Below are 56,176 nucleotides of genomic sequence, written 5' to 3'. Positions count from 1 at the left end.
TACAATCTCACTGCGCGTTATCGCACCAGCAATCATGAATGTACCCGCTTCGATCCGGTCCGGGATGACAGTATGCTCTGCTCCATGCAGTACTTCAACACCTTCAATAGTGATATGGCCTGTTCCAGCACCTTGGACTTTACCGCCCATCGCATTGATATAGTTGGCCAGATCTTCAATCTCAGGCTCTCTTGCAGCATTTTCCAGCTCTGTAACACCATCAGCCAGGCTGGCAGCCATGATGAGATTCTGCGTTGCACCGACACTCGGGAAATCAAGGTATATCTTCGCACCTTTCAGACTGCCGTCGACCGTACCTTCGAAGCTGCCGTCAACCGTACGGAAAGTAGCCCCCATCTTCTCCAGTCCTTTGATGTGTTGCTCCACCGGTCTTGATCCGATTGCGCAGCCACCTGGCATTGCAACGTTGCAATAGCCATATCTGCCTAGCAGTGGACCCATCACAAGCATGCTGGCACGCATCTTATTAACCAGATTGAAAGGCGCATTGCAGTTCAGTTCATCAGTTGCATCGACTGTGATCGTTTTACCTTCCGGCACAACAGAAGCACCGAGGTGACCGAGCAGTGCACTCAGCGTTTTGACATCGGATAGATCCGGTACATTATGTAGCTTCGATACTCCGATTTCTGCAAGCAAAGAAGCCGTCAGAATTGGCAATACAGCATTTTTTGAACCTTCTATTTCAACAGAACCTGATAGTTTATTTCCACCTTTAACAATTATAGAATCCATTTTTCTCACTCCATACTTTTACTTTCGTTACACTATTCACTATTTTAAAGATGTATAAACATGTTTGCAAAGCAATTATCAAAATAGCAGGGCTGCTTCCTGAACAAGCCTGAAAAAGTCCATGATGAAGTTGCTGAGTGCACTTCCCAGAAGTACAGCAGCCAGTATGATGAACATCCTGATACGGCCTGTTTCGCCTTTTCTGAACCACTCATCTACATTCAGGGCACCAAGCACCCAGAATGCAAAAATGACACATAGCATATGCAGGAAGATATGCATGAAAGCAAGTTGGGCATACAACATATTACTATTCACCTTTTAAAAAACCCGGGCAGTAGCCCGGGTCGATTTATTATTTATGTTTTGCTACATCCAATCGGTTGACCGCACGTTGCAATGCAAGATCAGCACGATATCTATCAACTTTTTCGTCACGCGCCTGCTGGAGCAGTGCTTCAGCACGTTCTCTTGCCGCTGTGGCACGATCGGTATCGATATCTTCAGCAAACTCGCCAGCCTGTACAAGTACCGTCACCTTTTCAGGACGTATTTCGACAAAACCATCTGTTACTGCAAAGTACTCGAACTGTCCATCGATCTTTGTACGCAGACTGCCGATCTTAAGCGCAGCAACCGTCGGGACGTGGCCGGCCATGACGCCGAGCTCACCCTGTTTGGTCTGGAGTATTATGATTTCACAGTCCTCTTCAGAAAAAACAGAACCGTTTGGTGTAACTACATCCAGTGCAATTGTACTCATTTGCTAACCCTCCCGATTTTAGACTTCTACGCCCATCTCACGTGCTTTATCAAGCACAGCAGAAATGCCGCCTACAAGACGGAATGCATCTTCAGGGATATGATCGTACTTGCCATCAAGTATTTCCTTGAAGTCGTTGACAGTCTGCTCGACAGGTACATAAGAACCTTTCTGACCAGTGAACTGTTCAGCAACGTGGAAATTCTGGGACAGGAAGAACTGGATTCTACGTGCACGGGAAACTGTTCTCTTGTCCTCTTCAGACAGTTCGTCCATACCAAGAATCGCGATGATATCCTGGAGCTCACGGTACTTCTGAAGTGTCGCCTGAACGCCACGTGCGACTTCGTAATGCTCTTCTCCAACTACTGCTGGTGTCAGCGCACGGGAAGTGGAAGCAAGCGGATCCACCGCAGGATAGATACCCATTTCGGAGAGTTTACGCTCAAGGTTCGTCGTTGCATCCAAGTGGGCGAATGTCTGCGCCGGCGCCGGGTCAGTATAGTCATCGGCTGGTACGAACACTGCCTGGATGGATGTTACTGATCCGACGTTCGTAGACGTGATACGCTCCTGGAGCTGACCCATTTCCGTAGCCAGTGTAGGCTGGTAGCCTACCGCTGATGGCATACGTCCGAGCAGGGCGGATACTTCAGAACCTGCCTGAGTGAAGCGGAAGATGTTGTCGATGAAGAGCAGAACATCCTGTCCTTCTTCATCACGGAAGTATTCCGCCATTGTCAGACCGGACAATGCAACACGCATACGTGCACCTGGCGGCTCGTTCATCTGACCGAATACCATGGCAGTTTTCGCGATAACGCCGGAATCACTCATTTCGTGGTAGAGGTCGTTCCCTTCACGTGTACGCTCTCCAACACCGGCAAATACCGAAATACCACCGTGTTCCTGAGCGATGTTGTTGATCAGTTCCTGGATCAGAACCGTCTTGCCTACTCCGGCACCGCCGAAGAGACCGATCTTACCACCTTTGATGTAAGGCGCGAGCAGATCTACTACTTTGATACCTGTTTCAAGAATTTCAACGTTTGTGGACAGATCTTCGAATTTAGGAGCCTGACGGTGAATCGGGTCTCTTCTTTCGGAAGCAGGAATTGCCTCTCCAAGATCGATATGTTCTCCAAGTACGTTGAATACCCGGCCAAGTGTAATCTGGCCAACAGGGACCGAAATCGGGCTTTCTGTATTAGTAACTTCAGTACCACGCTGCAATCCATCTGTAGAACTCATTGCAATTGTTCTTACGACGTTGTCTCCAAGATGAAGCGCGACTTCCAAAGCCAAAGTATCTTCTTCATTATCTTTATCAGTGTTGACGTAGAGTGCGTTGTTCAGTTCAGGCAGCTGGCCCTCTTCGAAACGCACGTCAACTACAGGTCCCATGACTTGAACTACTTGACCTAAAGCCATTCGTTTTCCTCCTAGTCATTCTTTATTCAAGTGCAGATGCACCACCAACGATTTCCGTAATCTCCTGGGTAATCGCCGCTTGTCTTGCACGGTTGTATTGTAATGTCAAATCGTCTACCAGTTCTTTTGCGTTATCAGTCGCAGCTTTCATCGCAGTCATACGCGCCGCATGTTCACTTGCTTTGGCATCCAGCAACGCCCCGTAGACCAGGCTTTCTGCATATTGAGGAAGAATCGTTTCAAGGATTGATTCCTTGTCGGGCTCAAACTCGTATGTGGAAAGATTTGATGCCTGTTCCTGGCTGACGGTGTCCTCTTCACTAAGAGGAAGAAGCTTTTTCGTCGCCACTTTCTGTTCCAGAACCGATATGAACTGGTTATAAACGATGTACAGCTCATCTATATCTTCATTCGAGAACTGTGCGACCGACTGCTGAGCAATTTCTTTAACACTGCTGAAGTCCGGCTGGTCAGCCAGTCCAATGCGATGGTTTGTGATACTGTATCCACGGTTCTCCATGAATTCGTATCCCATTCTTCCGATGATGAACAGATCATAGGAATCGGGATTGTCATTATGACGCTCCCTGATTACACTGGTAATCTCTTTAAGGATGTTGGCATTATACGGACCGGCCAGTCCACTGTCCGATGTAATGATCACGTATCCGGTACGCTTTACAGGACGTTCCCTGAGCATCGGGTGTGAACTTGTGTTATCTCCAGTTGCAATGGCCTGGACAGCCTCCTGGATCTTATCCATGTAAGGCTGGAATCTTTTTGCGTTCTCCTCTGCCCTCTTGAGCTTGGAGTTCGAAACCATATGCATGGCGCTAGTGATCTGGCTCATTTTTTTGGTTGATCCGATACGACCTTTGATTTCTCTTAGTGCAGCCATGAATTCACCACCTTATTCTATATTCATCACCCTTATTTGGATGGGTTGAATAGTTTCTTGAAGCTGTTTATTGCACTTACATAAGCTTCGTCGTCCGGAAGCTGTTTTGTTTCACGAATACCGCTAAGCAGCTCAGGCTGATTTGAATCAAGCCAGTTGAGGAATTCTGCTTCGAAACGTGTAATATCTTCAACGGCAACATCATCAAGGTGGCCATTTACAAGCGCATAGAGGATCGCAACCTGGCGTTCTACTGCAAGCGGCTTGTTTTCACCCTGTTTGAGCACTTCAACAGTACGTTTACCGCGCTCAAGCTTGGCAGCTGTCGCTTCATCAAGATCGGAACCGAACTGGGCAAATGCTTCCAGCTCACGGTATGCTGCAAGGTCCAGTCTCAGAGTACCGGCAACCTTCTTCATCGCCTTGATCTGTGCAGAACCACCAACACGGGAAACGGAGAGTCCGGCGTTGATCGCAGGTCTTACACCTGAGAAGAACAGGTCGGACTGCAGGAAGATCTGACCGTCAGTGATGGAGATGACGTTCGTTGGAACGAAAGCGGAGATATCACCAGCCTGTGTTTCGATGAAAGGCAGTGCAGTAATGGATCCGCCACCCAGCTCATCATTGAGCTTCGCTGCACGTTCAAGCAGACGGCTGTGAAGGTAGAATACGTCACCCGGGTAGGCTTCACGGCCTGGTGGGCGTTTGAGCAGGAGTGAAAGTTCACGGTATGCAGCAGCCTGTTTTGTCAGGTCATCGTATACGATGAGGACGTGCTTGCCATTGAACATGAACTCTTCTGCCATTGTTACACCGGCATATGGTGCGATGTAGAGCAGTGGTGCCGGCATTGAAGCACCTGCAGAAACGACGATTGTGTAGTCGAGTGCACCGTTTTTACGGAGTGTTTCAACTGTTGCACGAACTGTGGATTCCTTCTGGCCGATTGCCACGTATACACAGATCATGTCCTGATCCTTCTGGTTGAGGATTGTATCGATTGCAACAGTCGTCTTACCTGTCTGACGGTCACCGATGATCAGCTCGCGCTGTCCACGACCGATTGGAACAAGTGCATCGATCGCCTTGATACCAGTCTGTAGTGGTTCATCTACCGACTTACGGGCCATAACGCCTGTTGCCGGGCTTTCGATTGGTCTAGTTTTTGTTGCACCCATCGGTCCTTTGCCGTCGATCGGCTGTCCCAGAGGATTGACGACACGGCCGACCAGTTCTTCGCCTACAGGTACTTCCATGATGCGTCCTGTACGTTTGACTTCGTCGCCTTCTTTAATGTCGTCGAATGGACCGAGAATTACGATACCAACATTGTTTTCTTCGAGGTTCTGGGCAAGTCCCAGAACGCCGCTTGGAAATTCGAGCAGTTCTCCAGCCATAGCATCATTCAAACCATGAGCAAGTGCGATACCGTCACCAACCTGTATGACTGTTCCCACATCGGATACTTTCATATCAGCTTCATAGTTCTCGATCTGGCTTTTCAGGAGAGCGCTTATTTCATCAGCTTTAATTGCCATCAAATGTCACTCCTTAATTAGCTATTAGTTCTTTCTCTGAACCGGTTTTTCAAATCGGACAGCTGGGCATTCACCGAGCCGTCATATACTTTGGTTCCGATGAATACACGGATACCACCGATAAGCGATTCATTCACCCTGTTCTCTATGAGCAGTTTTGAAAGTCCGGTCTTTTTGATAAAGACTTTACCGATACTTTCTATTTCCTCATCAGAGAGTGGATATACCGATTCGATCACTACATTTTCCTGGTTATAATGCGCATTGTAATTTTGTATGAAATGAGAATGAACTGCTTCAATCTCATTGAACCTGTTGCGGTCTGATAGGATGAGCAGCATATTCCGGAGCGGTTCGCTGGCATTGCCGAAAGCTTTCGCTACTGCCTGCCGGCGATCTTCCCGTGAAATTCTGGGATTGTTCATGAAAGTAATGAAACCAGGCGTTTTACGCACTGATTTGACCACTTCATCGAAATCCGTCCTGACTTTTTCGAGCTGTCCATTTTCGCTGACGATACTGAACAGAGCCTGGGAATATTTCTGAGCCGAGTTAGCCATTATTTACCCCCTGCTTCCTGTAGGTATCTTGCAACGAGATCTTTCTGATCCTGCTTGTTGATTTCTTTTGAAATCATCTTCTCAGCAATCAGAACAGAAATGTCAGCCACCTGATCATTGATATCGCGGATCGCTTTCTGCTTTTCCCTTTCGATATCAGCTTTGGCGTCTTCCATCATCTGGTTTGCACGTGTGTTTGCATCATGGATGATTGCTTCTTGCTCTTTCTTCGCCTGCTCTTTTGCATTGTCCATCATCTCGGAAATTTCAGCCTGCGTATTTCTCAGCACAGCTTCATTTTCTTCCTTGAGACTGACAGCTTCCATCCTGCGCTGTTCTGCATCATCTATTTCTGAATGGATCAGCTGTTCGCGCTCATCCATCACTTTTTTCAATGGCTTCCATACGAAATATGAAAGAACCAAGAGAAGGACGATGAAAGCAGCCAGCTGGATCAGACTGTTACCAATTGCTGCCGGCACCGTGTCCGTAGCTCCTAATATAAGAAATTCCACCTATGTACACTCCTTTCGCGAGAGTTTCATTCTATTTTCATAGTCGACATAATAAGAGGGCGAAATCTTGATAGAAGACTTCGCCAGATGTAACGTTTCTTAGAACATGAACATAAGCATGAATGAAATAACAATCGCGATGATCGGAACGGCCTCAACAACACCGATACCGATGAACATGATTGTCATGAGTGGGCCACGAGCCTCAGGCTGACGGGATACACCCTCAACTGTTTTGGAAACGATAAGACCGATACCGATACTTGCGCCGAGTGCTGCAAGTCCAGCAGCGATACCTACTGCGAGTAGATTCATCATAAGATATAGTTCCTCCTAAAATATTTTAAATGGTTGGTTATAATTTTATATTAATGGTCATCGCTCACCTTATGGGATAGATAGACCATTGATAACATAACGAATATGAATGCCTGAATGACACCAATATAAATTGAGAATCCTTGCCAGATCATCAGTGGGATGAATCCACCAACGAAACCGAGTGCGCCGGATGCCATTACCATAATCAGCAGCGAGAGTAGGATCTCACCTGCGTAGATGTTACCGTAAAGACGCAGACCAAGCGTAAGATTGTATGTGAATTCTTCGATGAACTTGAACGGTGCCATGAACCACACCGGCTGTACGTACGATTTAAGATATGCTTTCGTCCCACGCATTTTGATACCATAATAGTGGGTCAGCACGATCATCAAGCTGGCCAGTGTCAGAGTGACTGACGGATCGGCAGTTGGTGATTTCCACCAGAGTGTGTGATCTTCGTCTGGTGCTATGAAAGCAAAAGGCAGCCCAAGCATATTTGCAACAAATATGTATAGAATCAATGTGAGGGCCAGGAAGTGGAATCTTCCGCCTTGTTTCCAGGCCATGTTGCCTGAAATGATACCTTTAACGAAGTTCATCAGTACTTCCATGAGTACTTGACTTTTTCCTGTTGGTCTTACTGATAGATTTCTTGTCATGAAGAAAGCAACCAGAAATACAACAAGCGATGAAATAATAATCATCATAACCGTGGACAGGTTGAATGTTACTGGAAGACCAAAAACATCTACTGTCAATATCGGATTTCCGTGCTCCATTTTCTCACCTCTTTCACTTCGTCAATTCTTTAATCGCACGAAACAGAATCATGATATAGCTGAGCAGAAGCCCGAGCGCTATACCGAATATGCTGAAAACATCCGGGAATCTCACCCAGAAAAGACATGTAACAATCACAATCACAAGGCGCGCAATCGTGCCGGTCCGGATTCTCCCATCCTCTGTCTTGTAGGCCTTCTCAAGATTGTAGTACCAGTTCAACAGCAGCATAATGGACGCAAGGGTACCCAAGGCGAGTCCGGCTGCAAAAGATGAAAATGTAAACAGATAGATGAGTAGGCTGATGATCAGAGGGAAAAGCAAAAATCTAAGGAAATGATGGGAAAATCGTCTGAAAAATAGCACTTTAAACACTGTCTCCTAGTGTATTCTGCGGCTTTTTGTTGTAAACCGTTACATTACTCTTGTAATGATATATCTTTGTATTTTTTATGTCAATATTATGGATAAATTAATTTCAGCGTACATTTTTTATGACATATTATCGACATATTTCCTAGATATCGAAGCTTTCAGGCTTATCTTCTCTGATTCCATAGTAGTATTTTATGTTTTCACATATTCTGAGTGATGCTTTGCCATCACCATAAGGGTTGCTCGCTTCCGCCATCTTCTGATAGACACTGTCATCCGTCAGCAGTTCTTTCGTCAGGTTGTAGATGTTTTCCTTCTTTATACCGGCAAGCTTGAGTGTCCCTGCTTCTACGCCTTCCGGTCTTTCCGTTGTATCTCTGAGCACCAGCACAGGCTTTCTGAGAGAAGGTGCTTCCTCCTGGACGCCACCGGAATCGGTCATGATGATATGACTTTTTGCTGCGAAATTATGGAAGTCGAACACGTCGAGCGGCTCGATGATCTCGATCCGATCATGATCGGACAGATACTTATTGGCAATCTCCCTCACTTTAGGGTTCTTATGGATCGGATATACTACAGTAACATCCTCGAACTCCTCCACAATTTCACGTACCGCACTGAAGATGTTCTCCATCGGCATGCCGATATTTTCCCTTCTATGGGCAGTAAGCAGAATCACCTTGTTGTCTTTGTGCCTGTCGATGATCTCACTTTCATATGCATCGTTCACTGTGGTCTTGAGTGCATCGATTGCCGTATTGCCGGTGACAGAAATGCTGTCCGCCTTCTTGTTCTCCTGCAGCAGATTCTCTCTGGACGTCTCAGTCGGAGCAAAATGAAGGTCGGCAAGTACACCTGTCATCTGACGGTTCATCTCTTCTGGAAATGGCGAGTATTTGTTGTTGGTTCTCAGTCCCGCTTCGACGTGGCCGATGTCCACTTCATTGTAGAATGCTGCGAGACTGCCGGCAAACGTTGTCGTTGTATCTCCATGGACAAGAATCATGTCCGGTTCTGCTTCTTTGATGACAGACTCGAGGCCGGCGATTACTCTGCCCGTCACTTCAGACAGTGTCTGCCCCTTCTGCATGATATCCAGATCATAGTCCGGCGTGATGCCGAAAATTTCGAGTACCTGGTCGAGCATCTCACGGTGCTGTGCAGTGACCACGACTACCGGCTCAAGTTCCGGATCATTTTTCAGTGCGAGAACAAGCGGTGCCATTTTGATCGCCTCAGGTCGTGTGCCGAATATCGTCATGATTTTCTTCATAGATTCTTCTCCTTGTCAGTTCTATTTTGTACCGAAAAGTCTGTCTCCGGCATCGCCGAGACCTGGTACAATATAGCTTTTTTCATTGAGTTTCTCATCCAGTGCGGCGATATAGATGTCCACATCCGGGTGTGCTTCTTTCAGGACTTCAACGCCTTCAGGGGCAGCAATCAGACAGATGAACCGTACTTTGGTCGCACCACGCTTCTTCACTGCAGTGATTGCCTCTACCGCTGATGCACCAGTGGCGAGCATCGGGTCGATGACGAACATGTCCCTCTCCTCGATATCTCCCGGGAACTTGGCATAGTATTCGATTGCTTCAAGTGTCTCAGGATCGCGATACAGGCCGATGTGTCCGACCCGTGCTGAAGGGATCAGTTTAAGTATGCCTTCCTGCATGCCAAGACCTGCTCTCAGAATCGGGACGATTCCGAGCTTCTTGCCACTCAGCCTCTTGGCTGTTGTGCGCGTGACCGGTGTATCCACCTCTACATCTTCCAGCGACAGATCCCGTGTGACTTCATAGGCCATGAGCATGCCCACTTCATCAACAAGTTCTCTGAATTCCTTGGTGCCCGTCTTCTCATCTCTGATGTAGCTCATCTTATGCTGGATCAGCGGGTGATCCATTACGTGTACTTTGGACATATTTATCCTCCAGTTCTCTCAATCATGCCGAAATAAGGCAAACCCTATTCCGGCATGGTCATTTTATTTATATAGTGGGAATTTGGACGTCAGTGCCGTCACTCTATCCTTCAGCGTTTCATACTTCGTGCCTTCTTTGATATCACTCAGTGTTTCAACAATCAGATCTGCAACTTCCTGCATCTCCTCTTCCTTGAACCCACGTGTTGTCATCGCCGGCGTGCCGAGGCGGATACCGCTTGTTACAAACGGAGATTCCTCGTCGAATGGAATGGTGTTCTTATTGCAGGTGATGCCGATTTCATCCAATGCTTCCTCTGCCTGCTTGCCTGTCAGACCGAAACTTTTCACGTCGACAAGAACGATGTGGTTTTCCGTGCCACCACTGACGATGCGGAGTCCACCTTCAGCAAGACGATCTGCAAGTACCTGTGCATTTTTCACGACCTGTTCCTGGTACACTTTGAAATCCGGGTTCAGCGCTTCGCCGAAAGCAACAGCTTTTGCTGCGATAACATGCATAAGAGGGCCGCCCTGAATGCCTGGGAAGATGTTCTTATCCACTTTCTTGGCATGCTCCTCCTTGGTCAGGATCAGACCGCCACGTGGGCCTCTCAGCGTCTTGTGCGTTGTGGAAGTTACGAAATCGGCATAAGGTACCGGATCTGGATGCAGCCCTGCAGCAACGAGTCCGGCGATGTGTGCCATATCCACCATCAGATACGCATCAACCGCATCAGCGATTTCACGGAACTTGCTGAAATCTATGGCCTTCGAGTACGCGCTTCCGCCTGCAACGATCATCTTCGGTTTATGCTCTTTGGCAATATCAAGGAGATCGTCATAATCGATCACTTCATCTTCTTTGCTTACTCCATACTCGACAAAGTTGAAAAGTTTACCACTGAAGTTGACTGAACTGCCGTGTGTCAGGTGTCCGCCATGATTGAGATTCATGCCGAGAACTGTATCTCCCGGCTCCAGAACAGAGAAATAGACAGCCATATTGGCCTGTGACCCGGAATGGGGCTGGACGTTCGCATGATCCGCACCAAAAAGCTGTTTCACTCTTTCACGTGCCAGATCTTCGGCAACGTCCACATTCTCACACCCACCATAATAGCGCTTATGCGGATAGCCTTCAGCGTACTTGTTGGTAAGTATTGAACCTTGAGCCTCAAGTACTGCTTGTGATACAAAGTTCTCTGATGCGATCAGTTCGATGTTGTTGTTCTGGCGATCCAGTTCTGCTTCGATAGTTTCAAAAAGTTTAGGGTCCTGTGATTCAATAAATGACATGTCTTCTCTCCTTGATTGCAAGTTTAGTATTGTGCGCGAGGGCCGCCGATAAGTTTAGGTCTGGAATATGCGATAGTGACATTGGCTGCATTGACTGTTCTCTGCTCCACTCTGAAAGGGACTGCAACGTGCCGGATATGCATGCCGATCAGCGTCTGTCCGATGTCGATGCCGCGGTCGGCTGCAGCATGCTCCACCACTACCGGATCATCAAGGTGATTATAGGCATACTCGCTCAGGCTGCCTCCGGCTGTACGATGGGGCACGACGCTGACCGGCGGCAGGCCACCTGCATGTGCTGTCTTACGTTCCATGGTAACCGCACGGTTGATATGTTCGCAACCTTGGAACATGACATGCATCTGATGGCGCTCTGCGGCCTGATGGAAGGCATCGTATATCAGTTCCGCCACTTCCATCGAGCTCTGCCGACCGATGTGATGTCCCATCACTTCGGATGTGGAACAGCCGATGAGCAGCTTCTCTCCATTCCTGAAGAAACCTGCAGCTTCCAGCTGCTCAATCAACGTGTCGAGATCACTCTTCAATCTTGCAAACTCTTTGTTCATGCCTGCCCCCCTCATAATCGGTCTCAAGCCAGATATCTACAATATCCTGGGCCAGACCGGGGCCGATCACCCGTTCGCCCATTGCCAGCATGTTCGAGTTGTTATGGGCTCTTGTTGCTCTTGCTGAAAAAGTGTCATGGACAAGCGCGCAGCGGATGCCCTTGACCTTGTTTGCGCTGATGCTCATTCCAATACCTGTCCCACAGACAAGAATACCGCGGTCGAATTCACCGGAGGCGACCTTCTCTGCTACAGGACGTGCATAGTCGGGATAGTCCACTGAATCAGCGGAATCGGGACCGAAATCGGTGATTTCCACACCTCTATCCTTGAGCGCCGCAACGACTGTACCTTTAAGATTGAATCCACCATGATCAGAAGCAATAATCACTTTCATAATCTTCACCTCATCTATATTATATATCAAAAGCTTACAGAGAAAAGTGGTCATAAGCAAATCAGAACTTGAATTTGTCGATAAAACCTTTCAATTCGATGAAAGTGCGTTCGTAGTCCTCCATGCCACCGCCGTATGGGTCGAGAATATCCGCTTCATATCCTTCTGCAAATTCACTGATCATCCGGACATCCGCAGTTGGAAACCTTCCCATGACGATCCGTCTGTGGGCATCGGTCATCACGAGCAGCAGCGCTTCCTTTGCATCGTCTTCTGTCAGCGGTGCGGGATCTGAAGGCATAACAAGATTTTCGCGCTCCACGATATTCTGTGAAATATGGTTGATTCCGCCCGGCTGGACCATCAGTCCGCGGGATTCGAAAACAACATTTTCCGTGCTGAACTTCGTTCTGGCATAGCTTTCGGCCAGAGGGCTCCTGCATGTATTTCCTGTACAGACGAATATGATCTTCATTCCGATTCTTCCTTGATGATTTCATTGCCTGTCGCCTTATGAATCCGGTTCATCAGCGCTTCGGTCTCTTCTTTTTTAGGAAAACCATGGATATAGATCTTATCCACATCCGACTTGTCCATCTTCCTCAGTGCAGCATAAAGGTTGCGTCCAGCCTCGCGGTAGTCGTTCTCCCCCGAGCACAGGCTGATGAAATAGATGCCGTCCGGAATCAGGTTGCGTACGGATTCAGGCGCAATCACCCCCACTTTCTGGTCTTCCTCGAGTCGCAGGTGGGTGTTGTTCTTGAAGCCGCCCTCCACCACAACAAGCGGCTGATGCGGCGCATAATGCTTATACTTCATTCCTGGTGCAATCGGCCGTTCATCATCTCCATGATGCTTGCTGACCACTTCCTTCAGCACACTTTCCAGACCCCCTTTGGTAATGCTTCCTGGTCTGGCGATACGGTAAGGAAACTGTGTACAGTCGAGCACTGTACTTTCCAGCCCGTACGTCGCGGGATCGCTTGCCACCACGCCATATACTTTGCCGTTCAAGTCGTCGATGACATGGCTGAAATCGGTGGGGGAAGGCTTGCCGCTCAGATTGGCACTCGGTGCAGCAAGCGGAAAACCGACCTTCTCGAGTATTGCGTGGCCCACCGGATGACTCGGCATCCTGACTGCCACCGAATCCAGTTCCGCCACAGTATTACCGGCCAGTACACTGCCTTTCAGCGGCAGAATGAATGAAATCGGTCCCGGCCAGAAATGCTTCATCAATGTCTCTACCTTGGGACCCAGCGGTTCCGTAAAATCGGCCAGCTGATCCATGCTGTGAACATGTACAATGAGGGGATTATCCCCTGGGCGGTTCTTGGCGGAAAATATCTTCTGTATCGCTTCGGGATTTCTTGCGTCACCCGCAAGACCATATACCGTTTCCGTCGGAATGCCGATGACTTCACCATATTCCAGAGCCGTCTTTATTTCATCAAGTTTCGAAGCGGTCACCTCATCTTTAAGCTGATCCGTTCTGATGTCCCAAATTTTGGTCTTCATACTGGACCTCCCATCTGAAATGCAGTATTCTATCGTTTCCATTCATATCCTTCTCCACTTTCGGTTCAACTCCCGGCCAGCGCTGCCTGATATATGCACGAAGCACATCAGCCTGCTTCCAGCCAATTTCAAAATAGACCGTACCCCGCTCGTTCAGCACGCTATCCAGCTGGTCCACCATCTGTTTATAGAGGGCCAGACCGTCATCTTCAGCAAACAGGGCCAGTGCCGGCTCGTGCGCAATGACCGAACCGCCCATGTCCCCGAGTTCATCCTTTCCAATATAGGGAGGATTGGAGACGATGCAGTCCACTTTGATATTTCTTTCAACCAGTGGTTCGAAAAGATGCCCTGAAAGAAAATCAGGATTCACCCCCAGCTTCTCTGCATTCGTTCCCGCCACTCGAAGCGCCGGTTCGGAAACATCGGTCAATATTACTGTATTGTTCTGCCAGGCGGCAGACAAAGTCAAGCCGATGGCGCCTGTACCACAGCCGATATCCACCACTGTTTTCCCCGTGTCCTGTTCCATGGAAAGAACAATTTCCACAAGCTCCTCCGTTTCATTGCGCGGAATCAGCGTGTCCTCAGTAACAGTGAATTTCTCGCCGTAAAACCAGGCATGCCCGACAACGTACTGATAGGGTTCGCCTTCTGATATACGCCTGATTGCCGCCTCATACCGTGCTCTATCCAAAGCAGGCACTTCTTTGTCGCCGTCCAATAGGAAGCGGGTCATATTCATTTCAAAAAGGTCTTCCAGCAGCAGAGTTGCCGGCTGGATTTCTCCCCCTGATACGCTTAAAGAGGCTTTCGCCTCTTTAACCATCTCTCTATAGCTATAGGGATGCATTGTTCAGTTCTTCCAGTTTGCTCGTCTGCTCCTCGATTGTCAGTGCCTCAATGACTTCATCGAGTTTTCCTTCAATGATCTGGTCAAGCTTCTGGATGGTCAGGCCGATGCGGTGATCGGTCACACGATTCTGAGGATAGTTGTAGGTTCTGATCCTTTCGGATCGGTCACCGGTGCCGACTGCGCTTTTACGCTTCTCGGCATATTCCGCTGTGGCTTCCTGCAGCATCATGTCATAGACACGTGCCTTCAGAACCTTCATTGCACGCTCACGGTTCTTGATCTGTGACTTTTCGTCCTGTGAAGTTACAACAACACCTGACGGCAGGTGGGTGATACGGACTGCAGAGTCGGTAGTATTGACGTGCTGTCCCCCTGCACCACTTGAACGGTAGGTATCTATTTTGATATCTTCATTGCGGATATCAACCTCCACATCCTCCACTTCAGGCAGTACCGCCACTGTTGCAGTGGATGTGTGTATCCGGCCACCGGATTCCGTTTCTGGAACACGCTGGACACGGTGGGCGCCGTTTTCGAACTTCAATTTCGAGAATGCCCCTTCACCCTGGACCAGGAAACTGATTTCCTTATAGCCGCCATGGTCGTTGGCATTGGCTTCCACAACTTCTATCTTCCAGCCACTCTCTTCTGCATAGCGCGAGTACATTCTGAACAGGTTGCCGGCAAAGATCTGCGCTTCATCGCCACCCGCTGCTCCTCTGATCTCCACGATGACGTTCTTGTCGTCATTCGGATCTTTCGGAATCAGGAGGAATTTCAACTGGTCCTCAAGCGCCGGAATCGCCTTCTCGGACTCGGAGATCTCTTCTTTGATCATCTCAAGCATTTCCTTGTCATCCGTTTCCTTCATCATTGCCCGGGACTCTTCGATCGTCTCCTTGTGCTGCTTGTATTCCCTGAAGACTTCCACTGTCTTCTGCAGATCGCTCTGCTCCTTGGAATATGTCCGCAGCTTGTCGGAATCGCTGACAACATCCGGGTCGCTCAGCAGTTCGTTCAGCTGTTCATAGCGATTTTCAATTATTTCAAGTTGATCAAACATATAATTTCACCTTTTCATCTCTTTAATCTCATCAATTATACCATATCTGGACATAAAAAAACTGTACTGGAGTAAGACTCCAGTACAGTTGATCTCTATTATTCGTTTGCGCTTTTGAAACCGAATTTTTTGTTGAACTTTTCAATACGGCCATCTGCAGAAGCGAATTTCTGACGTCCAGTGTAGAATGGGTGGCACTCAGAGCAGACCTCTACTTTGATGTCTTCATTGTTTACTGAACCTGTCTGGAATTCGTTGCCGCAAGAGCACACTACGTTTACCTTGTTGTATTCCGGGTGAATTGCTTGTTTCATTTATTTACATCTCCTTTGCCCTGAACCATCTGGCACAGAGTTTATTAGTGGAATTCCCACTTCGATACTTACATATTATACACGTTTCCCTCTGAAAAATCAAGGGGGAATGCTCAATCAGATTACCGGACGTCCTGTGGACTGTGATGACAGCATCCGCTGCCTCAGCACATCGAAAAATTCTTCGTTCGTCTTCGTCTGCTTCAGTATTTTCAGGAACCGTTCTGTAAAATCAGGTGCATCCGTAAAAAGATTCCTGAGCTGCCATAGGACATCCAGTTCCCGCTTATCAAGCAGCAGCTCCTCTTTTCTTGTACTCGACCGTCTGATGTCGATTGCCGGATAGATTCTGCGTTCACTCAGGTGGCGGTCCAGATGCAGCTCCATGTTGCCTGTCCCCTTGAATTCCTCATAGATGACATCGTCCATGCGGCTGCCCGTATCGACAAGCGCAGTCGACAGGATCGTCAGACTGCCGCCTGCTTCTATATTTCTTGCTGCACCGAAGAAATGCTTAGGCCTGTGCAGGCTTGCCGGATCGAGACCACCGGACAGCGTACGGCCGCTCGGCGGGATGACCAGATTGTATGCACGGGCCAGACGTGTGATGGAATCCATCAGTATGATGACATCTTCGCCCATCTCAACGAGCCGCTTCGACCGTTCAAGAAGCAGTTCCGCAACTTTCACGTGGTGCTCCGGCGGCTCGTCGAAAGTTGAATGGACCACTTCTGCATCCTCGACGGAACGCTCAAGGTCCGTCACCTCTTCCGGCCGTTCACCGATAAGCAGGATGAACAGCTTCGTATCGGGATGGTTCTCGGTCATCGCATTTGCGATTTCCTTCAGCAGGGATGTCTTCCCGGCTTTCGGCGGTGCCACAATCATGCCCCGCTGCCCGAAACCGATCGGTGTTACAAGATCCATGATACGTGTAGACAGATCCGCCGGCCTATTCTCGAGCTTGATGCGCTCCTCAGGGTAGAGCGGTGTCAGCGCCTGGAAGTGTGGACGCTTCTTGACCTGCTCGGCATTCTGATCATTGATGAAATCCACCTGCAGCAGACCATAGTATTTTTCGTTCTCTTTGGGACGGCGTACTTTACCAGTGACCTTATCCCCTTTTTTCAGTTCGAATCTTCTGATCTGGGAAGCGGAGATATAGATATCCTTTTCCCCTTTTGAAAAGTTGACTGTACGCAGGAAACCGTACCCGTCCGGCTGGATGTCGTCGAGGATGCCTTCCATATAGTAGTTGCCGTCCTTTTCCATCTGGGCTTCCATTATGGCAAGGACAAGCTCCTTTTTATTCAGACGGCTATAGTTGGAAAGACCGAGCTCTTTTGCCCGCACTGTCAATTCCTTGGTATTGTTCTTCTTATAGAGTGCATCAAAGGATTCATACTTCGGTCCTTTGGAATCTCTTTCAGCCATACGTTCACTTCGCTTTCGTATATTGAAATCCTGATACAAGAGAGGTACAGGGGGGATTAGAAATGAGGCTTTAACCATTCCATATTCTACACCATTGTTTTATAAAAATAAAGTTGCTGTCAAAAGAGGGAATTGCTGCAAGCAAAAAATCCGGACTGCAAATGCAGTCCGGATTCTAAAGGCTTCAATCTTCTTCAATCTCCTCACGCCATATGTCGGCACCGAGATGTTCCAGTTTCTTGACGATATCCGTATAGCCGCGGTCGATATGGTTGACATTATGGATGGTTGTGACACCTTCTGCCGTCAGACCTGATATCAGAAGGCAGGCGCCTGCCCTGAGATCACTCGCATAGACATGCGTCCCCTTGAGCTGTGAAGGGAAGATGAGCGCCGATCCGCTATTCTGCTCGATCTTGGCATCCATACGCACCAGTTCATCCACATGCCGGAACCTTGCAGGATAGATTGTTTCGGTGATTTTGCTTACCCCGTCCGCCTTGAAAAGAAGGGGTGTCAACGGCTGCTGGAGATCCGTTGCAAAGCCAGGGTAGACTTGGGTCTTCACAGAAATCGGACGATATGTTTCCGGTTTCGTAATGGTCGCCCAGTCATCGCCCACTTCAATCTCCACACCCAACTCCTCAAGTTTCGCAGTCAGCGATTCCATATGGGTCGGGATGATATTGCGTACGGTGAAGTTCTCGCCGACTGCAGCGCCGGTGATCATATACGTGCCCGCTTCAATACGGTCCGGAATGATATTGTGCCTTGTGCCATGAAGATTCTTCACGCCATTGACTTTGATCGTGTCCGTACCTGCACCACGGATGTCCGCTCCCATATTGTTGAGCAGTGACGCGACATCCACCACTTCAGGCTCCTTGGCGACATTTTCAAGAATGGTCCTGCCTTCGGCACAGCTTGCTGCAATCATCAGATTGATGGTCGCACCAACCGAGACGACATCAAAGAAGATTTTGGCACCTTTCAGCTCATCTGCAATCAGATACATCGCACCGTGTTCATTCGTCACCTTTGCACCCAGTGCTTCAAATCCTTTGATATGCTGGTCGATCGGCCGGGGTCCGAGTGGACATCCGCCAGGCAGACCGATGACACATTTCTTGAAGCGCGCAAGCATCGCACCCATCATATAGTAGGACGCACGCAATGACTGCACTTTCGTATTCGGCAGCGGCATGTTCTCAGCGCCTTCGGCATTGATCTTCAAAGTCGTGCCGTCCAGTTCGGTTCCTATATTAAGGTCATTCAGAAGACTCATCAATGTTTTGACGTCTGAAATTTCCGGGAGCCCTTCCAGTATGACTTCGCCTTCAGAGGCCATCAGGGACGCAGGAATCAGGGCAACTGCACTGTTTTTGGCCCCGCTGATCTCAACTTCGCCGGTCAGTGCCCTGCCGCCTCTGACTTTGATTACTTCTTTACTCATAATTCTTCTCCTTATATGGCAGACCGCCTACTGGTCCTTTATACTGTTCCAGTCTTCCAGGAACTTTTCGATCCCCTTCTCAGTCAGAGGATGCTGTGTGAGCTTCTTCAGGACTTTGTATGGAATCGTAGCGATATGTGCACCTGCAGTGGCTGCACCATGCACATGCGCTTCATTTCTGATGGAAGCAGCAATGATTTCCGTATCGATATCATGAACAGTGAAAATGTGGTAAATATCATCGATCAGATCCATGCCGACAAGTCCGATATCATCGAGTCTGCCGATGAATGGAGAGACGTACGTCGCACCTGAACGCGCTGCTGTAAGCGCCTGTACTGTATTGAATATGAGTGTCACATTCGTCTTGATGCCTTCAGAAGACAGTACTCTGACAGCTTTCATCCCCTCTTCCGTCATCGGAATCTTGACGACGATATGTTCATGAAGCTTCGCCAGTTCACGGCCTTCCTCGATCATGCCTTCTGCACCCAGGGAAATGACCTCACCACTTACAGGACCGCCGACCAGTTCACATATTTCAACGAGACGATCGTGGAAGGAAATGCCCTTCTCTTTCGCAACGAGCGAAGGGTTGGTTGTGACACCAGCAAGTACACCCCACTCATTGATTTCTCTTATTTCATCCATATTCGCTGTATCAATAAAATATTTCATGGAAACAATGCACCTCCGATTAGATTGTTATTTCATTATAGGATACTCCTTGCCGACTCGGCAATGAATATTGCACTTTATCAAACTTTATACATTTTTGCTGCATTAATCAAATAAAAGCCATCCCGAATGGGACGGCTTTCCTCATCCTAGGCTTTATCGGATGTGCCAAATTCCTTGATTTTACCTTGTACTGTTTCTTTGACTGCTTCTCTCATCGGTCCGAGATACTTGCGTGGATCATAGACTTCAGAGTCATTTGCAAGCACTTCTCTTACACGTTTTGCTGAAGCAATCTGGCTTTCAGTGTTTACATTGATCTTGGCTGAACCAAGGGAGATCGCTTTCTGGATATCCTTTGTCGGGATGCCTGTACCACCATGCAGAACGAGCGGGATATCGGATTGGTTGCCAATCTCTTCCATTTCCTTGAACCCAAGGTTCGGCTCACCTTTGTAAGGGCCGTGTACGGAACCGAGGGCTGGCGCGAGGCAGTCGATGCCTGTTTTTTCAACGAGCTCACGGCACTCTTCAGGGTCTGCATAGATGACGCCGTCAGCAATGACATCGTCTTCCTGTCCGCCGACCACACCAAGTTCCGCTTCGACAGAAACGCCTCTTTCGTGTGCATACTCCACAACTCTTCTAGTAGTGGCAATATTATCTTCGAAAGGTCCGTGGGAAGCATCGATCATGACGGATGTGAATCCGGCCCCGATTGCTTCGATGCATTTCTCATAGCTTGAACCGTGATCCAGGTGGATTGCGACCGGGATTGTGATATTCATATCGGACATCAGACCTTCGATCATTTTGACCACTGTCTTCATGCCGCTCATATATCTTGCAGCGCCTTCCGAAACACCAAGGATGACGGGTGCATTCTCTTCCTGTGATGCCATCAGGATACCTTGGGCGAATTCCAGGTTGTTCACGTTGTACTGCCCGACTGCATATCCTTCTTTTCTTGCTTTGTTGAGCATTTCTGTCATTGATACTAAAGGCATTATTGATTTCCTCCTAAAAGTTCGTTCCTTTAACGCAATTATAGCAAAAACATTTAATTCTGGGCAATGTTTTGATACCATTGCAGTACCATCAAGTCGAATGGAGAGATTACATGGACAAGATCCTGCAGACGCAACTGACAAACATATACAACCATATCAATGCCCAGGAAGAGGAGATTGAGATGGCTGCACGCCTATTGGCGCAGGCAGTAGGCAGCGAGGGCGAGATCCATGTGAAGACCTTCCATGATTTCAAGGGGATAGAAGCATTTCTGCTCGACAGTTCCCTCGCCCTTCCAGAGGCAAAACCTTTTGATTCTCCGGAATCCGTCGATGCACCGGACCGTGTACTCGTCATCGCCGACCAGTTCGATGATGATGTCCAGACATTCATCAGGACACTTCAGAATGAAGACGTGGAATTCGTACTGATTTCCAACTACAATAAGCATCAGGCCGAAATAATCGACCAGCTCCACCATTATATCGATTTATCGTCTCCGCGTCCGCTTATACCGACGCCGAATTTCGACAAAATTGTTAACCCCTATATGTCCGCGTTCCTCTATCTCTACGATCACCTCTATGTGCTCGTAGATGAGATGACAAACGATGCATACTAGAAGCTTTTCCATATGACAGAACCATGCCCCGCGGGCATGGTTCTTTTTCTATTCTATGCAGGCATTGATCAGACCTTGGAACAACGGGTGTGGACGTGTCGGTCTGCTCTGGAATTCCGGGTGGAACTGCACAGCCACAAAGTATGGATGATCACTGAGTTCGATCATTTCCACAAGGCGGCCATCTGGTGATGTACCGGAGAATACCATGCCTTTTTCCTCAAGCTGCTTCTTGTACTGGTTGTTGAATTCATAGCGGTGACGGTGGCGTTCGTCGACGTGTGCCTGACCATACAGGTCGCGTGCAATCGTACCCTGCTGGATCTCACACGGGAAGCTTCCAAGTCTGAGCGTACCGCCGAGATCGACAACATCCTTCTGGTCCGGCATCAGGTCGATGACAGGGTGTGGTGTATTTTCATCCAGCTCACTGGAATGGGCACCTTCAAGACCAGCAACATTGCGTGCAAATTCCACAGTGGCAAGCTGCATGCCGAGACAGATGCCGAGCAGCGGCACCCTGTTCTCACGCGCATACTGCAGTGCGTAGATCTTGCCTTCGACGCCGCGTTCACCGAATCCGCCGGGAACGAGGATGCCATCCACTTCGGAAAGTTCCGCTTCGTAGTTCTCACGGGTGAGATGCTCGGAATTGATCCACTTGATCTCGATATCCGCCTGGCGTTCGTAGCCTGCATGCCTCAACGACTCTGCCACAGACAGATAGGCATCCTGCAGTGTAACGTACTTCCCGACAAGACCGATCGTTATCTTCCTTTCGATACTGTTCAGGTTCTGCAGCAGATGCTTCCAGTCCTTGAGTTCTGCTTCCTCACCGGCAGGCAGTTCAAGACGGTCCAGCACAAGGCTGTCCATGTTCTGCTCCTGAAGACGGATGACGATATTATAGATCGTCTCTTCATCTCTTGCCTCTATGACGCTCTTCTTATTGATATCACAGAACAGTGCAATCTTGTCCTTCAGATCCTCGCCCATCGGATATTCGGAGCGTACCACGATCATATCCGGCTGTATGCCGAGTCCTCGAAGCTCTTTTACACTATGCTGTGTCGGTTTCGTTTTCATTTCCCCTGCTGCCTTGATGTAAGGTAGAAGTGTGCAATGGATATACATGACATTTTCCCGGCCCAGATCACTTCTCAGCTGTCTGATCGTCTCGAGGAAAGGCAGTGATTCTATATCACCGGTCGTTCCACCGATTTCAGTAATGACGATGTCCGCGTTGGATTCTTCGCCTGCCTGCATCAGACGGGATTTTATTTCATTGGTGATGTGCGGAATCACCTGGACTGTGCCGCCCAGGTAGTCTCCCCGGCGTTCTTTTCTGATCACCTCGGAATAGACGCGGCCGGCTGTGACGTTCGAATATTTATGAAGGTTGATGTCGATGAAACGCTCATAGTGTCCGAGGTCGAGATCCGTTTCCGCGCCATCCTCCGTCACGAAAACCTCACCGTGCTGGTATGGACTCATCGTCCCAGGATCCACATTCAAATATGGATCGAATTTCTGAATCGTAATCGAGAAGCCGCGGTCTTTCAGCAGCCTTCCCAGTGACGCGGCTGTAATGCCCTTGCCTAGAGAGGAAACAACCCCGCCAGTCACAAAAATATATTTAGTCATCGCACTTCCTCCTGTGAAAATAAAAATAGCCCCCTTCCACACTTGGTGAAAAGGAGCCGTTCTTTACAATCCCTATTTCAGGGAGCCCAATAAAAATAATATCACTTTTCTAATGAATGTCAACTGGAAGTTCAGACCCTAAAGGTCCTTTTCATCCTCGTAGCTGTCCTCAAGCTCGTCGGTATCATCGTACTCGACATCGTCGTCAATCGTTTCGTCCACGGAATCCTCGATATCGTCTTCACTTTCCACATCATCACCGTTCAGAGGAGAGTCGAGGTTCTCTATATCGGATTCCACAAGATCCTTGTCCTGGTCGAAAGCCTCGTCATATCCTTCGTCATCCGTAACTACCGGATCCTCATCGTCTACGGCCAGCTCAAACTTATGGATCGTCGGCGCGATCTTATCAGAGATGTCGTCGACCGAGTACCAGTCGCGAAGTCCCCATACACCATCACCTGTACTCAGGAATCTGCCATCCGTGTTCAGGTCCGTATAGAATTGGAGGATGCGATTTTCTATTTCATCATCGGAATATCCTGCAATGCCCTTGAATTTATCGATGATATCATACAGGTTCGCCTCTTTGCCTTTATCCTGCAGGTATATATATGACATATCAATAAAAGAATTTTCGTCCATCATTTCTTTGGTGTATTTGTCGAGTCTCATCTCGTTCATCCTTTCCAGTCTGGAATATCAAAAGATATAATACAGGTAATTGCTGTATGAATCAAGAACTAATTCAATAGTTTATATACTTCATATACTTTCTCTGTGCCTCATCTATCATGACGAAGCCGACCCTTTCAAAAAGCCGTGCCCTGTCAGCATCATCGGTCGATACAACAAGGTGCTTCACTTCAGGGCTTTTGCGTCTCAGAAATGTCCCAAACTGTCTGAGTGCACTGGATGCCACACCGCGGTTGCGTTCCGCCTCATTGATGAAGAGATGGATGATATGGAGCGTGTCCCCTTCCACTCTCCCTTCAATATATCCTGCAGACTTTTCCTTGTTGAGCACGATGTCCACCTTCATATCCGGGAGTTCAATCGAGTCGTCCTGCTCCAGCTTGATATTATGGACATACTTCTGATCAAGATCCAGGTAATAGAGGCGTTCCTTGCCGATCGGGCCATCTTCCTTTGTTGCCGAATGCATGAATCCTGCGCGCTCATACAAGTTCCAGGCGCCCTGGTTTTCTGCATCGACAACCAGATATAGATGATCGAAATTCGCAAAGTGCTCCTGCACGAAGAGTGGCAGCGACATGGCGACTTTGGTGCCGTAGCCCCTCCCCTGCAGTTCTTCATTGATGGAGAGTGAGCGGATGTACACCACTTCGTGCGGGGTTGCGTACCCTTCATGCTGATAGTGCTTGTGCAGTACGAAAAAGCCGACAATTTCATCCGAATCATTCAGCACGACACACGGTGTACGGTCGGGATCCTCAATTGCATCGTCCAGAACATCTATTGGCAGACTTGAATAGATCTGCTGCTGTTCGCTCAGCTTGAAAGCCAAAAGACTCTCCCTGTCTTCTTTTTTAAAAGGACGAATATGTATATCTCCCATCGTCATTCCTCCTTATTAAACATTTTCATTTGATATATCCTCTACCCTTTTCAAGTATAGAATAGTCCTCAGGATATACAACATCTTTTCAGTTGTTTAGTTGAAATTTATAGGGGTATTTGAGATTAGACTACATTTCTAGGGGGAAAACAATTGGTTAACGACAATTCGGATAAAACATCCAAAGACAAATGGGATTCCAACCGGAAATCCAAGCTCGGACTCGTATTCTGGGCATCCACCATCATCATACTGGTGGCTGCAATCTTTGCAGCTGCCATACCTGAGAGCTTCCAGACGGGCTCGGAAGCTTTATATGCATGGATTGCCAATTACTTCAGCTGGTTCTTCATGATTGCCGTCTTCGGTTTTGCGGTATTCCTGCTCTTCCTCGCCCTATCACCATATGGCAGGATCAAGCTGGGAGGTGACCAGTCGATGCCTGAATTCTCGTTCCGCTCGTGGATCGGCATGCTGTTCTCCGCCGGACTCGGTGTCGGACTTGTATTCTTCGGTGTGGCAGAACCGATGAGCCACTACATGGTTTCGCCTTTCCTTGGCGGGGGGACGGAATCCGTCGAAGCTGCACGCATGGCAATGGGATATTCATTTTTCCACTGGGGCATCTCCCAGTGGTCCATATTCGGCGTAGCAGGTCTGGCCATCGGCTACAACCAGTACAGAAAGCAGAAGGATGGACTGGTTTCCACTTCGCTCGAGCCTCTGCTCGGTTCCGATTATAATAAGAAAGCCCGCAAGACCATCGATATACTGGCCGTCATTGCGACTGTAACTGGGATGGCGACCTCGGTCGGTCTCGGCATCCTGCAGATGGATGGTGGGCTCAATATTGCGTTTGGCATCCCATCCGGCCCATTGACACAGATCATACTTACGGCATTGATGACCGGCCTCTTCATATTGTCCACTACAACCGGCCTGAAACGCGGCATCAAATGGCTGAGCAATCTGAATATGCTGCTGGCTGCCGTCATTACCATTTTCGTCATGGCTGTCGGACCCTTCACCTTCATCATGGAGAGCATCATTGTCGGTCTCGGCGACTACCTGTCGAACTACGTTGGATACTCACTCAGAATGCAGCCCTATTCCGGAGAAGTCTGGGTGCAGGAATGGACCGTCTTCTACTGGGCGTGGGTCATCGCATGGAGTCCGTTCATCGGTTCGTTTGTGGCCCGCGTTTCAAGAGGGCGGACGATCCGTGAATACGTACTCGGCATCCTGATCATTCCACCGATGCTGTCCTTCATATGGATCGGTGCACTTGGGGGGACCGCCATCTACTCCGATCTGTTCAACGGTACGAATATCGGCGCGCTTGTGCTCGAGGATGATACGGCGGCACTTTTTGCCCTTTATGACCAGCTGCCGTTGACACAGATACTCTCTGCACTGTCGATTCTGCTGATCTTTACTTTCCTGGTCACTTCCGCCGACTCCGCAACATTCATTGTCGCAGGGATGACTTCCGGCAATACGGAGGCACCAGCCACAAAACTGAAAATCATCTGGGGCGTCCTGATCGGCACACTGACAGTAACGCTGATCATTGCTGGTGGACTGACGAGCCTGCAGGCGGCCTCACTGCTGGCGGGACTGCCTTTCGGTGTTGTGCTCATCGCCATGATCGCCTCGGTATCGAAATCCTTGAGACGCGAGCCGAATGAAGCGATGAGACGGCGGACGCACAAGGCACAGAAAGAGTCTTCAAATTAAGGATTACGAATGGAGAATGTCATTGGTATAATAAAGCCGATGACATTCTTTTATGCGGAGGCAACTTATGAAAATTGGAATTGACGCAGGCGGTACTTTGATAAAGGTGGTATATGTGGATGGTGACCATAGGACATTCGAGAAATGGCCCTCCACTGAAGTGGATGCACTGATCGAAGTACTCGATTCGCAATATGCAGAGGACGCGCTTTTCCTCACTGGAGGAAAAGCGGAATATATGGCGGAGAAACTGAACCAGCACCACGGGGTTTCGATAGAGTTCGACGCCACCTACAGAGGTCTTAAAACATTGATGCGCGAGCAGGGCATCGATCTCGAGCGGTTTGTCTACCTGAATGTAGGCACAGGCACGAGTTTCCATCATGCATCACGGGAAGGCCAGGAGCGCGTCGGCGGTTCGGGTGTCGGTGGCGGTACGCTGCTCGGCCTCTCCAAGCTGCTGGTGGACATCGATGACTACAACGAAATCATCGCACTCGCAGAATCAGGCAACAGGGACGCAATCGACCTGAAGGTCCATCACATATATGCCGGGCGGCCGACACCGATCCCCGGTGATCTGACTGCAAGCAACTTCGGCAATGTCCTGTCCGGAGACGTGGCGGCACTGGAGCCGGCGGACAAAGTACAGGCCGTCATCGGACTTGTGGCTGAAACGGTGACAGCTGTCGGCATCAGCCTGGCTGAAGGATACGACTCGACGGATATCGTATTCATCGGTTCCACACTTCTCGACAACAAGGTGATGCAGGAAATCATAAACCGCTACGCCGGATTGAAAGGGGCCAAAGCCCACATGGTCAGGCATGGGGAATATTCGGGGGCACTCGGCGCCATTCTATAGCCCGCTGTGATAGACCAGCGCGATGCCTGACCTCGACTCGATCTTCAAGGGCAGACCATAGCATGCTGAGAGCATTTCGGAAGTGACTGCCCAAGGCGGCATGGGACCTGTAATCCGACCGTTCTTCATCAGAGTAATGGTATCTGCGTATGTCAGGGCAAGTGCAGCATCGTGCATGCTTGTGATGACTGTCCTGTGATTCCCTTCACGCCGTACCCATTTCATCATTTCATGCTGGTATTTGAGGTCGAGTCCCTGTTCTATTTCATCAATCATGATGACGGGCTTGTTTTCAAGGGAGACCTGTGCGCACTGGACTCTCTTGAATTCACCGCCCGATAGATCTTCAATGGAACGCCCGGTCAGCTGTGCAATATCGAAATTCTCAACAGCAGCCGAATAGGCAGCATGCGACACGTTTCCCGCTGTCATGGTGAGGTAGTCGGCGACTATTATTTTGAACCTCGGATTCTCCTGGGGCAGATAGCTGATGACCGCCTCTACCCCCTCCAGCGGCTGGCTGTTCCAGTATATTCTCCTCTGTTCAATATCCGGCTGGCCATAGCCGACCACTCCCTGCATGAATGAACTCTTGCCACCCCCGTTCGGTCCAAGGACGATATTCAAACCTTTGGAAAAACCAGCATTTTCAACATCCAATCCAAAATTTTCATATATGATCTGAAGCTGTTCAATTTTTAACATAAAAGTACCTCTACTAGTATTTTTTATATGGGTCACTTATAATTATATACACAAATGCAAAATAAGAAGGAGGTTTTTAATGGATGTCTACATAAACCAGCCCATTCTGCTCGTGGCCATCGTTCTCGTTCTCGGGGTGGTGATCACCAGATTCTCCTCAAGACTCGGGTTCCCTTCACTGGTGCTGTTCATAATTATCGGTATACTGCTCAACCAGGTCATCTACTATGATGACGTGGAGACGACCCAGCTCATCGGTATGATTGCACTTGTCATCATACTGTTCGAAGGTGGACTCCAGACAAACATCACTGCCATAAAGAAGGTTGCCGGTCCGGCCGTACTCCTTGCCACCATCGGCGTCCTGCTCACCAGCATTGTTCTTGGCATATTCGCCTACTTCATACTTGATTTGAACCTGATGACTTCCATGCTGCTCGGTGCCATTGTCGGCTCGACAGATGCAGCCGCCGTATTCGCCGTATTCGGCAGCAAGAACATCAAAGAGAAGCTCTCCTCAACCATCGAGGCGGAATCCGGAACCAACGACCCGATGGCGGTATTTCTGACCGTCACCATCATCTCCATCATCGAAATGCCTGGAGAAAATAATGTATTCCTTCTCATTCTTTCCTTCTTCTGGCAGATGGGTGTTGCCGTACTCGTTGGCCTTACCATCGGACGCCTTGCCGTCTACGTGATCAACCGCATCGACCTGGAAGCTTCCGGCCTGTACCCTGTACTTTCACTCGGCTTTGCGATGCTGTCTTTCGGGGTGTCGGAAGTAATCGGGGCAAGCGGCCTGCTTGCCGTTTATATCATGGCACTTCTCATGGGGAACCGTCCCCTCACCTACAAGCATTCCATACTGCGTTTCAATGAAGGACTTGCGTGGATGATGCAGATCATCATGTTCATCATGCTTGGACTGCTCGCCTTCCCTGATGAACTGTTCAACTACACCATCCAGGGTATTCTGATGGCACTCATCCTCATATTCATTGCACGACCGATCGGCGTATTCCTTACGCTCATTGCGAGCAAGTATGATTTCAAGGAGAAAGTATTCATCTCGTGGGCCGGACTCCGTGGCTCCGTCCCCATCGTCCTTGCCACCTATCCGCTTGTCAGCGGCATTGAGAACGGATATCTCATATTCAATGTCGTGTTCTTCATCGTCATCTTCTCTGCGCTGCTTCAGGGCAGCACCATTACGCCGGTCGCCCGCTGGCTCGGATTTGATGAAGGTGAAGCGGATACACCATCATATTCCGTTGAGCTGCTCGCACTTGGTCAGACACAGAATGATATATACGGCATCGAATTGCCGGCGCTGTCAGCCCATGAAAATGCAAAAATAAAGGACCTCGATCTGCCACCTGATATTCTGGTCATCGCCATCATCAGGGATGAAGAACTGATTACACCAAACGGTGACACAGTGATGCATTCCGAGGACTTCATCTATGTCATGATGCCGCGAAAACTGAGGGAACGTACTGAAGCTTATTTCAGCAAGGTAAAGGAGAACAAAAACAAACCGAAGCGTACCGAACCACCCGCTGACGAGGAGAAAACCTAGGAGGTGCCACTATGATGAAATTTCTTACTGCTCTATTGATGACGTCGTTTTTCATTACTGCCTGTCTGAACGCTGACGACGGTCCAGGCCCCGCAGAAGATGAATCTACTGGAACAGAAACCGAAGGGTCGACAGAAGAGACGGTTGCAGAAGAGGAAACGACGGAAGAGGAAACGGCGGAACAGGAACCGCCTGAAGTCAAACCGATTGATATTACAAGTGATGCCTTCATCTCCAATTTCTTCTCAGGCAGCTATGAGTACAGGACCATATCCGTCCACTCCAGCTACGACTATATGGTCGGCATACTCGGGGAGCCGACAGGATCCGGCAGCGTCGTCGATGGTACCTACTACCATTACGACCATATCGGCTTCAATTTTCCACAGTCGGTCGGTGAATCCGGAGACAAGGGTGAACTTAAAGTGGATGGCATCATCATCTTTCCTGAAGATTTCACCAAGCAGGATGCTGTCGAGCAGTTCGGCTGGCCGAGCAGTGACGAAGTTTCCGACTTCAGAATGTTCTACGACAGCGACACATCGAATGGCCAGTATGTAATGATGAACTATAACCAGCAGGATCAGATTACTGAAATCATTCTCCAGTACAAGGACTTGTCTGATACCGACTTCCATGACGAATAAAGACAGCAGGCCCCGGGGGCCTGCTGTCTTTATTATTATGCTACTTCAATTCGCCATTCAGCTCCAGTTTTGCTTCCACTGCTGCATTCAGTGAATTGATGGCAGAGCAGTATTTCTCAGCTGACAGTTCGACTGCACGCTGTGCCACCTTTTCACTGACATCCCCTTTGATTTTTACAATGACATCTACATGCGTAAATCTCTTAGGTTCTGTTTCCGCACGTTCACCATCGATTTCTATTTCTATGGACTCCACCTTGTCCATACTATGGCGCATGATGACGTTGAGGTCGATGCCCATGCAGCCGGCGACACCATGAAGCAGCATCTCCATCGGTCTCGGTCCGCCGTCGTTTCCTCCAACACTACTGCTTGCATCCATTGTAACCTGGTAGCCGGAAGCATCCCCTTTGGAATCATAGGCCATGCCACCGGTCCATTGTGCATTGATTTTCATCGTTGTTTCATCCTTCCATTCGAGTTTTACCCATTATAATCCATCCCCAGCCTGCATGAATAGTGATGCGCCTATAGGAATGAAGATATCGCATCCACCAGACTGTAGATGCCAAGGAATGAAACGACAGCAGTGATGACCCAGCCGACAATATTGAGCCATAATGGATTGACATGTTCATGCATTGTACTTTTCTTATTGATCAGAATCATGATGAGTATGGCAATGATCGGCAGGATCAGCCCGTTCAGAGCTTGCGCAAACAGCAGCACTTCAAGCGGTTCGAACCCGATTGCCGAAGTGATGATGCCGAGAATGATGATGGCGGAAAAGACGAGCTTATACTTATTGTTATCGAAGCCGCCTTTCCAGCGCATGAAGCTGCTGACAGTCACCGCTGCCCCCATCGGTGAGGCAATTGCTGAAGATAGGCCGGCCGAGAAGAGACCGATACTGATGAAGAGTGGTGCCAGATCTCCCATGAGTGGCTCAAGTGGCGCGGCCAGCTCCACAATGCTCGTCACTTCCGTCCCTTGTATCAGGGCGCCTGCAGTGATCAGTATTGCTGCTGTAATGAGTCCACCGACGGTGATTGTAATGATGGTGTCCATGCGCGATTCCCTGAGTCCATCCGCACTGTCCCACTTTTCACTGACTGTGGAGGCATGGATGAAGAAATTGTAGGGTACGACTGTCGTACCGATCAGCGCAATCACTGTAAGAATGGATCCATTAGGTATTCCGGGGATGAATGCGCCTCTCAGAATCGCGCCCAGGTCGGATGCGGATACGAACATTGTCGTGATGAAAGTGACACTCATGATGACAATGAGCACAATCATGACTTTCTCGATGATCTTATAGCTCCCGCTGAGTCCGAGCAGCAGGATGATGACACCGATGACCGGTGCAACATAGTTTTCAGGGATATTGAACAGATAGGATACACCAAGTGATGTCCCGAGGAGATCTCCGCTTATGTATGCTGCACATCCGACACATACCGCAATCATGACGAGCCACACTGCTGCAAACTTCAGTATTACATTGTCGAACAGATCCCGTATATTCTCCCCGAGTCCCTCTCCGGTAATGATGCCGATCCTTGCTACCATCTCCTGCAGTACGATTGTTGCGATGATGGCGAACACGATCGTCCACAGCAGGGCAAAACCGAAGCCGGCACCGGCTCTTGTTGCTGTAGTGACGGTTCCCGGTCCGATGAATGATGCAGTGATGATGGCTCCAGGTCCGATGACTTTCAATTTCTCAACCAGTTTGTTTCTACTCAATATTCCCACCCCTGTTTTATAGGAAGGGAGTCTCCTCCCCCCTGATTTTATTTTGCATGTCCGCCGTGGATATGGCCCGCCAGTACATAGAGTACTGCCGTTGAAACGAAATGTGATGAATTCTGATTTGCATCCTGCTGGGGATAGACTTCGACAAAGTCCATGCCGCACAGGCCCCGCTTGCCGAATTCATAGATCATTGTGACCAGTTCATGCGAAGTGATGCCATTTCCATCCACTGGACCACCAGGATTGAACGCAAAGTCCAGCACATCACTGCAGATGGTCAAGTAGACCACATCGACATCTTTGGCCGCCATATCATATATTTCATTGGCAAAGCTTCTCAGATCCGCCGCCTCTTTGATGTCATTGATGGTCAGGGTGACGGCACCGGCTTCTCTGGCATACTTTCCTGTCTCGGGCTTGTTCCTTGGACCTTTGATTCCGGCGTGTATCAGACTTTCATTCCTTACACCTTCCGTCTCATAAAGCCGCATGAACGGGGTGCTTCTGGCAAACTCATCCCCTTCATAATGCGGCATGTTGTCGTAATGTGAATCCAGATGGATGATGCCGACCTTCTTCCCTGTGTTCGTCAGACCTTTGACGATCGGATAGGTAATGCCATGGTCGCCTCCGAATCCGACCAGAAACTTGCCGGTCTTCCATAGATTTTCTGCGAACGACTCGATCCTGCCCATCGTTCCCGGCACATCATGCGGAATGACACTGACGTCGCCGACATCCCCGAGACTCATATGATCTTCCACATTGATATGGTCAAGCTCCGGCAGATATGTACTGTATCTGGCTGAAGAGAGGCGGATCTGCTTCGGCCCCAGCTCACAACCGGTGTAGTCGCCCCATGTACAGGCACCTTCCCAGGGCACACCATAGATCAGTACATCGGTGTCATAGTCTTTTATATCTGTCAGATTTTTTGCACCCAGCATCGGGGGTGTGTTTCCATATATATTCGTTTTCATTCTCATACCTCCATCAATTATATCATACCATATCGCTAGGACATAGTATCATACAGTTTTATCCATATTACCTATTAGCCTATAAGAGCCACCCATAAACCCCTATTGACGACATAATGAAACTCTTATATAATTTTCATCGTCACATAATAAAATGCTTATATGGTTGAGGTGCGATATGGAAAAAATAAAAATGGATATCGGCCAGGCTGCCGATCTATTCAAAATCATGGGCGACCGGACGAGATTATCGATGATCGCCATGATGAACGAACGTGAGTGCTGCGTCTGTGATTTTACAGATTGCTTCCAGATGAGCCAGCCGGCTGTCAGCCAGCATCTGAAGAAACTGCGAACGCTCGGTCTCATCACAGAAAGAAAAGAAGGCTACTGGACGCATCTTTCATTGAATAAGGAAAGTCCTTTCTATGATATGATTCCGGAACTGATTGCTGTCGTGCCGGATGCTGATGCGCACGTTGCTTTCCTGATTGCGTCATGCAGCAGGGAGGACTGCTGCTGATGGAGAATTTCCAGCCCATCATTGCCGTCATCCTGTTCCTCGTCACTCTGTTTCTCGTCATACGTCAGCCGAGAGGTCTCGGCATCGGCTGGTCTGCATGTCTCGGCGCAGTCGTCGCCCTCATTTTCGGCGTTGTGAGCTTTGATGATGTCGCCACCGTCTGGGGCATCGTATGGAATGCCACACTGACATTCGTTGCCGTCATCCTCATCTCGCTTGTGCTGGATGAAATCGGCTTCTTCGAATGGTCTGCACTGCATATGGCGCGTTTCGCCAGAGGCAGCGGCCTGAAGCTTTTCGTCTATATCATCCTGCTCGGCGCGGTTGTTGCCGCATTGTTCGCAAATGACGGTGCTGCACTGATATTGACTCCGATCGTACTCGCGATGGTCAGAAATCTGAATTTCACCGAAAAGATGGTCATGCCGTTCATCATGGCCAGCGGCTTCATTGCAGATACCGCTTCCCTGCCATTCATCGTCAGCAACCTGGTGAATATCGTCTCCGCCGACTTCTTCGGCATCGGCTTCATCGAATATGCTTCCCGCATGATTGTGCCGAATCTGTTTTCAATCATTGCGAGCATACTCGTCCTATACATATTCTTCAGGAAAAGCCTACCTGCTGATTATGATCTGACTGAACTCAGGCGTCCTGCAGAGGCGATCCGGGATCACCGCATGTTTTCATGGTCATGGGTCGTTCTTGCCCTGCTGCTCATCGGATACTTTTTAAGCGAGCCACTCGACATACCCGTCTCCATCATTGCAGGCATCATCGCCCTATTCTTCGTACTGATGGCAAGAAACAGCCAGGCTGTACCAGTCAGATCGGTCATCAAGGGCGCCCCGTGGGACATCGTCTTCTTCTCACTCGGCATGTACGTCGTTGTATACGGGCTGCAGAATGCAGGTCTTACAGGCATTCTTGGACAGTTCATCGGTGCAGCTGCCGAACAGGGGCTGTTTGCGGGTACAATGGTAATGGGCTTCACTGCCGCCATACTGTCGTCGATCATGAACAACATGCCGACAGTCATGATCGACGCACTGGCGATTGCCGAGTCCGGCACAGAAGGCCTGGTCAAGGAAGGTCTCGTCTATGCCAATGTCATCGGCTCCGACCTCGGCCCGAAAATCACCCCGATCGGTTCGCTGGCGACACTGCTGTGGCTGCACGTCCTGAAGAAGAAAGGCATCCATATTTCCTGGGGCTACTATTTCAAAATCGGCATCATGCTGACCATACCCGTACTGTTCATCACGCTGTGCGGACTGTACGTATGGCTGCTCATCATTTCATAAATATATGGCTGCTCATCATTTCATAAATAAAGGAGAATCATCATGTCCAAACCCATCATCTATTTTCTATGTACAGGCAACTCATGCAGAAGCCAGATGGCTGAAGGCTTCGGCCATAAGCATCTCGACGACCAGTATGAAGTACATTCCGCCGGCATCGAAGCACATGGCCTGAACAAGAAAGCCGTAGACATCATGGCAGAGGCAGGCGTCGACATTACAAAGCAGGAGTCAAGCAGAATCGATGACGAGCTGCTCAAGCGTGCAGACTTCGTCATCACCCTATGCGGCGATGCTAATGACAACTGCCCGATGACCCCACCAAACGTCACCCGTATGCACTGGGGGTTCGAGGATCCTGCCAGAGCGACCGGCTCTGAAGAGGAAGTACACGCCATATTCGCCGATGTGCGCGACGCCATCGAAGAGCGGATCATCCGATTCAAAAATGAAGGCAGATAGAAAAAGGAGGCCCTTCCGGGTCTCCTTTTTTATTGCAGATTCCATCCACGTGCCGTTAATGCTACTGCAAGGCGACAATTGTTTAAAAAGTGCGTTTATTTCGTCAATTGAAGGTTTTATCTTTGAACTTTACTGCCATTTGCATAACAATGGATGTATTAGGAAAAGGAGGGGTTTGATGATTTCTTTATTTGATCCATATGAAATCAAGGGTTTGGAATTGCGCAATAGACTAGTCATGGCACCGATGTGCCAATATAGTGCGACAGATGGCATACCGGAAGAATGGCACTTCACCCACTATACTTCACGGGCGGTCGGTGGCACCGGTCTGATCCTGATTGAGATGACCAACGTTGAGGCCAGAGGGAGAATTACAGACCACTGCCTCGGCATCTGGTCCGACGGGCACGTGCCCCACTACAAGCGTATCGTCGACGCGTGTCATCGTCACGGTGCGAAGGTGGGCATCCAGCTGGCGCATGCGGGCAGGAAGGCACGAGACACCGAGCTGCCTGTATCCAGCTCCTCCATCGCCTACAGTGATGATTTCAAAACGCCTCACGAACTGTCCACTGAGGAAGTGGAGGAAGTGATCGATGCATTCCGCTGGGGCGCGAAACGTTCCGTGGAAGCCGGCTTCGATACGATCGAGCTGCATGCTGCCCACGGCTATCTCATCCACCAGTTCCAGTCCCACCGCACAAACACGCGGACGGATGAGTATGGACAGGATCTGAGCCTTTTTGGGCGCAAGGTCATAGAGGCGGTAAAATCGGTCATGCCGGAGGAGATGCCGCTCATCCTGCGAATATCCGCAGTTGAATTTGCGGAAGATGGATATGATCTGGATCATGCCGTCTGGCTATCGAAGCAGTACATTGAAGCCGGTGTCGACATGATTGATGTTTCTGCAGGCGGTGAAGGCAAACCGGCAGAAGACCGGTTCCCAGGTGCCTATCCGGGCTATATGGTACCATACGCAAAAACCATCCATGAAGAGACAGGCATCCCGGTCATGGCCGTTGGTCTGCTGGATGATGTCAATCTTGCTGAGCATGTCGTCGCTTCGGAAGAAGCGGACCTTGTCGCCATCGGCCGCGGCCTGCTCCGTGATCCCTATTGGGTGCTGAACGCTTCACGGCAGAAAAAAGAAAAGAGCAGGTCATTCATTCCTGAACAGTATGAGCGCGCATATTAGAATTCTGGAGGCATATTGATATCATGAAACATTCCTTGGACAAATCACACTACTACTACGCAATGTCAAAAGATAATGAAGCCGCACTGACAGTCGCCATGGGAGATACGGTTGAAATAGAGACATATGACTGTTTCCAGGGCCAGATCACTTCTGCCGAGACAGTACTCGACGCTCTTGACTGGGACCTGATCAATCCGGCCACCGGGCCGATACATGTAGAAGGTATAAAAGCCGGGGACGTACTCAAAGTCACAATTGATGACATCGCACTCGATTCAAGCGGTGTCATGCTGACCGGACCGGGACTTGGCGTCATGGGGGAATCACTCGAGCACATGGAGGCAAAGATGTTCGACGTGGATACTGCCGGTGGCCGTGTCTCCTTCAACGGTCTGGAACTGCCGCTGAACCCGATGATCGGCGTCATCGGTGTTGCTCCGGAGAATATACCTGTCAATAACGGTACGCCTGAACGGCATGGCGGCAATATGGACAGCAAGAAGATCACGACAGGTGCCGAACTCTACCTGCCTGTATTTCATGATGGCGCCCTGTTCGGTCTCGGTGATGTGCACGCAAAAATGGGGGACGGCGAAATCAGCGTCAGCGGTCTTGAGATCGGTGCAAAAATCACTGTGACACTGGATAAGGCAGCAAATCTGTCCACACAGCACCCCGTGGTCATCGACCAGGACGGCATCCATATGATGGTTTCGGACAAAAGCCTGGATACAGCAGTTGAAGCGTCGGTCAAGCAGATGATTGCCCTGCTCCATCCATATACCGGTCTGACACTCTCCGAAATGACGATGCTGATGAGCCTTGTCGGCGAAACGCAGATCAACCAGGTTGTCGATCCGCTTAAGACGGCACGCTTCTTTGTGCCGCGTCATGTACTGGAACACTTTAATATTTCTTTCAATTAGGATGGTGATAGAATGAAAATCGTCATTGCACCGGACTCCTATAAAGGGACACTGGATCAGTATGAAGTGGCGCGTGTCATGCAGGATGCACTCGAAAAATCGGGACACACCGGCATCGTAAAGCCGATGAGCGATGGCGGCGATGGGCTGCTCAAAAGCTTCAGCAATGAAGGCTATGCGCAGATTACAGTCAACATTACCGGGCCTGAAGGAGACACGGTTGAAGCTGTCTATTATTTCAAGGATGGCACAGCAGTCATTGAAACGGCAGAAGCGTGCGGTCTTCATCTCATTACAGACTCCCATCCCGGGGACCGGACCACATTCGGTGTCGGCGAGATGATCATGCACGCGATGGATCAGGGCGCAGCGCATATCATTCTCGGTCTCGGCGGTTCAGCTACAAATGATGGGGGCTATGGGATGTTCATGGCACTCGGTGGCCGGGCTACCGGAGCGGACGGTCTGCCTTCGGGCATCTTCAACAGGGATATTCCAAAAATCTCGTCATTCGATACGGAATCCCTGCGCACCCTTGATCGCATCACTCTGACCATCGCTTCCGATGTGAATAATCCACTGCTCGGCCAAAGCGGCGCCGTATCGGTATTCGGTCCCCAGAAAGGGATTGCTCCCGAAGAGGTTGAAATGTTTGAAACGATGCTTCAGCACTTATCACAAAAAATGAAAGAGCCATTCCCTGAAAGCGACCCCGATGCTCCGGGCTCAGGTGCTGCCGGCGGCCTCGGGTGGATGCTTATGACTCTCGGAGCAGAGATGAAGCCAGGGGGTGATCTGGTTGCTGAAAAGATCCAGCTCGAAACAGCAATCATGGAAGCAGATGCTGTAATCACCGGTGATGGCAGAAGCGATAGTCAGACACTGCATGGCAAAGTACCCGCTGTCGTTGCCAAGCTAGCCAGAAAGCACAGGAAACCATGCTATCTGATATCAGGGCAGCTGACTGCAGATCTCGGTGACTACTTTACCGGCACCCATGCACTCGCAGAAACAGCAGACGATATCCAGAAGGTGATGGAAGATACGCCATTCCATCTGGAGAAGAAGATAAACGAAATATTTTCTACATAAAAACTGTCCGGAATGACCCCGGACAGTGAGTTGGTCCGCTAACTTGCCATGGCGACGCCTGCGATGGTGAGTTAGCGCTCTAACTCGCCATGGTGCCGCCCGCGATGGTGAATTAACGCTCTAACTTGCCATGGCGACGCCCGCGATGGTGAATTAACGCTCTAACTTGCCATGGCGACGCCCGCGATGGTGAATTAACGCTCTAACTCGCCATGGTGCCGCCCACGATGGTGAATTAGCGCCATCACCTCCTCATCCCCAAAAAAAACTGCAGACATGTCATTCTGCAATGACTTTGTCTACAGTCTGACTGTCCGGAATGACTCCGGACAGTTTTCTTATTCATCGAAGCTGAAATTATCAGGGTTCTTGCCGATGCGCTGATTCCTGTCGAGACCATCAATCCGTTTCATATCCTCCTCATCAAGCGTAAAATCGAAGATATCGATATTTTCTTTGATGCGTGACGGTGATACGGATTTCGGAATCGTGGATACACCGTTCTGTACGTCCCATCTCAGAATGATCTGTGCCGGCGTCTTTTCGTACTTCTCCGCCAGCTCCTGGATGACCGCCTCTTCAAACACACCTCCACGATTGAGCGGTGCCCATGCCTCCAGCCGGATGTCATGGGATTCACAATAGGAACGCATCTTCTTCTGGGCAAGATATGGATGATATTCCAGCTGGTTCACCATCGGTTTCACGCGGCACATCGCAAATATATCCTCAAGATGCTGCTCGTGGAAATTGCTGACGCCGATCGCCTTCACCTTGCCCTCGTCGTACAATTTTTCAAACGCCCGCCATGCCTCCGTGTATTTCCCCTCGATCGGCCAGTGGATCAGGTAGAGATCCAGATAATCGAGCCCGAGATTCTGGAGACTGATGTCAAAAGCCTTCAGAGTCTCCTCATAACCGAGGTCATCGTTCCACACTTTCGTCGTAATGAACAGCGATTCCCTTGGCAGCCCGGATGCTCTGATTGCTTCCCCTACACCTTTTTCATTGCCATAGAAAGAAGCAGTATCAATGTGCCTGTAGCCCGCTTCAAGTGCAGCCAGTACTGCTTCTTTCATCTGGTCGCCTTCCTCGACCTTGTAGACACCAAGGCCGATGATCGGCATCTCCACACCGTTATTCAATGTGTATGTATCTTCAATCGATATACCCATGTCCCTCAATCCCTTCAAAGTTGTTTTCATCCCTTATCATATTCCACTTCTCTCATATATATCAAACATATTACAAATAACTGATTCATCCTCATAGCCTTTGACGTTTCTGTTAAAATATATAATAAGAAAATTCATCACAGTATGAATTTACAGCGATTGTCCACTTAAGGAGTTTTTGAAAATGAATAGAATAAATGTTTTGTTGACCGGCATCGGCGGACCCATTGCCCAGGGCATCATTCAAGGTCTTAAAAAAAGGCAGGATATCAGAATCATCGGTGTCGACAGACGTGGTGTCACAGCTGGACATCATCTATGCGATTGTACATATCAGGCGCCCCGCTATACCGACACAGAAAAGTACTTATCTGCGCTACAGGAAATTACTGAAGCAGAAAAGATAGATGTCATCTTCCCCTCTCTTCACGAAGAGGTGCGCATCTTTCATAAGCATCGCGACGCATTCAAACCCATCATTGCCCTGCCGAACAGCGATGATTTCGAAACACTTATGCATAAGGAGCAGGCATATCAGAAGCTTGAGGCATTGGGACTCGGCAAGTACATTCCAGTATATAGAGGATTCAATTCAAGGGAGGAACTGCTGGAAATCAAAGAATCACTGTTCAAGGAAGATTCGCATTTTGTCGTCAAGACTGTGGACAGCTACGCTTCCCTTGGATTCGCCATCCTGACCGACAGGGCAAATTACCTGTCTGCACTGAAACAGGCGAGAAAGCACGTCATCGACTTCGACGACTACTGCGAAATCATTGATGCCGATGCACGGAAGCTTGCAATGGAGCGTATCGAAGGCAAGGAATACAGTGTCGATGTCCATCTCTACCGCGGCCAGGTCATTGTTGCTGTACCAAGAGAACGGACCGGTGTTTCCAACAACATTGTACTGGATGGCAAAGTCGTCCATCATGAAGGTCTGATCCAGGCTTCAAAGGAGATCACCGAAAGCCTTGTTACGGACGGATTCATCAACATCCAGTTCATGGAGAGCGAGACCGGCTATAAACTCACTGACATCAATCCCCGCTTCTGCGGCAGCCAGGTCATGAGTCTCGGTGCAAACGTCAACTTCCCGTCACTGTTCATCGAGTATTTCCATCTCGGCAATACGGTTCCTGTAGAACCTGTCTGGAATACAAGAATGCTCAGATTCAGAGATCAGATATTCATATCTGAAGATTAGACCTGTGTGAACATATGAAAAAAGCAGTCATACTACTTATGATTCTGACCATCGTCTCCAAGATTTCGGGATTCTTCAGAGATCTGACACTGGCCTACTTCTATGGCGCATCCGAAATCAGTGACGTCTTCCTGCTTGCAAACAGCATTCCGACCATCGTCTTCGGTGTGATTGCGGCCGGCATTTCAACAGGATATATCCCACTCTACTCCCGTGTTGAAAATGAGCTTGGATTACAAGCTGGAATAAACTATACGAACAACCTGATCAACGTACTGCTGGTAGGCACCACTGCCATCGTCATACTCGCATTGATTTTCACCGAGTACCTGGTGAAAGTATTCGCCATCGGATTTGAGGGGGAAACACTGGCCCTTGCCGTACTGTTCACCCGCTTCAGCATTTTCGGCATCTACTTCACGATCATCATCCGCATTCTCAGTGCCTATCTGAACTACAATAAAATATTCGCAGTGCCTTCATTGATCGGCATCCCGATGAACTTCGTCCTGATTGCTGCCATCATCATAAGCAGCCGCACAGATTGGATCCTCGTACTCGCCATAGCTAATGTCACGGCCCTGTTTGTACAGTTTCTCATCATTATATTCTTCTCCCATCGGCATGCTTTCAGGTTCAAACCGATATTCAAGCCAAAGGACAGACATATCAAGGAGATGGCAGCACTCGCCTTTCCGGTCATACTCGGCACCAGTGTCTCCCAGCTCAACCGTCTTGTCGACCGCTCACTTGCCTCCTGGATCACTGTCGGCGGCATTTCGTCCATCAACTATGCCAATACGATGAATACCGCCTTCATCGGCATATTTGTCGCTTCCTTTGTTACGGTATTCTACCCGGATATTTCAAGAAAAGGTGCCAAAGGGGATATGGAGGGGCTGAAGCATACAATGAACCAGACAGTGCTCGGTGTCCTCATTCTTATCATTCCGGCAACCGTCAGTGCCATGGTGCTTGCAGAACCGATCGTCCGCCTCCTGTTCGACCGGGGTGCATTCGATGAAACAGCAGTCGCCCTCACGACATCAGCATTCTTCTTCTATGCCATCGGACTGGCAGGTACCGGCGTCAACCTGGTGCTGACACGCGTATTCTACGCGTTGCAGGATACGAAAACGCCGATGATCAACAGCGCAATCGCCATGGGCATCAACCTTGTCCTGAACTTCCTACTTGCACCGATACTCGGGATAGGTGGACTGGCACTCGCAACCAGCATCTCATCACTGATCACCGTCGTGCTGCTGACATACCAGCTGCGCAAAAAACTTGGCCGCCTGAACCTCCGGACACTCATTCCTTCCGTCATCAAGATGACCGGTGCAGCAGTCATCGCAGCAGGGGCCGCCTTCCTGCTATTTGATGCATTGGAAGCTGCTGCCGGACTCTACATCAGTATGATTGCCGCCATCTTCATAACGGTGGCAATCTATTTCACCGGAATCATCCTGTTGAAGGTAGAGGGTGTGCAAGCATTCATCAATACAGCGTTCAGCCGGTTCAGAAGAAAGTAGTCCACTTGCGTAATGAGGTATAAAGCGTTTCATCCATTCAATAGGCTCTGTTAGCATTGAGTGCAGATACCTGTCCAAGTCGAACAGTATTCTAAAACGGAGGTCTTGTCATGTGGATCATATTAGGGGTCATTGCTATAGTCGCAACTTTTATAAATCTTTATCTGTATAAAGCAGGGAAGGATTATAAGCTCGCTATGGCGATGGGGTTATCATTTACAGCATTAGCACTTTGTGCCGAATACAGCCTTGTGTCAGAGTGGGCAAAAAAGGAAGACTGGTCGGCTGTATCGGAAGTACCCAACTTCAGCAGGGCATTATGGTTTTTGACCATTGTCTCCATCCTGCTTAACATGACGCCTATAGTTCTGGAGCGGAAAAAGAAAACATCATAATCACCCGACCGGTTGAAAAACCAATAGCCTCGAGCATACCATGGTATGCTCGAGGCTATTTCTTCTGTGATTTGACCAGCACTGTCCCGACTGCTTGAATGATTTTACAGCAAAACGTCCGAGATATCTGCAGCTCCGGCGACCAGTACTTTCTTCATCATCAACCCACCCCATCAATGATTTTTATTACTTATTTCAGCTATTTGCAATACACCATGCTCTACAGTAACAGCGCACCATACACCAGCCCGAAAATGATGACGAGTGCGGGATGGATCTTGAACTTCGTCAGCATCAGAAAGCTTGCTGCAATCAGTATGAGTGTATGGACCATGCCTGAATCGATGAAGGAACTGCTGAAGAAATCGAACGCAATGATGCCGAGCAGTATCGCAATGACCGGTCGGATCAGTGTGGTCAATGTGTCGAATTTCTTCGTGCCTTTGAGTCTGTACAAAAGACCGGCCAAAAAGACCATGAGCAGCAGCGACGGCATGACTGTAGCTGTAACGGCGACCGTGGCACCGAGTACGCCACCGACTTCAAAGCCGATGAACCCGGCCATCTTGGTGGCGATCGGACCCGGCAGTGCATTACCGAGGGCCAGTACTTCTGCGAACTCCTGGGAAGTCATCCACCCGTAGTTCTGTACCACTTCCTGCTCCACAAGCGGAATCGAGGCGGGGCCGCCGCCGTATCCCAGCACACCGGGGATGAAGAAGGCGAGAAATATCTTCAGATAGATCATATGCGTCCCTCCTTCCTGAGGAGGCTGAAGGCAACAATCAGCAGAATGATGATGGCGGGATGTATTTCAAGCACTGCCAGCAGAACGAACGAGACGAGTGTGAACAGAATGAGAAATTGCCACGTCGTCTTTGCTTTCGCCTTGGCCAGAAATTCATATGTCAGTATGAACAGCATCACACCGACAACCGGCATGACACCATGGCTCATCCCCTGTACCCAGCCGAGATCCTTGAACTCGGTGAAGAGCTTGAGCAGTATGATCATCAGGATGATCGTCGGAAGAATTGTTGCGAAAACGGCATTCACCAGTCCGAGCCATCCTTTTTGAAGATAGCCGATATAGCCACCAAGCTTGGTCGCAATTGGTCCCGGCAGCACGTTGCCGATGGCGAGTGCGTCCTGGAACTCCTCGTCCGTCATCCATTTGTACGTTCCCACCACTTCTTTATGTACGAGAGGTATGGAGGCGGGACCGCCACCATACCCCAGCATGCCTACTTTGAAAAATGCCCAGAAAATTTTAAAATGCATCGTGTTCTCCTAATAGATAGATATTGAACCGTCCGTCCGTGATTCGGTACCGCCGATCAGTGCACCGTCCTCGCCACGGATGATGACCTGTCCACGTCCAAAACTGTTCGGCTCGAGATTGACACTGATCTTATGTCCCCGACGTGCCAGTGCCCGCGCATGATCGGCATCAAAGCGATCCTCGACGTCTATGTCCATGCCGGACTTGAACTGCCACCTCGGTGCATCCAGTGCACTTTGCGGATTCATGCCGTAGTCGATCAGATTCATGGCGACCTGTAGGTGGCCTTGAGGCTGCATGAAGGCACCCATGACGCCGAATGGTCCCACGGGTCTTCCTGCCTTCGTGATGAATCCCGGAATGATGGTATGGAATGGCTTCTTGCCGCCGCCGACATAGTTGGCATGGGTCTCATCCATCGAGAAGTTGTGCCCCCTGTTATGCAGCGCGAGACCGGTTTCCGGGATGACGACACCGGAACCGAATCCCATATAGTTGCTCTGGATATAGGACACCATGTTGCCTTCCTTATCCGCCGTTGCAAGGTAGATTGTACCGCCCTCGGGCAGATCCCCGTGCTCTCTCAGTTCAGCCTGCTCTGTAATCTCGCTGCGCCGCTGTTCCAGATATTTTTCATCCAGCAGATCGGACACTTTCGTCTTCATATGGGCAGGGTCTGCGACATATGTCGTCGTATCTGCAAACGCCTGCTTGATCGCCTCGATCTGATGATGGTACGTCCGTTCGTCCAATGCACCAAACGTATCATTCTTCAGCATGCCGAGCGCCATCAGGGCGGTTATGCCCTGGCCATTGGGCGGAATTTCATGAATTTCATGCCCCTTGTAGCTCATACTGATCGGATCCACATACTCGACTTCGAAATTCCTCAGGTCTTCGTGTGTCAGCAGTCCGCCCGTTTCATCACTGTATTTGATGATGCGTTCAGCCAAACCGCCTTCATATACACTTTTGGCGTCTGTCTCGGCAATTTCTTCGAGAGTATCTGCATGATGCGGCAATGTCTTTATTTCACCGGCAGTCGCTGTACCGAATACTTCGAGCCACGGCTTGATCTCTTCAAACTGTTCGACCTGCCGGCTGTAGTTCTGATAGGCAGCCTGCCAGTATTTGGCGACGACCGGGGTGATGGCAAACCCTTCGCGTGCAGCCCGGATTGCCGGTGCCAGTACTTCCTTGAGCGTCAGATTGCCGAAATCATTGACCAGGCTGGCCCATGCCTTCGGAACACCGGGTACATTGACCGGCAGCCAGCCGAACTTCGGCATTTCATCAAACCCTTTTTGTTTGATTGCTTCCATGTTCAGCATTCCAGGAGAACGTCCGCTGGCATTCATGCCATGCAGCCTGCCGTTCATCCATGCGATCATGAAGGCGTCCCCTCCGATGCCATTGCTTGTCGGTTCGACGACGGTCAGGGTGGCAGCTGTTGCAATGGCTGCGTCCATGGCGTTGCCGCCCTGCTTCATCACTTCGATGCCGGCATCGGTTGCGAGCGGATGGGTTGTGGCCACCATGCCGTTTTTTGCGTAGACACTGAAACGTCGATTGAGATATGGATAACTGTAATGATTCATATGTACTCCCCTTTTTGAAAATTCAATCATATATTGATATGAATAAGTCCTGCCATTTCAGCAGGACTTGATAAAATTATTTCCCACAGCATTTTTTATATTTTTTACCGCTGCCGCACGGACATGGATCATTTCTGCCCACTTTGACTTCGTTTACGACCGTCTGAGTCTTCAGTTCAGACTCCTTATGGCCCCGATATTTGAAGTGCCGTGTATTTTCCACGATACCGGCAATATTATCGAAGAACGCGCGCTGCGCATCGGCACTGCTGAATTCCACATTCAGAGTCATCAAGTATTTGACGACTTCATCCCGTTTTGCTCCCTGCATGATGAGCTGCAGGAGTGAAATATATACGCTATGATGCTTGTTTGATGGAACATCCACATTCGATTCGACCCATTCCTTCAGCTGCCTGTGGTGCTTCGACTCATCAATATAGTTCGGGTCGCTGAATTTGATGAACTTCGCAAATTCCGGCTCATAGTATGGACGGTCGCCCTGAAGCCTGCGCACCATTTCATACTGGTTGTAGTTCATATCATCAATGACAATCTGCTGGTTATCCTGATCGATTGAAATATCATAAGGTGAACGCTCGAGAAATTCAACAAGCGCTTTCGCGTCCATCTCCATGCCGTAGTACTTTTTGAATAGATGGATCAGCTGCTCGAAGCTGACGATGCCATAGAGATGAAGAGCTGCCCGGACAAGATTGAGCTTGCGCTGGATGGCCAGACGCGCTTCACGTCCCTCCTCGCTATCCACCTTGTCGAACAGTTCCGGTACACCTTCCGCAATGAAAAAGTCATCTTCCTGCGCCGGATCCTCAAAGGCATATCCCATGATATAGAGTCCAAACAGGTCCTCAAGATTGTACGTGGCTGCCGGTTCTGATTTGGACTGCTCCCATGTTGCAAAAGAACGGTCATCGATATATTTATAGGCATACTCTGCCGTCTCGCTTGTATACTGCTGTTCGACGATTGCATCGATCAGTTCACTTTTCTTGTATTTGGAAAAGTTCTTGATTGAAATCGTACGTGCCAGACGCTTGAGATCGGTCATGTTGTAGTCTTTCAGATAGGTTTTTGCATTTTCCATATTAGAAAACTCCTCGCTCCTGATTCTACCCTTCATTTTACCACATTGCTGCGGTCATTGATAAATAATCAGAAAACGGCCAGGGCAATGTAGATGATGGCTGAAACCGTCACCGAACTGAGCAGTGTACTCATCATGACGATTTCAGCTGCATACTCCGGATCATCACTATACTCCTGGGCGATGATTGAGCTGTTGACCGCAGCCGGCATGGCAGATGTGATCAGTATCACCTGCGCCACAACACCTTCCATATTGAACAACATGAGCATGGCGAAAGCCAGTGCCGGGCCGATGATGAGCCGCGCCAGCGCACCGACGAATGCACTCCACCTCAGACGGCTGAATCTTATTCCGGCAATCTGCGCGCCGAGGATGAACAGGACAAGTCCGATCATGACATTCCTCATGTAGTCGAGCGCGGTTTCAAACGGAGCGGGCATCGGCAGATGGAAATAGTTGAATATGAGACCGAGCAGGAGCCCGTAGAAGATGGGCATCTTGAAGTATGACAAAAGCGCCTTTGCCCGGCCCACATTCTTTGCGCTGAGTGAAAAGATGCCGTAGGAGAAGGCGAACATGTTCTGGAATACGACCAGAATCACCTGGATGCTCATGGCATACGGGTCGCTTCTGAACACAAGATCATTCACCGGCACTCCGTAGTTTCCGGCATTATAGAACAGGTTGGCGTTGGTGAACAGCACGGTCCGGTCCTTGTCGAGTTTCATGGCCTTTGCGATCAGACGGGACAGGATGAAGGACAGCAAGGCATACAGGATCAGAAACAGCATGACGCCAAACAACAGGGAGAAGTCGATGGAAGATTCGTAGAGGCTCATGAAAATGAAGGCCGGCATGACGTAGTGGATGGAAAGCTTTGCAAGTGTCGAACGGTCGAGTTTGAACTTCAACTGGATGACATGGCCTGTGCCCACAATGAGCCCGATGGGCAGAATAATGCTGGTGAAGATAAAGATGAATTCATTCATTTCGTGTCATCCTTCTATAGCATGATAATGTATATGAATATAATCGATCCAAGTACGATGAAGAACAGCGGGACACGCAGCAGTGCCAGTATGACCGCAAAACCCCCACCGAGCACGCCATGCACAGGGTGCTCGACGGCGGTGAGAATGCCGGGGAAGATCAGTACACCGAGCGCTGCATAGGGGATATAATTCAAGTATGTAACACACCATTCGGGCAGCACCAGACGATCGACAATAAATGCCGGGATGATCCGTGGTATGATGGTGACAGCACAAAGCGCAGCGATAAGCAGGATCAATTGTATACCTCCGATCGTTCGAGAATCAGGCCAAGCAGAGCGGCAAGCAGTATGGCGGCAATGATGGCAATGCCTGATGGAAACGCGGGAATGATGCTCATGATATAGTGCAGCACCATGCCGAATACCGCAACAATGCCATATTTGTAATGGACTCTGACAGCCGGAATCAGCAATGCGATGAATAGTGCATAGAGGGCGATGCCGCTGGCGACGATCCATTCGTCACTCATCCATTCTCCGGCGAGATACCCCACGCCGGAGAATATGACCCAGAACAGGTAGGCGATGATGAAGGTCGCAAAATAGTTCAGAAATGTGCGCTGTTCCCGGGTGCTGTTTGCAGTCACCGCAAATGATTCATCCGTCACATAGGACGAGAGGATCAGCCGTTTCAGAAATGTTTCATGCTTAAGGTCGTAGTTGACCTTGAACGCCATGACAAAATGTCTCGAATTGAGCACGAATACAGCAATGGTGATGGCCAGTGCACTGCTTGATGTGAGCATCTGCAGAACAAGGAACTGGCTCGCACCTCCGTAGATCATGAAGCTCATCAGTACTGTATCCAGAAGAGACATGAGCGGTTTTGCACTGATTCCGAACGCAATCGCAACAGGAAGATATCCCATGCCGATGGTCACCCCGTCCATGATGGATCTTTTCAAAGCTGTCTGTGCCATGATATCCCCCCGTGATAGAATAATAGAAACATTTTAACATATCTGCACTGGACACGGCAGTGCCTTAAAAAAGATAAATTGGAGTGAGAGATAGAATGAAAGCATTAGCGCTCGATATGGATGGCACCATTCTCGATCATAGCGGGAACTTTTCCCAAAGTCTGGTCGAAACACTGGTTGAATTGAAAAAACGGGGCTTTCTCATTTTTTTTGCAACAGGACGGACGCCGCATGAAATCACCAGCATCACACCAGAAGGGTGTCCCCTCGATGGTTATGTTGCAGCCAGCGGCATGGGCATCTACATCGATGGCAGACTCGTTGAATCCGCTTCTTTCGAACCGGAATTTGTGGCACGGATGGTCGAAGAGGCCAGAAGCAAGGAGATATACTATGAAATCCATACACTCGAGCACTCCAGCCGGACACTGCTGCAGGATCAGGCATATGTATATGAAGATCTCGGCCAGGACCAGCCTGAAACCATGATGAATGCTGAGTACCGCTATGCAGAAGAGACACTACAAAGCACTACGCAATGGGTGGAAAAGCTTACGTTCGAACACGTTGTGAAGATGTTCTTCTTCAGCACCGATATGAAGAAGATAAGAGACTGGTACGACTACCTCGAAAACCACCAGGATAAGTCCATCTATGCACTCTATACGACAAGCCGCCACAATGCAGAACTCATGCTGAATGGCCGCGATAAGGCGAATGGCCTCGAGATTCTGTTGGATCACTATGACCTCAGTTTCGAGGACGTGCACGCAATCGGCGACTCGATGAACGACCTGCCCCTGTTCGAGAGGGCCGGACGATCCACAGCAATGAAGAATGCGCCCGAGCCCATCAAGGAAAAAGCGGATGATATCACTTCACATACATGTGATGAAGGCGGTCTTGAACGCTACCTTATGGAAAGATATCTCGATTAGGGATCCTATTTTACTTTAAGGTACCAGACGTGACCTTCCATCAGCTCTTCAGAAACGATTTCATGACCCCCATCGGTCAGTTTGACGTCCACCGATGCCCCTTTCAGTTCAAGCTTCTGCTTCAGCTGATAGGCTTCCCCCGCTGTCGCCACCATATCGCGGGCGCCGGCTGTCAGCAGTATCTTCTTGCCGAGCAGTTCCGCCTTCTCGGGCACCTCGCCTTTATATGCCGGATGCATCAGCATCGCTCCGGCGACCGGGATTCGATGATTGAACACCAGATGTGCAGCCATGTTGGCACCGTTCGAATAGCCGATGTAGATCGCCTTTTCAAGATCCAGTCCATACTCGTGCGCGAGATGTTCGAGCAGCCCGGAGATCTTTTCTCCTTCGGCGTTCAGGCTCTCCATGTCATGCCCTCTGCCCTGACGCTTGAAAAACCGGACCTGCCCATCATCATCGGCATCACCGCGCAAAGCCAGTATATTTGCTGATCCGTCCACCATTGTGGCAACTTCAAGCAGATCCGTCTCCCTGCCCCCGCTGCCATGGAAAAGGATCAGCGTATTCTGCTTGCCGTTTTTTGCTTTTATGAATAGATGTTCCATTGTCACGTCCTCCTTTATTAGAGTTTACCCTATTACTATAATATACTTGAAGCAATAGACACAGAAGGAGCGATATTTATGACAGTAAAAGGTATCCATCACGTCTCTTCCATCACCAGGGAGATACTCGACAACCACGAATTCTATACGGACATTCTTGGATTGCGACTGGTGAAGAAGACAGTGAACCAGGACGATACAAGCATGTATCACCTCTTTTATGCCGACTACATGGGCACCCCGGGCGCAGATATCACATTCTTTGAAATCGTGAATGCACCGCAGTACCAGTCTGGCACCAACAGCATCTCGAGAACCTATTTCCGGGTACCGACGAGAGAGGCACTCGAATTCTTCAAGGAACGCTTTGCGGATGAAGGCGTCTATCATGAAGGCATCATCGAGCAGTTTGGCAGGACCATCATGAAATTCGAAGATAACGAAAGGCAGCGGCTTGCGCTGATTGTCGAACAGAGTGATGAACACACTACGCCGAATGACCATCCCGAAATACCCAATGAGTATGCCATCACTTCCATCGGTGCCGTCGAAGTGACCGTGCAGTACATCAAGCCGATGGTCCAGTTTCTGGAACTGCTCGGAGGTCGGGTTGAAGGTGAATTCGATGATGATGCTACTGAAGCTGTAGTCAACGTCGGCAACGGCAGCGTGTATGTCATCGAACAGCGTAACAGCCAGCTGGAAAAGGAAGGCTATGGCAGTGTCCATCATTTCTCCCTGCGTGTGGATGATGAGGATGCCCTGCTTGAAATGAAGCAGAAGGTCGATCAGGAAAACTGGCGGAATTCCGGCATCGTCGACCGTCACTACTTCAAAGCACTCTATATTACTACGGTGGGCAATATTACAGTCGAAATCTCCACGGACGGTCCAGGCTTCGATGTTGATGAACCTGTGGAATCACTGGGAGAGAATCTGTCCCTGCCACCAAAATTCGAAGAGCAGCGCGACTTCATTGAAACATATCTGATTCCGATCAGATGATGGAGATTGAAATGCCCGACTGTATTGTTTGTCGTTTTTCAGGGTAGCCACTTAAAAAGGAAGGTGAGACTCATGAAATATGATGCCAAAGAAATTACAGCATTTTTTCAGACACTCGACCGCAGCAGGTTTATGGACCGGCATAAGGAACAGGCGGAAATGGATATGCCTTTCTCCATCGGTCATGGTCAGACGATATCCCAGCCTTCCCTCGTACTTGCAATGACCATCCGCCTCGAGCTTGGAACAGACCAAAGGGTGCTTGAGATCGGAACCGGCTCCGGCTTCCAGACAGCACTTCTCGCCAAGTTTTCAAATGAAGTGTATACCGTTGAAAGAATCAGAGCACTTCATGAAAGTGCCAAAGAAAAACTGGCGGCAGAGGGATTTTCCAATATCCACTTCCACTATGGTGATGGCAATCTCGGCTGGGAGGAACATGCGCCCTATGACCGGATCATGGTGACTGCGGCCGCCAAGGAACTCCCCGCTGCCCTCGTCCGTCAGCTCTCACCCGGTGGAAAGATGATCATTCCCATCGGTGATACTTTCGCCCAGGACCTCCAGCTGGTCGAAAAGGATCCACATGGCAAAATTCGGACTTCATCCATCGAGCAGGTAAGATTTGTCGGAATGAAGGACGACAAGGCCTGAGGGCTTTGTAGCAAGTGGATAAAAGCAAACCTCATCCTGTGGATGAGGTTATAGACTGTAGACAAAGTCATTATAAAATGACATGTCTTCAGTCTTTTTTTTGGGATTGGGCGGGGTGGGGTGGGGTGATGGCATCAACTCACCATCGTAGGCGGTGCCATGGCAAGTTAGGAGATTAATTCACCATCGCGGGCGGTGCCATGGCAAGTTGGAGGGCCAACCTCATTCCCACTCGCCCACCCCCAACAAACCTGAAACGCCATTGACGATGACCGAGTTTTCATTCACTTTCTCGACTTTGCCTCTCATATCATCAAATTCCACGATATTTCCGACTTTCGCTGCTCTTATTTCTACTTCCTCAAACCTCATTCTGTGGATGAGGTTTTTAACTGCCATCGATTATTTCGATGCAGAAACCGATGTCTTTGTCACCGCTTCAAGCTCGCTTTTCAGGAACTTTGCAAGTTCAAGCATGCCGAACTGGCCCGCTTCCGCTTCTGCATCGCTGTTATAGTTTGTATTCGTATTGATATCGTAAGTGTAGATGTTTCCTGCCTCATCCTGGATGAATTCGATGCCTGCGACCTGGATGTCATTGGATTTCAGGACCTGCCTGTATTTCTCGAGTACAGGGTGGTCGAAGTCCTGGACGATTCTGAACTTCGGCGTCTCGGCAGGTGCACTGTCTGCCGGGCAGAACAGATCCTCGATCGAGCATGTATCTGCAGGGCATAGTTCAAACCCTTCCGACGTATCGACACGGACGGCATAGACAAATTCACCGCCAACAAACTCACAGCGCGTAATGAAGGATTCCGGAGACTTGATGTAGTCCTGGAGCAGCGTCACGCCATCGACCGGCGCCTCGAACGCATCACTCTCTACATATCTTTCGAGTACCTCGATGGAATCGAACAGCTGGACACCAAGACCCTTTCCAGCACGGTTGTGCTTTGTGATGAAGGACTGACCTTCGAACTGCCTTGCAGCTTCAAGTATCTGGTCCTTTCCGACTGCAGCGACGGTTTTCGGTGTCTTTACACCATGCTCCTCGAGTTCCAGGTACTGCAGCACCTTGCTCACCTCAAGCTGAAGTGCCCGGCTGCCATTGATGACCGTACGACCATGATGCTCAAGCCATGCCAATACAGCATTGGAAAGTTCAGGTGCATAGCGGTTGCCGCGTGTATGTGACGAGGCACTCATCCTGTTGTAGAAGATGCCTTCAGGCGGTGTGGCTGTCAGATCCACCGTACCTTGAGACAGCTGCCAGTCCTCATAGGGCAGCCCCAGTTCATCGAGACGTCTGAAAAGATGTTCTGTCCATTCCGGATTTTCATGCAGTACATATATTTTAGCCATAGTCATTCCTCCTGCTTTGTCTATCTCCTACTGCTCGCAACTCTATCCTTTCCATCACCTGTTCCGCAACCGCTTAACCATCTATAAAAATAGAAGCCCTTTTCGGATAAGAAAAGAGCTTCCTGCAATTCATCTCTTCTCATCTTCCAGGCGTGCACCTGATGGAATTGGCACAGTGTTCAAAGAACCCGCTGCCGAAGCGTCATAGGGCCATCTCCCTCAGCTTCTCTGGATAAGAATTAAATTCATATTAAATTAGTAGGTTAATGGATATGATAAAGCAGAAAGAATTATCTGTCAATAGTTCAGCTTCTATAATAATACACTACGAGCTGTGTCCGGTCGCGCAGTTCGAGTTTGTTGAGCATCTGGGAAATGTAGTTCCTGACCGTCCCCTCGCTCAGGTACAGTTTTTCTGAAATCTCCTTGTTGCTGAGTCCTTCTGCAACAAGCTCCAGTATTTCACACTCCCGCTTTGATAGTGCCTCCATCGCCTTGAAATGGGATTTCGTCGCCATGCTTTTTACAATATCGCTGTCAAATACCATGTTGCCGGAAGCGACTGCCTGGATAGCAGGAAGAATGCCCTTGAAATTATCCTTCAAAAGATACCCCTTGCAGCCGATCTTCAGTGCTTCATGGATGTACGCATCATCTTTGAAAGTCGTGATCAGGAGAATATTGGCATCCGCCCACTGCTCAAGTATTTTTCGGCTCGCTTCCAGCCCTGTTACACCATCCATTCTGATATCCGTCATAAGTAGATCGGGCTGATACTGTCTATACAGCTCAATCGCCTCCTCCCCGCTACGGCCCGTTGCGGCAACGGTATAGCCGGAACCTTCGAGAATGGTACTGAGAGCGCTGACCACCAGTGCATCATCATCCACTATGATTATGTTCATCTCTCTCCCCCTCCTTATATAATGTGATGTGGATTGAAAACCCGCCCTCATGGAATGTATTGAAGATGCCGTTGTACTTCCCGACCACTTCCTGCATGGCAAGCAACCCCATCCCCTTCTTCACTGCAGGACGTTCCGACCCGTCATCTTTAATGGAGATTATGATGACATCCTTCTGTTCCCTGATTGCGATTCTGACGTTCTCGGCATCCGAATGCTTTCTGATGTTGGTCAGCGATTCCTTGATGATGCTCAATATATCCATCTTCATTTCATGGTCGAGAGCGGAAGTGACGTCATATCTCAGTCGTATGTGATACCGGTCCATCTCCTTGATGTAGTCACTGATCCTTGCCTCAAGGTCAATCGAGGTTTCATACAGCTGATGGATGCTTGTCCGTATATCGTCCATGCCGCCCTTCAGACGCTCCTGCAGCAGTTGAAGAGACTGCTTTATCTTTGCTTCATCCTTTATGTATTGGAGGGATTCTATCAGCAGGATGCTTGTACTGAGTGAGTGGCCGAGCGCGTCATGCATTTCCCGTGCGATACGGTTGCGCTCATTAAGCCCCGCCATATGAACATCCTTCTCGTGATTTTTAAGCAGTTCATTATGCTGCCGTCTAAGCAGCAGGTTGTCGCTCGTCAGCTGATCCCTTATTTTCCGGTTCTCCCTTTCATATGAATCAAGCCTTGCCCTCAGATAGCTCATGTAGAGGACGAAGAGTGCAATCATCAGTAGGATGACCTCCGCTTCGATGAAAAGGAGGACCAGCGTGGCGAAGGCAATACCTCCATATCTTACTGCGACCACCAGTGTGAACAGCGGCATATAGAATATCCACTCTGTGCTTGCGAAGATGAAGACCAGATAGACTGCTGATACGGCAAGCACACTGTAGCGGTATTCAAACACATCCACAATGAAGAACAGGATGAAGGCAAGCAGCGCGATCACGAGGCTCGGCTCGTCAATGGTGATGAAGTAGTACGCCGTGAGAATAAAATAAAGAACCATCTTTTCCATTACATTTATCAGGCCAGCCACCCCCATTCATGACAGATGTCATGTGCAGTCATTATTCTATACACTAACGCAGAACTTAATAACAGTATAAACTGAAAGCATCAATCAATACAGGGGGATATTGCCATGATCAGAATGGAGAACGTCGTCAAAAGATATAATGAGCTGATCGCACTGGACCATTTTTCTTTTGCAGCAAAAGAAGGAGAAATCATCGGACTGCTCGGTCCGAATGGATGCGGCAAGACGACTGCAATCAACTGCATGCTGTCACTACTTACTTTCGACAAAGGAGAAATCGAGATATTCGGCCAGCAGGTGCATCCGAACAACAATGCGGTCAAAAGCCGAATCGGCATCGTACCCCAGGAGCTGGCCATCTTCGACAAGCTGAATGTCTACGAGAACATCGACTTCTACTGTGGACTCTATGTGACGGACCGCAAGAAACGCAAGGTGCTTGTTGAGGAGGCGATCGAGTTTGTGGATCTCGGCAAGTACCGCAAGTTCGTTCCAAAGAAGTTGAGCGGCGGCCTGAAACGACGCCTCAACATTGCCTGTGGAATCGCGCATAAGCCGGCGCTTCTGTTCATGGATGAGCCTACGGTCGCAGTCGACGCACAGAGCAGAAACTTCATACTGGAAGGCATACGTAAAATGAAAGCCCAGGGAACGACCATCATCTATACAACCCACTACCTGGAAGAGGCCGAGCAGCTGTGCGACCGCATGGTCATCATGGATTCCGGTCGTAATATTGCTTCCGGTACTGTCCATGAGCTGCAGAACACAATCTCCACGCAAGAACGGATTGAAGTCGGCTTCATTACAGAAGATCAGACAATCGAGGCACAGCTTGAAGAGCTGCCCCACGTCGTAAAGGTGACAAAAAGAAATGGAAACTACCTGATCCATTTTGAAAAGCAGGAGAACAATCTGCCGGATCTCATCAAGTTCATGGAATCAAGAGGTATGAGCTATACGGAGCTTTCAAGTGAGCGGTCGACACTGAGTGACATCTTTCTCGAACTCACAGGAAAGGAGCTGAGGGACTGATGGTGATTCTACGCATGATCAGATACTTGATCAGTATCAATTTCAAGGACTTCGGCTACTGGTTCTGGACTTTATGCTATCCGCTCCTGATGTGCGGACTGTTCACAATGACCACATCGAGTATGGGTGGTACGGAAATCGAAGACATAGAAGTCGGTATCGAACCCGGGCATCCCGTGACGGAAGTGCTCGGCACCATCGATTTCATCGTTCTCACGGAGCTTGGTGAAAGCGAGGCTGTGGACAGGATGA

At 49.3% G+C, this 56,176-nt stretch carries 63 protein-coding genes, 1 pseudogene and 1 riboswitch (2 of these 65 running past the window's edge); of the genes and pseudogenes, 19 read left to right on the top strand and 45 right to left on the bottom strand.

The genetic code is table 11. The features are described from left to right. The 25 genes from murA to J4760_RS07580 form a co-directional block, all read right to left on the bottom strand. Positions 1-756 carry the 5' portion of a UDP-N-acetylglucosamine 1-carboxyvinyltransferase gene (gene murA, locus J4760_RS07700; RefSeq protein ID WP_237605321.1) on the bottom strand. The gene continues 537 nt to the left of window position 1, outside the view, so 756 of the gene's 1,293 nt are visible here — the first part of the coding sequence; the start codon lies at positions 754-756; the stop codon falls past the left edge of the window. A 78-nt stretch (positions 757-834) separates the two neighbouring features. Further along, on the bottom strand, positions 835-1,062 hold the full coding sequence (locus J4760_RS07695; protein WP_237605320.1) for a DUF1146 family protein: 228 nt from the start codon (positions 1,060-1,062) through the stop codon (positions 835-837). 49 nt (positions 1,063-1,111) lie between these two features. Further along, complete coding sequence (locus J4760_RS07690) at positions 1,112-1,519, bottom strand: F0F1 ATP synthase subunit epsilon (protein ID WP_145289120.1); 408 nt, start codon at positions 1,517-1,519, stop codon at positions 1,112-1,114. Positions 1,520-1,537: 18 nt separating this feature from the next. After that, the gene (atpD, locus tag J4760_RS07685) at positions 1,538-2,950 is read right to left on the bottom strand and encodes a F0F1 ATP synthase subunit beta (RefSeq protein WP_145289123.1); all 1,413 of its coding nucleotides are present in this window, start codon (positions 2,948-2,950) and stop codon (positions 1,538-1,540) included. 22 nt (positions 2,951-2,972) lie between these two features. Then, on the bottom strand, positions 2,973-3,848 hold the full coding sequence (atpG, locus tag J4760_RS07680) for an ATP synthase F1 subunit gamma (RefSeq protein WP_145289127.1): 876 nt from the start codon (positions 3,846-3,848) through the stop codon (positions 2,973-2,975). Between the two features lie 32 nt (positions 3,849-3,880). Continuing rightward, positions 3,881-5,389 carry a F0F1 ATP synthase subunit alpha gene (gene atpA / locus J4760_RS07675; RefSeq protein ID WP_145289129.1) on the bottom strand — a complete coding sequence of 503 codons (1,509 nt, stop codon included), beginning with the start codon at positions 5,387-5,389 and terminating at the stop codon, positions 3,881-3,883. Positions 5,390-5,406: 17 nt separating this feature from the next. Then, positions 5,407-5,949, bottom strand: coding sequence for an ATP synthase F1 subunit delta (gene atpH, locus J4760_RS07670; protein WP_237605319.1), 543 nt, complete (start codon positions 5,947-5,949; stop codon positions 5,407-5,409). Beyond that, positions 5,949-6,464, bottom strand: a complete 516-nt coding sequence (locus J4760_RS07665) for a F0F1 ATP synthase subunit B (RefSeq protein ID WP_145289135.1) — start codon at positions 6,462-6,464, stop codon at positions 5,949-5,951. The genes atpH and J4760_RS07665 overlap by 1 nt, the downstream gene beginning before the upstream one ends. 99 nt (positions 6,465-6,563) lie before the next feature. After that, a complete protein-coding gene (atpE, locus tag J4760_RS07660) occupies positions 6,564-6,779 on the bottom strand; it encodes a F0F1 ATP synthase subunit C (RefSeq protein ID WP_031545243.1) in 216 nt (71 codons plus the stop codon). Between the two features lie 53 nt (positions 6,780-6,832). Beyond that, on the bottom strand, positions 6,833-7,567 hold the full coding sequence (atpB, locus tag J4760_RS07655) for a F0F1 ATP synthase subunit A (protein ID WP_145289138.1): 735 nt from the start codon (positions 7,565-7,567) through the stop codon (positions 6,833-6,835). Positions 7,568-7,580: 13 nt separating this feature from the next. After that, positions 7,581-7,934: a hypothetical protein gene (locus J4760_RS07650; protein ID WP_237605318.1), complete on the bottom strand. Its 354-nt coding sequence runs from the start codon at positions 7,932-7,934 to the stop codon at positions 7,581-7,583. A 151-nt stretch (positions 7,935-8,085) separates the two neighbouring features. Further along, complete coding sequence (gene wecB / locus J4760_RS07645; RefSeq protein ID WP_145289144.1) at positions 8,086-9,219, bottom strand: non-hydrolyzing UDP-N-acetylglucosamine 2-epimerase; 1,134 nt, start codon at positions 9,217-9,219, stop codon at positions 8,086-8,088. A gap of 21 nt (positions 9,220-9,240) precedes the next feature. Then, complete coding sequence (upp, locus tag J4760_RS07640) at positions 9,241-9,870, bottom strand: uracil phosphoribosyltransferase (RefSeq protein WP_145289147.1); 630 nt, start codon at positions 9,868-9,870, stop codon at positions 9,241-9,243. 63 nt (positions 9,871-9,933) lie between these two features. Continuing rightward, complete coding sequence (locus J4760_RS07635) at positions 9,934-11,169, bottom strand: serine hydroxymethyltransferase (RefSeq protein WP_145289149.1); 1,236 nt, start codon at positions 11,167-11,169, stop codon at positions 9,934-9,936. A gap of 23 nt (positions 11,170-11,192) precedes the next feature. Beyond that, complete coding sequence (locus J4760_RS07630) at positions 11,193-11,738, bottom strand: TIGR01440 family protein (protein ID WP_237605317.1); 546 nt, start codon at positions 11,736-11,738, stop codon at positions 11,193-11,195. Then, positions 11,707-12,135 carry a ribose 5-phosphate isomerase B gene (rpiB, locus tag J4760_RS07625; RefSeq protein ID WP_145289155.1) on the bottom strand — a complete coding sequence of 143 codons (429 nt, stop codon included), beginning with the start codon at positions 12,133-12,135 and terminating at the stop codon, positions 11,707-11,709. The genes J4760_RS07630 and rpiB overlap by 32 nt, the downstream gene beginning before the upstream one ends. A 61-nt stretch (positions 12,136-12,196) precedes the next feature. Continuing rightward, positions 12,197-12,610, bottom strand: a complete 414-nt coding sequence (locus tag J4760_RS07620) for an arsenate reductase/protein-tyrosine-phosphatase family protein (RefSeq protein ID WP_237605316.1) — start codon at positions 12,608-12,610, stop codon at positions 12,197-12,199. After that, a complete protein-coding gene (locus tag J4760_RS07615; protein ID WP_237605315.1) occupies positions 12,607-13,653 on the bottom strand; it encodes an L-threonylcarbamoyladenylate synthase in 1,047 nt (348 codons plus the stop codon). The genes J4760_RS07620 and J4760_RS07615 overlap by 4 nt, the downstream gene beginning before the upstream one ends. After that, on the bottom strand, positions 13,613-14,506 hold the full coding sequence (prmC, locus tag J4760_RS07610; protein ID WP_237605314.1) for a peptide chain release factor N(5)-glutamine methyltransferase: 894 nt from the start codon (positions 14,504-14,506) through the stop codon (positions 13,613-13,615). Before prmC ends, J4760_RS07615 begins: the two co-directional genes overlap by 41 nt. Beyond that, entirely contained in the window at positions 14,493-15,572 is a 1,080-nt protein-coding gene (gene prfA, locus J4760_RS07605) for a peptide chain release factor 1 (RefSeq protein WP_145289167.1), read from the bottom strand. The genes prmC and prfA overlap by 14 nt, the downstream gene beginning before the upstream one ends. Before the next feature lie 98 nt (positions 15,573-15,670). Continuing rightward, positions 15,671-15,886, bottom strand: a complete 216-nt coding sequence (gene rpmE / locus J4760_RS07600; RefSeq protein ID WP_160655192.1) for a 50S ribosomal protein L31 — start codon at positions 15,884-15,886, stop codon at positions 15,671-15,673. Between the two features lie 117 nt (positions 15,887-16,003). Beyond that, entirely contained in the window at positions 16,004-17,320 is a 1,317-nt protein-coding gene (rho, locus tag J4760_RS07595) for a transcription termination factor Rho (protein WP_237605313.1), read from the bottom strand. 184 nt (positions 17,321-17,504) lie between these two features. Further along, positions 17,505-18,773, bottom strand: a complete 1,269-nt coding sequence (locus J4760_RS07590) for a UDP-N-acetylglucosamine 1-carboxyvinyltransferase (RefSeq protein ID WP_237605312.1) — start codon at positions 18,771-18,773, stop codon at positions 17,505-17,507. Between the two features lie 27 nt (positions 18,774-18,800). Continuing rightward, positions 18,801-19,451: a fructose-6-phosphate aldolase gene (gene fsa, locus J4760_RS07585; RefSeq protein WP_237605311.1), complete on the bottom strand. Its 651-nt coding sequence runs from the start codon at positions 19,449-19,451 to the stop codon at positions 18,801-18,803. 149 nt (positions 19,452-19,600) lie between these two features. Next, positions 19,601-20,458 (bottom strand): class II fructose-bisphosphate aldolase, encoded by an 858-nt coding sequence (locus J4760_RS07580; protein ID WP_145289184.1) that lies wholly within the window; start codon positions 20,456-20,458, stop codon positions 19,601-19,603. 113 nt (positions 20,459-20,571) lie between these two features. Between J4760_RS07580 and J4760_RS07575 the strand changes: the two genes are divergently transcribed. After that, positions 20,572-21,084 (top strand): DUF2529 family protein, encoded by a 513-nt coding sequence (locus J4760_RS07575; RefSeq protein WP_145289187.1) that lies wholly within the window; start codon positions 20,572-20,574, stop codon positions 21,082-21,084. 48 nt (positions 21,085-21,132) lie between these two features. Here J4760_RS07575 and J4760_RS07570 read toward each other — a convergent pair whose 3' ends face one another. From J4760_RS07570 to J4760_RS07560, 3 genes are all read right to left on the bottom strand, one after another. Next, on the bottom strand, positions 21,133-22,728 hold the full coding sequence (locus tag J4760_RS07570; protein WP_145289190.1) for a CTP synthase: 1,596 nt from the start codon (positions 22,726-22,728) through the stop codon (positions 21,133-21,135). A 138-nt stretch (positions 22,729-22,866) separates the two neighbouring features. After that, positions 22,867-23,403 (bottom strand): DNA-directed RNA polymerase subunit delta, encoded by a 537-nt coding sequence (rpoE, locus tag J4760_RS07565; protein ID WP_237605310.1) that lies wholly within the window; start codon positions 23,401-23,403, stop codon positions 22,867-22,869. Between the two features lie 73 nt (positions 23,404-23,476). Continuing rightward, the gene (locus tag J4760_RS07560; RefSeq protein ID WP_145289196.1) at positions 23,477-24,307 is read right to left on the bottom strand and encodes a GNAT family N-acetyltransferase; all 831 of its coding nucleotides are present in this window, start codon (positions 24,305-24,307) and stop codon (positions 23,477-23,479) included. A 153-nt stretch (positions 24,308-24,460) separates the two neighbouring features. Here J4760_RS07560 and J4760_RS07555 point away from each other — a divergent pair, with 153 nt between their 5' ends. Together J4760_RS07555 and coaW are read left to right on the top strand one after the other, a co-directional pair. Further along, the gene (locus J4760_RS07555) at positions 24,461-26,044 is read left to right on the top strand and encodes a BCCT family transporter (protein WP_237605309.1); all 1,584 of its coding nucleotides are present in this window, start codon (positions 24,461-24,463) and stop codon (positions 26,042-26,044) included. A gap of 67 nt (positions 26,045-26,111) precedes the next feature. Beyond that, positions 26,112-26,909, top strand: a complete 798-nt coding sequence (gene coaW, locus J4760_RS07550) for a type II pantothenate kinase (protein WP_237605308.1) — start codon at positions 26,112-26,114, stop codon at positions 26,907-26,909. Here the strand turns inward: coaW and J4760_RS07545 are convergent. After that, positions 26,904-27,614, bottom strand: a complete 711-nt coding sequence (locus J4760_RS07545) for an ATP-binding cassette domain-containing protein (protein ID WP_237605307.1) — start codon at positions 27,612-27,614, stop codon at positions 26,904-26,906. The two genes, coaW and J4760_RS07545, sit on opposite strands and share 6 nt — an antisense overlap. Before the next feature lie 79 nt (positions 27,615-27,693). Here J4760_RS07545 and J4760_RS07540 point away from each other — a divergent pair, with 79 nt between their 5' ends. Both J4760_RS07540 and J4760_RS07535 read left to right on the top strand, forming a co-directional pair. After that, a complete protein-coding gene (locus J4760_RS07540) occupies positions 27,694-29,196 on the top strand; it encodes a potassium/proton antiporter (RefSeq protein WP_237605306.1) in 1,503 nt (500 codons plus the stop codon). Positions 29,197-29,207: 11 nt separating this feature from the next. Then, the gene (locus J4760_RS07535) at positions 29,208-29,843 is read left to right on the top strand and encodes a hypothetical protein (protein WP_237605305.1); all 636 of its coding nucleotides are present in this window, start codon (positions 29,208-29,210) and stop codon (positions 29,841-29,843) included. A 40-nt stretch (positions 29,844-29,883) separates the two neighbouring features. Here J4760_RS07535 and J4760_RS07530 read toward each other — a convergent pair whose 3' ends face one another. From J4760_RS07530 to J4760_RS07520, 3 genes are all read right to left on the bottom strand, one after another. Then, positions 29,884-30,300 carry an OsmC family protein gene (locus tag J4760_RS07530; RefSeq protein WP_145289206.1) on the bottom strand — a complete coding sequence of 139 codons (417 nt, stop codon included), beginning with the start codon at positions 30,298-30,300 and terminating at the stop codon, positions 29,884-29,886. 71 nt (positions 30,301-30,371) lie between these two features. After that, positions 30,372-31,592 carry an Nramp family divalent metal transporter gene (locus J4760_RS07525; protein WP_145289209.1) on the bottom strand — a complete coding sequence of 407 codons (1,221 nt, stop codon included), beginning with the start codon at positions 31,590-31,592 and terminating at the stop codon, positions 30,372-30,374. A 47-nt stretch (positions 31,593-31,639) separates the two neighbouring features. Further along, positions 31,640-32,581 carry an agmatinase family protein gene (locus J4760_RS07520; protein WP_145289214.1) on the bottom strand — a complete coding sequence of 314 codons (942 nt, stop codon included), beginning with the start codon at positions 32,579-32,581 and terminating at the stop codon, positions 31,640-31,642. Between the two features lie 178 nt (positions 32,582-32,759). Between J4760_RS07520 and J4760_RS07515 the strand changes: the two genes are divergently transcribed. The 6 genes from J4760_RS07515 (at position 32,760) to J4760_RS07490 (ending at position 38,092) form a co-directional block, all read left to right on the top strand. After that, a complete protein-coding gene (locus J4760_RS07515; protein ID WP_145289217.1) occupies positions 32,760-33,104 on the top strand; it encodes an ArsR/SmtB family transcription factor in 345 nt (114 codons plus the stop codon). Next, positions 33,104-34,408, top strand: a complete 1,305-nt coding sequence (locus J4760_RS07510; RefSeq protein WP_145289663.1) for an arsenic transporter — start codon at positions 33,104-33,106, stop codon at positions 34,406-34,408. The genes J4760_RS07515 and J4760_RS07510 overlap by 1 nt, the downstream gene beginning before the upstream one ends. A 42-nt stretch (positions 34,409-34,450) precedes the next feature. Next, positions 34,451-34,870: an arsenate reductase (thioredoxin) gene (arsC, locus tag J4760_RS07505; protein ID WP_186365537.1), complete on the top strand. Its 420-nt coding sequence runs from the start codon at positions 34,451-34,453 to the stop codon at positions 34,868-34,870. A gap of 178 nt (positions 34,871-35,048) precedes the next feature. Further along, entirely contained in the window at positions 35,049-36,071 is a 1,023-nt protein-coding gene (locus tag J4760_RS07500; RefSeq protein WP_237605304.1) for an NADH:flavin oxidoreductase/NADH oxidase, read from the top strand. 23 nt (positions 36,072-36,094) lie between these two features. Further along, a complete protein-coding gene (locus J4760_RS07495) occupies positions 36,095-37,000 on the top strand; it encodes an acetamidase/formamidase family protein (RefSeq protein ID WP_237605303.1) in 906 nt (301 codons plus the stop codon). Positions 37,001-37,012: 12 nt separating this feature from the next. Further along, on the top strand, positions 37,013-38,092 hold the full coding sequence (locus J4760_RS07490; protein WP_237605302.1) for a glycerate kinase: 1,080 nt from the start codon (positions 37,013-37,015) through the stop codon (positions 38,090-38,092). Positions 38,093-38,430: 338 nt separating this feature from the next. Here the strand turns inward: J4760_RS07490 and J4760_RS07485 are convergent, their stop codons facing one another. Next, positions 38,431-39,297, bottom strand: a complete 867-nt coding sequence (locus J4760_RS07485) for an aldo/keto reductase (RefSeq protein WP_281287300.1) — start codon at positions 39,295-39,297, stop codon at positions 38,431-38,433. Positions 39,298-39,451: 154 nt separating this feature from the next. Here J4760_RS07485 and J4760_RS07480 point away from each other — a divergent pair, with 154 nt between their 5' ends. From J4760_RS07480 to J4760_RS07470, 3 genes are all read left to right on the top strand, one after another. Then, the gene (locus tag J4760_RS07480; protein WP_237605301.1) at positions 39,452-40,474 is read left to right on the top strand and encodes an ATP-grasp domain-containing protein; all 1,023 of its coding nucleotides are present in this window, start codon (positions 39,452-39,454) and stop codon (positions 40,472-40,474) included. A 14-nt stretch (positions 40,475-40,488) separates the two neighbouring features. Continuing rightward, on the top strand, positions 40,489-42,009 hold the full coding sequence (gene murJ / locus J4760_RS07475) for a murein biosynthesis integral membrane protein MurJ (RefSeq protein WP_237605300.1): 1,521 nt from the start codon (positions 40,489-40,491) through the stop codon (positions 42,007-42,009). A gap of 110 nt (positions 42,010-42,119) precedes the next feature. Next, positions 42,120-42,404: a hypothetical protein gene (locus tag J4760_RS07470; RefSeq protein ID WP_145289238.1), complete on the top strand. Its 285-nt coding sequence runs from the start codon at positions 42,120-42,122 to the stop codon at positions 42,402-42,404. A gap of 220 nt (positions 42,405-42,624) precedes the next feature. On the opposite strand, the gene J4760_RS07465 is transcribed toward J4760_RS07470, so the two are convergent. The 7 genes from J4760_RS07465 to J4760_RS07435 all read right to left on the bottom strand — a co-directional run bounded on the left by J4760_RS07465 (position 42,625) and on the right by J4760_RS07435 (position 48,366). Then, on the bottom strand, positions 42,625-43,152 hold the full coding sequence (locus tag J4760_RS07465; RefSeq protein ID WP_145289240.1) for a chromate transporter: 528 nt from the start codon (positions 43,150-43,152) through the stop codon (positions 42,625-42,627). Then, complete coding sequence (locus tag J4760_RS07460; protein ID WP_237605299.1) at positions 43,149-43,685, bottom strand: chromate transporter; 537 nt, start codon at positions 43,683-43,685, stop codon at positions 43,149-43,151. The genes J4760_RS07465 and J4760_RS07460 overlap by 4 nt, the downstream gene beginning before the upstream one ends. Positions 43,686-43,694: 9 nt before the next feature. After that, the gene (locus J4760_RS07455) at positions 43,695-45,284 is read right to left on the bottom strand and encodes a gamma-glutamyltransferase family protein (protein WP_237605298.1); all 1,590 of its coding nucleotides are present in this window, start codon (positions 45,282-45,284) and stop codon (positions 43,695-43,697) included. 76 nt (positions 45,285-45,360) lie between these two features. After that, positions 45,361-46,389: a Rho termination factor N-terminal domain-containing protein gene (locus tag J4760_RS07450; protein WP_237605297.1), complete on the bottom strand. Its 1,029-nt coding sequence runs from the start codon at positions 46,387-46,389 to the stop codon at positions 45,361-45,363. 68 nt (positions 46,390-46,457) lie between these two features. Beyond that, complete coding sequence (locus tag J4760_RS07445; RefSeq protein WP_237605296.1) at positions 46,458-47,381, bottom strand: AEC family transporter; 924 nt, start codon at positions 47,379-47,381, stop codon at positions 46,458-46,460. Positions 47,382-47,395: 14 nt separating this feature from the next. After that, complete coding sequence (locus J4760_RS07440; RefSeq protein ID WP_237605295.1) at positions 47,396-47,683, bottom strand: AzlD domain-containing protein; 288 nt, start codon at positions 47,681-47,683, stop codon at positions 47,396-47,398. After that, positions 47,680-48,366: an AzlC family ABC transporter permease gene (locus J4760_RS07435; RefSeq protein ID WP_145289256.1), complete on the bottom strand. Its 687-nt coding sequence runs from the start codon at positions 48,364-48,366 to the stop codon at positions 47,680-47,682. The genes J4760_RS07440 and J4760_RS07435 overlap by 4 nt, the downstream gene beginning before the upstream one ends. Before the next feature lie 95 nt (positions 48,367-48,461). Here J4760_RS07435 and J4760_RS07430 point away from each other — a divergent pair, with 95 nt between their 5' ends. Beyond that, positions 48,462-49,304 (top strand): HAD-IIB family hydrolase, encoded by an 843-nt coding sequence (locus J4760_RS07430; protein ID WP_237605294.1) that lies wholly within the window; start codon positions 48,462-48,464, stop codon positions 49,302-49,304. Positions 49,305-49,309: 5 nt separating this feature from the next. Here the strand turns inward: J4760_RS07430 and J4760_RS07425 are convergent, their stop codons facing one another. Continuing rightward, positions 49,310-49,912 carry an alpha/beta hydrolase gene (locus J4760_RS07425; protein WP_237605293.1) on the bottom strand — a complete coding sequence of 201 codons (603 nt, stop codon included), beginning with the start codon at positions 49,910-49,912 and terminating at the stop codon, positions 49,310-49,312. 78 nt (positions 49,913-49,990) lie between these two features. Between J4760_RS07425 and J4760_RS07420 the strand changes: the two genes are divergently transcribed. Together J4760_RS07420 and J4760_RS07415 are read left to right on the top strand one after the other, a co-directional pair. Next, positions 49,991-50,917: a VOC family protein gene (locus J4760_RS07420; protein WP_237605292.1), complete on the top strand. Its 927-nt coding sequence runs from the start codon at positions 49,991-49,993 to the stop codon at positions 50,915-50,917. A gap of 72 nt (positions 50,918-50,989) precedes the next feature. After that, positions 50,990-51,571, top strand: a complete 582-nt coding sequence (locus J4760_RS07415; RefSeq protein ID WP_237605291.1) for a protein-L-isoaspartate(D-aspartate) O-methyltransferase — start codon at positions 50,990-50,992, stop codon at positions 51,569-51,571. Positions 51,572-51,832: 261 nt separating this feature from the next. Here J4760_RS07415 and J4760_RS07410 read toward each other — a convergent pair. The 4 genes and pseudogenes from J4760_RS07410 to J4760_RS07395 all read right to left on the bottom strand — a co-directional run. Next, positions 51,833-51,943 (bottom strand): annotated as a pseudogene (locus J4760_RS07410) (DUF2187 family protein); the annotation flags it as partial. A 30-nt stretch (positions 51,944-51,973) separates the two neighbouring features. Continuing rightward, positions 51,974-52,936 carry an ATP-grasp domain-containing protein gene (locus tag J4760_RS07405; protein ID WP_237605290.1) on the bottom strand — a complete coding sequence of 321 codons (963 nt, stop codon included), beginning with the start codon at positions 52,934-52,936 and terminating at the stop codon, positions 51,974-51,976. 136 nt (positions 52,937-53,072) lie between these two features. After that, positions 53,073-53,175: riboswitch (SAM riboswitch) on the bottom strand. Between the two features lie 66 nt (positions 53,176-53,241). Continuing rightward, positions 53,242-53,841: a response regulator transcription factor gene (locus J4760_RS07400; RefSeq protein ID WP_145289273.1), complete on the bottom strand. Its 600-nt coding sequence runs from the start codon at positions 53,839-53,841 to the stop codon at positions 53,242-53,244. After that, the gene (locus J4760_RS07395) at positions 53,819-54,868 is read right to left on the bottom strand and encodes a sensor histidine kinase (protein ID WP_237605289.1); all 1,050 of its coding nucleotides are present in this window, start codon (positions 54,866-54,868) and stop codon (positions 53,819-53,821) included. The genes J4760_RS07400 and J4760_RS07395 overlap by 23 nt, the downstream gene beginning before the upstream one ends. A gap of 126 nt (positions 54,869-54,994) precedes the next feature. Here J4760_RS07395 and J4760_RS07390 point away from each other — a divergent pair, with 126 nt between their 5' ends. Further along, positions 54,995-55,924: an ABC transporter ATP-binding protein gene (locus J4760_RS07390; RefSeq protein WP_237605288.1), complete on the top strand. Its 930-nt coding sequence runs from the start codon at positions 54,995-54,997 to the stop codon at positions 55,922-55,924. After that, on the top strand, positions 55,924-56,176 hold the 5' end (the start) of the coding sequence (locus J4760_RS07385) for an ABC transporter permease (protein ID WP_145289279.1). It continues 806 nt past the right edge of the window; 253 of the gene's 1,059 nt are visible here — the first part of the coding sequence; the start codon lies at positions 55,924-55,926; its stop codon lies off the right edge, out of view. The genes J4760_RS07390 and J4760_RS07385 overlap by 1 nt, the downstream gene beginning before the upstream one ends.

The sequence above is a fragment of the Salinicoccus sp. ID82-1 genome (assembly GCF_021991715.1).
In the GTDB taxonomy this organism is placed as follows: domain Bacteria; phylum Bacillota; class Bacilli; order Staphylococcales; family Salinicoccaceae; genus Salinicoccus; species Salinicoccus cyprini.
This window is presented reverse-complemented; position numbering and strand designations above follow the sequence as displayed.

Excerpts from the sequence above, each read along its gene's own strand:
- J4760_RS07695 (WP_237605320.1), bottom strand. The coding sequence starts at position 1,062 with ATGTTGTATGCCCAACTTGCTTTCATGCATATCTTCCTGCATATGCTA.
- J4760_RS07690 (WP_145289120.1), bottom strand. The coding sequence starts at position 1,519 with ATGAGTACAATTGCACTGGATGTAGTTACACCAAACGGTTCTGTTTTT.
- atpD (WP_145289123.1), bottom strand. The coding sequence starts at position 2,950 with ATGGCTTTAGGTCAAGTAGTTCAAGTCATGGGACCTGTAGTTGACGTG.
- atpG (WP_145289127.1), bottom strand. The coding sequence starts at position 3,848 with ATGGCTGCACTAAGAGAAATCAAAGGTCGTATCGGATCAACCAAAAAA.
- atpA (WP_145289129.1), bottom strand. The coding sequence starts at position 5,389 with ATGGCAATTAAAGCTGATGAAATAAGCGCTCTCCTGAAAAGCCAGATC.
- atpH (WP_237605319.1), bottom strand. The coding sequence starts at position 5,949 with ATGGCTAACTCGGCTCAGAAATATTCCCAGGCTCTGTTCAGTATCGTC.
- atpE (WP_031545243.1), bottom strand. The coding sequence starts at position 6,779 with ATGAATCTACTCGCAGTAGGTATCGCTGCTGGACTTGCAGCACTCGGC.
- atpB (WP_145289138.1), bottom strand. The coding sequence starts at position 7,567 with ATGGAGCACGGAAATCCGATATTGACAGTAGATGTTTTTGGTCTTCCA.
- wecB (WP_145289144.1), bottom strand. The coding sequence starts at position 9,219 with ATGAAGAAAATCATGACGATATTCGGCACACGACCTGAGGCGATCAAA.
- upp (WP_145289147.1), bottom strand. The coding sequence starts at position 9,870 with ATGTCCAAAGTACACGTAATGGATCACCCGCTGATCCAGCATAAGATG.
- J4760_RS07635 (WP_145289149.1), bottom strand. The coding sequence starts at position 11,169 with ATGTCATTTATTGAATCACAGGACCCTAAACTTTTTGAAACTATCGAA.
- J4760_RS07630 (WP_237605317.1), bottom strand. The coding sequence starts at position 11,738 with ATGAACAAAGAGTTTGCAAGATTGAAGAGTGATCTCGACACGTTGATT.
- rpiB (WP_145289155.1), bottom strand. The coding sequence starts at position 12,135 with ATGAAAGTGATTATTGCTTCTGATCATGGTGGATTCAATCTTAAAGGT.
- J4760_RS07620 (WP_237605316.1), bottom strand. The coding sequence starts at position 12,610 with ATGAAGATCATATTCGTCTGTACAGGAAATACATGCAGGAGCCCTCTG.
- J4760_RS07615 (WP_237605315.1), bottom strand. The coding sequence starts at position 13,653 with ATGAAGACCAAAATTTGGGACATCAGAACGGATCAGCTTAAAGATGAG.
- prmC (WP_237605314.1), bottom strand. The coding sequence starts at position 14,506 with ATGCATCCCTATAGCTATAGAGAGATGGTTAAAGAGGCGAAAGCCTCT.
- prfA (WP_145289167.1), bottom strand. The coding sequence starts at position 15,572 with ATGTTTGATCAACTTGAAATAATTGAAAATCGCTATGAACAGCTGAAC.
- rpmE (WP_160655192.1), bottom strand. The coding sequence starts at position 15,886 with ATGAAACAAGCAATTCACCCGGAATACAACAAGGTAAACGTAGTGTGC.
- rho (WP_237605313.1), bottom strand. The coding sequence starts at position 17,320 with ATGGCTGAAAGAGATTCCAAAGGACCGAAGTATGAATCCTTTGATGCA.
- J4760_RS07590 (WP_237605312.1), bottom strand. The coding sequence starts at position 18,773 with ATGAGTAAAGAAGTAATCAAAGTCAGAGGCGGCAGGGCACTGACCGGC.
- fsa (WP_237605311.1), bottom strand. The coding sequence starts at position 19,451 with ATGAAATATTTTATTGATACAGCGAATATGGATGAAATAAGAGAAATC.
- J4760_RS07580 (WP_145289184.1), bottom strand. The coding sequence starts at position 20,458 with ATGCCTTTAGTATCAATGACAGAAATGCTCAACAAAGCAAGAAAAGAA.
- J4760_RS07575 (WP_145289187.1), top strand. The coding sequence starts at position 20,572 with ATGGACAAGATCCTGCAGACGCAACTGACAAACATATACAACCATATC.
- J4760_RS07570 (WP_145289190.1), bottom strand. The coding sequence starts at position 22,728 with ATGACTAAATATATTTTTGTGACTGGCGGGGTTGTTTCCTCTCTAGGC.
- rpoE (WP_237605310.1), bottom strand. The coding sequence starts at position 23,403 with ATGAGACTCGACAAATACACCAAAGAAATGATGGACGAAAATTCTTTT.
- J4760_RS07560 (WP_145289196.1), bottom strand. The coding sequence starts at position 24,307 with ATGGGAGATATACATATTCGTCCTTTTAAAAAAGAAGACAGGGAGAGT.
- coaW (WP_237605308.1), top strand. The coding sequence starts at position 26,112 with ATGAAAATTGGAATTGACGCAGGCGGTACTTTGATAAAGGTGGTATAT.
- J4760_RS07545 (WP_237605307.1), bottom strand. The coding sequence starts at position 27,614 with ATGTTAAAAATTGAACAGCTTCAGATCATATATGAAAATTTTGGATTG.
- J4760_RS07540 (WP_237605306.1), top strand. The coding sequence starts at position 27,694 with ATGGATGTCTACATAAACCAGCCCATTCTGCTCGTGGCCATCGTTCTC.
- J4760_RS07535 (WP_237605305.1), top strand. The coding sequence starts at position 29,208 with ATGATGAAATTTCTTACTGCTCTATTGATGACGTCGTTTTTCATTACT.
- J4760_RS07530 (WP_145289206.1), bottom strand. The coding sequence starts at position 30,300 with ATGAAAATCAATGCACAATGGACCGGTGGCATGGCCTATGATTCCAAA.
- J4760_RS07520 (WP_145289214.1), bottom strand. The coding sequence starts at position 32,581 with ATGAAAACGAATATATATGGAAACACACCCCCGATGCTGGGTGCAAAA.
- J4760_RS07515 (WP_145289217.1), top strand. The coding sequence starts at position 32,760 with ATGGAAAAAATAAAAATGGATATCGGCCAGGCTGCCGATCTATTCAAA.
- J4760_RS07510 (WP_145289663.1), top strand. The coding sequence starts at position 33,104 with ATGGAGAATTTCCAGCCCATCATTGCCGTCATCCTGTTCCTCGTCACT.
- arsC (WP_186365537.1), top strand. The coding sequence starts at position 34,451 with ATGTCCAAACCCATCATCTATTTTCTATGTACAGGCAACTCATGCAGA.
- J4760_RS07500 (WP_237605304.1), top strand. The coding sequence starts at position 35,049 with ATGATTTCTTTATTTGATCCATATGAAATCAAGGGTTTGGAATTGCGC.
- J4760_RS07495 (WP_237605303.1), top strand. The coding sequence starts at position 36,095 with ATGAAACATTCCTTGGACAAATCACACTACTACTACGCAATGTCAAAA.
- J4760_RS07490 (WP_237605302.1), top strand. The coding sequence starts at position 37,013 with ATGAAAATCGTCATTGCACCGGACTCCTATAAAGGGACACTGGATCAG.
- J4760_RS07485 (WP_281287300.1), bottom strand. The coding sequence starts at position 39,297 with ATGAAAACAACTTTGAAGGGATTGAGGGACATGGGTATATCGATTGAA.
- J4760_RS07480 (WP_237605301.1), top strand. The coding sequence starts at position 39,452 with ATGAATAGAATAAATGTTTTGTTGACCGGCATCGGCGGACCCATTGCC.
- murJ (WP_237605300.1), top strand. The coding sequence starts at position 40,489 with ATGAAAAAAGCAGTCATACTACTTATGATTCTGACCATCGTCTCCAAG.
- J4760_RS07470 (WP_145289238.1), top strand. The coding sequence starts at position 42,120 with ATGTGGATCATATTAGGGGTCATTGCTATAGTCGCAACTTTTATAAAT.
- J4760_RS07465 (WP_145289240.1), bottom strand. The coding sequence starts at position 43,152 with ATGATCTATCTGAAGATATTTCTCGCCTTCTTCATCCCCGGTGTGCTG.
- J4760_RS07460 (WP_237605299.1), bottom strand. The coding sequence starts at position 43,685 with ATGCATTTTAAAATTTTCTGGGCATTTTTCAAAGTAGGCATGCTGGGG.
- J4760_RS07455 (WP_237605298.1), bottom strand. The coding sequence starts at position 45,284 with ATGAATCATTACAGTTATCCATATCTCAATCGACGTTTCAGTGTCTAC.
- J4760_RS07450 (WP_237605297.1), bottom strand. The coding sequence starts at position 46,389 with ATGGAAAATGCAAAAACCTATCTGAAAGACTACAACATGACCGATCTC.
- J4760_RS07445 (WP_237605296.1), bottom strand. The coding sequence starts at position 47,381 with ATGAATGAATTCATCTTTATCTTCACCAGCATTATTCTGCCCATCGGG.
- J4760_RS07435 (WP_145289256.1), bottom strand. The coding sequence starts at position 48,366 with ATGGCACAGACAGCTTTGAAAAGATCCATCATGGACGGGGTGACCATC.
- J4760_RS07430 (WP_237605294.1), top strand. The coding sequence starts at position 48,462 with ATGAAAGCATTAGCGCTCGATATGGATGGCACCATTCTCGATCATAGC.
- J4760_RS07425 (WP_237605293.1), bottom strand. The coding sequence starts at position 49,912 with ATGGAACATCTATTCATAAAAGCAAAAAACGGCAAGCAGAATACGCTG.
- J4760_RS07420 (WP_237605292.1), top strand. The coding sequence starts at position 49,991 with ATGACAGTAAAAGGTATCCATCACGTCTCTTCCATCACCAGGGAGATA.
- J4760_RS07415 (WP_237605291.1), top strand. The coding sequence starts at position 50,990 with ATGAAATATGATGCCAAAGAAATTACAGCATTTTTTCAGACACTCGAC.
- J4760_RS07405 (WP_237605290.1), bottom strand. The coding sequence starts at position 52,936 with ATGGCTAAAATATATGTACTGCATGAAAATCCGGAATGGACAGAACAT.
- J4760_RS07400 (WP_145289273.1), bottom strand. The coding sequence starts at position 53,841 with ATGAACATAATCATAGTGGATGATGATGCACTGGTGGTCAGCGCTCTC.
- J4760_RS07395 (WP_237605289.1), bottom strand. The coding sequence starts at position 54,868 with ATGGAAAAGATGGTTCTTTATTTTATTCTCACGGCGTACTACTTCATC.
- J4760_RS07390 (WP_237605288.1), top strand. The coding sequence starts at position 54,995 with ATGATCAGAATGGAGAACGTCGTCAAAAGATATAATGAGCTGATCGCA.